The 56554-nt window shown below is 74.1% G+C and carries 45 protein-coding genes, 3 tRNA genes and 2 pseudogenes (2 of these 50 cut by a window edge); 28 read left to right on the top strand and 22 right to left on the bottom strand.

Annotated features, from left to right (window positions below):
• Positions 1-1358: the final stretch of a beta-galactosidase gene (locus ACIP4Y_RS03205; protein ID WP_401387054.1), read on the top strand. The gene continues 1597 nt to the left of window position 1, outside the view; the window shows 1358 of its 2955 coding nt (coding positions 1598-2955); the start codon falls outside the window, past its left edge; its stop codon occupies positions 1356-1358.
• Here ACIP4Y_RS03205 and ACIP4Y_RS03200 read toward each other — a convergent pair whose 3' ends face one another.
• From ACIP4Y_RS03200 to ACIP4Y_RS03190, 3 genes and pseudogenes are all read right to left on the bottom strand, one after another.
• The gene (locus ACIP4Y_RS03200; RefSeq protein ID WP_401388646.1) at positions 1359-2879 is read right to left on the bottom strand and encodes an alpha-N-arabinofuranosidase; all 1521 of its coding nucleotides are present in this window, start codon (positions 2877-2879) and stop codon (positions 1359-1361) included.
• Between the two features lie 14 nt (positions 2880-2893).
• Complete coding sequence (locus ACIP4Y_RS03195; protein ID WP_401388643.1) at positions 2894-3325, bottom strand: family 43 glycosylhydrolase; 432 nt, start codon at positions 3323-3325, stop codon at positions 2894-2896.
• Between the two features lie 91 nt (positions 3326-3416).
• Positions 3417-3920 (bottom strand): annotated as a pseudogene (locus ACIP4Y_RS03190) (ABC transporter substrate-binding protein); the annotation flags it as partial.
• 203 nt (positions 3921-4123) lie between these two features.
• On the opposite strand from ACIP4Y_RS03190, the gene ACIP4Y_RS03185 reads away from it, so the two are divergent.
• Genes ACIP4Y_RS03185 through ACIP4Y_RS03175 form a run of 3 tightly spaced genes read left to right on the top strand, consistent with a single transcriptional unit; the run spans position 4124 to position 7342 of the window.
• Positions 4124-4726 (top strand): toxin-antitoxin system, toxin component family protein, encoded by a 603-nt coding sequence (locus ACIP4Y_RS03185; protein WP_358635350.1) that lies wholly within the window; start codon positions 4124-4126, stop codon positions 4724-4726.
• Positions 4723-5952, top strand: a complete 1230-nt coding sequence (locus ACIP4Y_RS03180; RefSeq protein WP_401387051.1) for an MAB_1171c family putative transporter — start codon at positions 4723-4725, stop codon at positions 5950-5952. The genes ACIP4Y_RS03185 and ACIP4Y_RS03180 overlap by 4 nt, the downstream gene beginning before the upstream one ends.
• A complete protein-coding gene (locus ACIP4Y_RS03175) occupies positions 5945-7342 on the top strand; it encodes an FAD-dependent oxidoreductase (RefSeq protein ID WP_401387049.1) in 1398 nt (465 codons plus the stop codon). Before ACIP4Y_RS03180 ends, ACIP4Y_RS03175 begins: the two co-directional genes overlap by 8 nt.
• Before the next feature lie 133 nt (positions 7343-7475).
• Here the strand turns inward: ACIP4Y_RS03175 and ACIP4Y_RS03170 are convergent, their stop codons facing one another.
• Together ACIP4Y_RS03170 and ACIP4Y_RS03165 are read right to left on the bottom strand one after the other, a co-directional pair.
• On the bottom strand, positions 7476-8321 hold the full coding sequence (locus ACIP4Y_RS03170) for an SMP-30/gluconolactonase/LRE family protein (RefSeq protein ID WP_401387046.1): 846 nt from the start codon (positions 8319-8321) through the stop codon (positions 7476-7478).
• On the bottom strand, positions 8318-9091 hold the full coding sequence (locus ACIP4Y_RS03165; protein ID WP_358635358.1) for an IclR family transcriptional regulator: 774 nt from the start codon (positions 9089-9091) through the stop codon (positions 8318-8320). Before ACIP4Y_RS03165 ends, ACIP4Y_RS03170 begins: the two co-directional genes overlap by 4 nt.
• A gap of 139 nt (positions 9092-9230) precedes the next feature.
• Between ACIP4Y_RS03165 and ACIP4Y_RS03160 the strand changes: the two genes are divergently transcribed.
• A complete protein-coding gene (locus tag ACIP4Y_RS03160; RefSeq protein WP_358635360.1) occupies positions 9231-9788 on the top strand; it encodes a hypothetical protein in 558 nt (185 codons plus the stop codon).
• 28 nt (positions 9789-9816) lie between these two features.
• On the opposite strand, the gene ACIP4Y_RS03155 is transcribed toward ACIP4Y_RS03160, so the two are convergent.
• Positions 9817-10710 carry a RimK family alpha-L-glutamate ligase gene (locus ACIP4Y_RS03155; protein ID WP_401387041.1) on the bottom strand — a complete coding sequence of 298 codons (894 nt, stop codon included), beginning with the start codon at positions 10708-10710 and terminating at the stop codon, positions 9817-9819.
• A gap of 99 nt (positions 10711-10809) precedes the next feature.
• Here ACIP4Y_RS03155 and ACIP4Y_RS03150 point away from each other — a divergent pair, with 99 nt between their 5' ends.
• Genes ACIP4Y_RS03150 through ACIP4Y_RS03140 form a run of 3 tightly spaced genes read left to right on the top strand, consistent with a single transcriptional unit; the run spans position 10810 to position 14423 of the window.
• Positions 10810-11415: an O-methyltransferase gene (locus ACIP4Y_RS03150; RefSeq protein WP_401387038.1), complete on the top strand. Its 606-nt coding sequence runs from the start codon at positions 10810-10812 to the stop codon at positions 11413-11415.
• Positions 11416-11470: 55 nt separating this feature from the next.
• Entirely contained in the window at positions 11471-12955 is a 1485-nt protein-coding gene (locus ACIP4Y_RS03145; RefSeq protein WP_401387035.1) for an acyl-CoA synthetase, read from the top strand.
• Positions 12948-14423 (top strand): carboxyl transferase domain-containing protein, encoded by a 1476-nt coding sequence (locus tag ACIP4Y_RS03140; RefSeq protein ID WP_401387032.1) that lies wholly within the window; start codon positions 12948-12950, stop codon positions 14421-14423. The genes ACIP4Y_RS03145 and ACIP4Y_RS03140 overlap by 8 nt, the downstream gene beginning before the upstream one ends.
• Here the strand turns inward: ACIP4Y_RS03140 and ACIP4Y_RS03135 are convergent.
• The gene (locus ACIP4Y_RS03135; RefSeq protein ID WP_401387029.1) at positions 14398-18012 is read right to left on the bottom strand and encodes a S8 family serine peptidase; all 3615 of its coding nucleotides are present in this window, start codon (positions 18010-18012) and stop codon (positions 14398-14400) included. The two genes, ACIP4Y_RS03140 and ACIP4Y_RS03135, sit on opposite strands and share 26 nt — an antisense overlap.
• A 226-nt stretch (positions 18013-18238) precedes the next feature.
• Between ACIP4Y_RS03135 and ACIP4Y_RS03130 the strand changes: the two genes are divergently transcribed.
• The 5 genes from ACIP4Y_RS03130 (at position 18239) to ACIP4Y_RS03110 (ending at position 27058) form a co-directional block, all read left to right on the top strand.
• Positions 18239-18682, top strand: a complete 444-nt coding sequence (locus ACIP4Y_RS03130) for a CU044_2847 family protein (protein WP_358635446.1) — start codon at positions 18239-18241, stop codon at positions 18680-18682.
• A complete protein-coding gene (locus ACIP4Y_RS03125) occupies positions 18679-20409 on the top strand; it encodes a trypsin-like peptidase domain-containing protein (RefSeq protein WP_401387026.1) in 1731 nt (576 codons plus the stop codon). Before ACIP4Y_RS03130 ends, ACIP4Y_RS03125 begins: the two co-directional genes overlap by 4 nt.
• Positions 20410-20446: 37 nt before the next feature.
• The gene (locus ACIP4Y_RS03120; RefSeq protein WP_401387023.1) at positions 20447-21481 is read left to right on the top strand and encodes an AAA family ATPase; all 1035 of its coding nucleotides are present in this window, start codon (positions 20447-20449) and stop codon (positions 21479-21481) included.
• A complete protein-coding gene (locus ACIP4Y_RS03115; RefSeq protein WP_401387020.1) occupies positions 21471-25862 on the top strand; it encodes an SAV_2336 N-terminal domain-related protein in 4392 nt (1463 codons plus the stop codon). The genes ACIP4Y_RS03120 and ACIP4Y_RS03115 overlap by 11 nt, the downstream gene beginning before the upstream one ends.
• Positions 25863-26020: 158 nt before the next feature.
• The gene (locus tag ACIP4Y_RS03110) at positions 26021-27058 is read left to right on the top strand and encodes a rod shape-determining protein (protein ID WP_401387017.1); all 1038 of its coding nucleotides are present in this window, start codon (positions 26021-26023) and stop codon (positions 27056-27058) included.
• A 19-nt stretch (positions 27059-27077) separates the two neighbouring features.
• On the opposite strand, the gene ACIP4Y_RS03105 is transcribed toward ACIP4Y_RS03110, so the two are convergent.
• Both ACIP4Y_RS03105 and ACIP4Y_RS03100 read right to left on the bottom strand, forming a co-directional pair.
• The gene (locus tag ACIP4Y_RS03105; protein ID WP_401387014.1) at positions 27078-28040 is read right to left on the bottom strand and encodes an anti-sigma factor RsbA family regulatory protein; all 963 of its coding nucleotides are present in this window, start codon (positions 28038-28040) and stop codon (positions 27078-27080) included.
• Positions 28040-28357, bottom strand: coding sequence for an STAS domain-containing protein (locus ACIP4Y_RS03100; RefSeq protein WP_358635609.1), 318 nt, complete (start codon positions 28355-28357; stop codon positions 28040-28042). The genes ACIP4Y_RS03105 and ACIP4Y_RS03100 overlap by 1 nt, the downstream gene beginning before the upstream one ends.
• A 173-nt stretch (positions 28358-28530) precedes the next feature.
• Between ACIP4Y_RS03100 and ACIP4Y_RS03095 the strand changes: the two genes are divergently transcribed.
• Positions 28531-29274, top strand: coding sequence for an ANTAR domain-containing protein (locus ACIP4Y_RS03095; RefSeq protein WP_401387011.1), 744 nt, complete (start codon positions 28531-28533; stop codon positions 29272-29274).
• 161 nt (positions 29275-29435) lie between these two features.
• Here ACIP4Y_RS03095 and ACIP4Y_RS03090 read toward each other — a convergent pair whose 3' ends face one another.
• From ACIP4Y_RS03090 to ACIP4Y_RS03080, 3 genes are all read right to left on the bottom strand, one after another.
• Complete coding sequence (locus ACIP4Y_RS03090; RefSeq protein WP_401387008.1) at positions 29436-30686, bottom strand: serine/threonine-protein kinase; 1251 nt, start codon at positions 30684-30686, stop codon at positions 29436-29438.
• Positions 30687-30768: 82 nt separating this feature from the next.
• Positions 30769-31059: a hypothetical protein gene (locus ACIP4Y_RS03085; protein ID WP_401387005.1), complete on the bottom strand. Its 291-nt coding sequence runs from the start codon at positions 31057-31059 to the stop codon at positions 30769-30771.
• A complete protein-coding gene (locus tag ACIP4Y_RS03080; RefSeq protein WP_401387002.1) occupies positions 31056-32342 on the bottom strand; it encodes a M20 family metallopeptidase in 1287 nt (428 codons plus the stop codon). Before ACIP4Y_RS03080 ends, ACIP4Y_RS03085 begins: the two co-directional genes overlap by 4 nt.
• 185 nt (positions 32343-32527) lie before the next feature.
• On the opposite strand from ACIP4Y_RS03080, the pseudogene ACIP4Y_RS03075 reads away from it, so the two are divergent.
• Both ACIP4Y_RS03075 and ACIP4Y_RS03070 read left to right on the top strand, forming a co-directional pair.
• A pseudogene (locus ACIP4Y_RS03075) lies at positions 32528-32900 on the top strand (hypothetical protein); the annotation flags it as partial.
• 68 nt (positions 32901-32968) lie between these two features.
• Positions 32969-33118 carry a hypothetical protein gene (locus tag ACIP4Y_RS03070; RefSeq protein WP_401386999.1) on the top strand — a complete coding sequence of 50 codons (150 nt, stop codon included), beginning with the start codon at positions 32969-32971 and terminating at the stop codon, positions 33116-33118.
• Positions 33119-33420: 302 nt separating this feature from the next.
• On the opposite strand, the gene ACIP4Y_RS03065 is transcribed toward ACIP4Y_RS03070, so the two are convergent.
• The 3 genes from ACIP4Y_RS03065 to ACIP4Y_RS03055 all read right to left on the bottom strand — a co-directional run bounded on the left by ACIP4Y_RS03065 (position 33421) and on the right by ACIP4Y_RS03055 (position 33820).
• A tRNA-Ile gene (locus ACIP4Y_RS03065) sits at positions 33421-33494 on the bottom strand.
• Between the two features lie 174 nt (positions 33495-33668).
• A tRNA-Asn gene (locus ACIP4Y_RS03060) sits at positions 33669-33741 on the bottom strand.
• 6 nt (positions 33742-33747) lie between these two features.
• Positions 33748-33820 (bottom strand) — tRNA-Asn (locus tag ACIP4Y_RS03055).
• 158 nt (positions 33821-33978) lie between these two features.
• On the opposite strand from ACIP4Y_RS03055, the gene ACIP4Y_RS03050 reads away from it, so the two are divergent.
• The 4 genes from ACIP4Y_RS03050 to ACIP4Y_RS03035 all read left to right on the top strand — a co-directional run bounded on the left by ACIP4Y_RS03050 (position 33979) and on the right by ACIP4Y_RS03035 (position 39551).
• On the top strand, positions 33979-34284 hold the full coding sequence (locus tag ACIP4Y_RS03050) for a YtxH domain-containing protein (RefSeq protein WP_401386996.1): 306 nt from the start codon (positions 33979-33981) through the stop codon (positions 34282-34284).
• A 63-nt stretch (positions 34285-34347) separates the two neighbouring features.
• Positions 34348-35787: an FGGY family carbohydrate kinase gene (locus tag ACIP4Y_RS03045; protein ID WP_401386993.1), complete on the top strand. Its 1440-nt coding sequence runs from the start codon at positions 34348-34350 to the stop codon at positions 35785-35787.
• 102 nt (positions 35788-35889) lie between these two features.
• Positions 35890-37623: an ABC transporter ATP-binding protein gene (locus ACIP4Y_RS03040; RefSeq protein WP_401386990.1), complete on the top strand. Its 1734-nt coding sequence runs from the start codon at positions 35890-35892 to the stop codon at positions 37621-37623.
• Entirely contained in the window at positions 37623-39551 is a 1929-nt protein-coding gene (locus ACIP4Y_RS03035) for an ABC transporter ATP-binding protein (protein WP_401386987.1), read from the top strand. The genes ACIP4Y_RS03040 and ACIP4Y_RS03035 overlap by 1 nt, the downstream gene beginning before the upstream one ends.
• Before the next feature lie 32 nt (positions 39552-39583).
• Here ACIP4Y_RS03035 and ACIP4Y_RS03030 read toward each other — a convergent pair whose 3' ends face one another.
• The 5 genes from ACIP4Y_RS03030 to ACIP4Y_RS03010 all read right to left on the bottom strand — a co-directional run bounded on the left by ACIP4Y_RS03030 (position 39584) and on the right by ACIP4Y_RS03010 (position 46427).
• Positions 39584-40783, bottom strand: coding sequence for an RNA polymerase sigma factor (locus ACIP4Y_RS03030; protein ID WP_401388639.1), 1200 nt, complete (start codon positions 40781-40783; stop codon positions 39584-39586).
• A gap of 177 nt (positions 40784-40960) precedes the next feature.
• Positions 40961-42865, bottom strand: coding sequence for a DNA primase (gene dnaG / locus ACIP4Y_RS03025; RefSeq protein ID WP_358635476.1), 1905 nt, complete (start codon positions 42863-42865; stop codon positions 40961-40963).
• Between the two features lie 69 nt (positions 42866-42934).
• Entirely contained in the window at positions 42935-44200 is a 1266-nt protein-coding gene (locus ACIP4Y_RS03020) for an NAD(P)/FAD-dependent oxidoreductase (protein ID WP_401386983.1), read from the bottom strand.
• A gap of 104 nt (positions 44201-44304) precedes the next feature.
• Positions 44305-45579, bottom strand: a complete 1275-nt coding sequence (locus ACIP4Y_RS03015) for a deoxyguanosinetriphosphate triphosphohydrolase (RefSeq protein WP_401386980.1) — start codon at positions 45577-45579, stop codon at positions 44305-44307.
• 59 nt (positions 45580-45638) lie between these two features.
• A complete protein-coding gene (locus tag ACIP4Y_RS03010; RefSeq protein WP_401386977.1) occupies positions 45639-46427 on the bottom strand; it encodes a sirohydrochlorin chelatase in 789 nt (262 codons plus the stop codon).
• 152 nt (positions 46428-46579) lie between these two features.
• On the opposite strand from ACIP4Y_RS03010, the gene ACIP4Y_RS03005 reads away from it, so the two are divergent.
• The 3 genes from ACIP4Y_RS03005 (at position 46580) to ACIP4Y_RS02995 (ending at position 50483) form a co-directional block, all read left to right on the top strand.
• Positions 46580-47257 carry an ElyC/SanA/YdcF family protein gene (locus ACIP4Y_RS03005; protein ID WP_358635484.1) on the top strand — a complete coding sequence of 226 codons (678 nt, stop codon included), beginning with the start codon at positions 46580-46582 and terminating at the stop codon, positions 47255-47257.
• A gap of 116 nt (positions 47258-47373) precedes the next feature.
• A complete protein-coding gene (locus ACIP4Y_RS03000) occupies positions 47374-49560 on the top strand; it encodes a molybdopterin oxidoreductase family protein (protein ID WP_401386975.1) in 2187 nt (728 codons plus the stop codon).
• Positions 49561-49616: 56 nt separating this feature from the next.
• Entirely contained in the window at positions 49617-50483 is an 867-nt protein-coding gene (locus ACIP4Y_RS02995; RefSeq protein WP_401386972.1) for an arylamine N-acetyltransferase, read from the top strand.
• A 1-nt stretch (position 50484) separates the two neighbouring features.
• On the opposite strand, the gene ACIP4Y_RS02990 is transcribed toward ACIP4Y_RS02995, so the two are convergent.
• Entirely contained in the window at positions 50485-50925 is a 441-nt protein-coding gene (locus ACIP4Y_RS02990) for a gamma-glutamylcyclotransferase family protein (RefSeq protein WP_358635490.1), read from the bottom strand.
• Positions 50926-51063: 138 nt separating this feature from the next.
• Here ACIP4Y_RS02990 and ACIP4Y_RS02985 point away from each other — a divergent pair, with 138 nt between their 5' ends.
• The 3 genes from ACIP4Y_RS02985 to ACIP4Y_RS02975 all read left to right on the top strand — a co-directional run bounded on the left by ACIP4Y_RS02985 (position 51064) and on the right by ACIP4Y_RS02975 (position 54330).
• Positions 51064-52713, top strand: a complete 1650-nt coding sequence (locus ACIP4Y_RS02985) for a M4 family metallopeptidase (RefSeq protein WP_401386969.1) — start codon at positions 51064-51066, stop codon at positions 52711-52713.
• A gap of 266 nt (positions 52714-52979) precedes the next feature.
• A complete protein-coding gene (locus ACIP4Y_RS02980) occupies positions 52980-53489 on the top strand; it encodes a hypothetical protein (protein WP_401386967.1) in 510 nt (169 codons plus the stop codon).
• A gap of 121 nt (positions 53490-53610) precedes the next feature.
• The gene (locus ACIP4Y_RS02975; RefSeq protein ID WP_401386964.1) at positions 53611-54330 is read left to right on the top strand and encodes a class F sortase; all 720 of its coding nucleotides are present in this window, start codon (positions 53611-53613) and stop codon (positions 54328-54330) included.
• A 23-nt stretch (positions 54331-54353) separates the two neighbouring features.
• On the opposite strand, the gene ACIP4Y_RS02970 is transcribed toward ACIP4Y_RS02975, so the two are convergent.
• Positions 54354-54701, bottom strand: coding sequence for a helix-turn-helix domain-containing protein (locus tag ACIP4Y_RS02970; RefSeq protein ID WP_358635494.1), 348 nt, complete (start codon positions 54699-54701; stop codon positions 54354-54356).
• 98 nt (positions 54702-54799) lie between these two features.
• Between ACIP4Y_RS02970 and ACIP4Y_RS02965 the strand changes: the two genes are divergently transcribed.
• On the top strand, positions 54800-55687 hold the full coding sequence (locus ACIP4Y_RS02965; protein ID WP_401386961.1) for an NAD(P)-dependent oxidoreductase: 888 nt from the start codon (positions 54800-54802) through the stop codon (positions 55685-55687).
• Positions 55688-55796: 109 nt separating this feature from the next.
• Positions 55797-56554 carry the 5' portion of an NAD(P)/FAD-dependent oxidoreductase gene (locus ACIP4Y_RS02960; protein ID WP_401386958.1) on the top strand. It continues 457 nt past the right edge of the window, so only the first 758 of its 1215 coding nucleotides appear in the window; its start codon is at positions 55797-55799; the stop codon falls past the right edge of the window.

Below are 56554 nucleotides of genomic sequence, written 5' to 3'. Positions count from 1 at the left end.
ACGACCGGGGCGAACTCCATGTCAACGCGCCCCTCGGGCAGGGCGGGCTGACCCGGGTGCTGGTGCAGAAGGGCGACACCGACACCCCGCTGCTGCTGCTCTTCGCCGACGACGCCACCGCCGTCCGCCTCTTCCCCTACGACACCCCGTCCGGGACGCTCCTCGTCTACGGCCCGGCACTGCTGCGGCACGTGGAGGTGCGCGGCTCCGCGGTGCATCTGACCGGCGACATCACCGAGCGGACCAGCATGGAGGTGTGGGGGCCGCGCGGGATCGACACCCTGGTGTGGAACGGGCAGCGGCTGACCACCCGGGTCACCCTCTCCGGCAGCCTGATGACCACCGGGATGCTGCCGGACGTGCCCGAGGTCCGGCTGCCCGAGCTGGGCGGCTGGCGGATGCGGACGGAGAACCCGGAGGCGGGCCCGAGCTTCGACGACTCCTCGTGGCGGGTCGCCGACCGGACCACCTCGTACAGCACCACGGCCGTCCCGGACGGCCAGCCGGTCCTCTTCGCCGACGACTACGGCTTCCACTACGGGGACGTCTGGTACCGGGGGACCTTCGGCGACACCTCCGGCATCGAAAAGGTCTCGCTCGCCTACAGCACCGGCACGCAGGGGATGCTGATGGCCTGGCTGGACGGCGAGCCGCTGGGCACGCACCGGATGCCGGTACCGGACAAGAAGGCGACCATCCGCAAGGGCAGCTGGGCGGAGACGGCGGTCTTCCCGGTGCGCGAGCAGCTGCGCTCCCCCGGCCGGCATGTCCTGTCGGTCCTGGTCCGGCGCATGCAGCACGACCAGGACGGCAAGGCGCTCGACACCCACAAGGCGGCGCGCGGACTGACGGCGGTCACCTTCAAGGGCGGCTCGCCGAAGGTGCGCTGGCGCATCCAGGGCGCGGGCGCTCCCGACCCGGTGCGCGGGCCGATGAACAACGGCGGCCTGTACGGCGAGCGGGAGGGCTGGCACCTGCCCGGCTTCCGGGACCGGGACTGGGAGAAGGTGACCTTCCCGCGCGCGGCGCGGTACCAGGGCGTGACCTGGTACCGGACCACGTTCCGGCTGTCGGTGCCGGCCGACGTCGACGCGTCGATCGGCCTGACCCTGGACGACGACCCGTACCGCGCCTACCGCGCCCAGATCTTCCTCAACGGCTGGAACCTGGGCCAGTACATCAACAACGTCGGCCCGCAGCACACCTTCGTCCTGCCGAACGGCATCCTGCGCACCCGGGGCACCAACACCCTCGCGCTGGCGGTCCTCTCGGAGTTCACCACGCTGTCGGGCCCCGGGTCGGTACGGCTGACGCTGCTCGGCAGGGCGACGGGCGGCGTGCCGGTCAAGCCGGTCTGATCACGCCAGCCTGATCACGTTCCAGGACAGCGGCTCCAGTACGGCGGTGAGGGTGCCGTCCGTCAGGGCGGTGCCCTCGACCGGGTGCGGGGTGACGCGTTCGGGGTCGGTCAGGGTGTTGCGGGCGTCGGGGTCGGCGTCCGCGAGCGCGCTGTGCTCGGTGACGGTCGTCAAGTCCAGGCCGTTGAGCGCGACGTCGAGGGGCAGCGGCTCGGTGCGGCTGCGGTTGACCGCGAACACCGTGACCGTGCCGTCGTCCGCGCGGACGGCGGTGGCGTGCAGCAGGTCCGTCTCGCCGTACTTCTTCGTCTCGTACGTCGGCGAGTCGACGCGGACGTCCAGCACCTGGCCCCGGCCGTACCGGGAGGCCTGCGCGAACGGGAAGAACGTGGTCTGCCGCCAGGCCGGTCCGCCGGGCTCGGTCATGATCGGGGCGATCACGTTGACGAGCTGGGCGAGGCAGGCGACGGTGACGCGGTCGGCGTGCCGGAGCAGCGCGATGAGGAGCGAGCCGAAGACGACCGCGTCGGTGACGCTGTAGTTGTCCTCCAGCAGGCGGGGCGCCTCGGGCCAGTCGGACTGGTCGATGGTCCTGGCGTACTCCTCCCACTTCGAGAGGTACCAGACGTTCCACTCGTCGAAGGAGAGGTTGATCTTCTTCTTGGACTTCAGTCGCGCGCCCACGTGGTCGGCCGTCGCGACCACGTTCTCGATGAAGGACTCCATGTCGACCGCCGAGGCGAGGAAGGAGTCCAGGTCGCCGTCGACGGGCTCGTAGTAGGCGTGCAGCGAGATGTAGTCGACCAGCTCGTACGTCTCCTGCAGGACGGTCGCCTCCCACTCGGCGAAGGTGGGCATGGCCTGGCTGGAGGAGCCGCAGGCGACCAGTTCCACGCCGGGGTCCTGCTGGCGCATGGCGCGGGCGGTCTCGGCGGCGATCCGTCCGTACTCCCGGGCCGTCTTGTGGCCGGTCTGCCAGGGGCCGTCCATCTCGTTGCCGAGGCACCAGAGCCGGATGCCGAAGGGCTCCTTGTCGCCGTGGGCGGCGCGCAGGTCGGAGAGGGCGGTGCCGGCGGGGTGGTTGGCGTACTCCTGGAGTTCGAGGGCCTCGGCCACGCCTCTCGTCCCGAGGTTCACCGCCATCATGGGCTCGGCCTGGGGGCCGAGCTTCCTCAGGAACGCGATGTACTCGGAGAGGCCGAACCGGTTGGTCTCGGTGGAGTGCCAGGCCAGGTCCAGGCGCCGGGGGCGCTCCGCCTGGGGGCCGACCGAGTCCTCCCACCTGTACCCCGAGACGAAGTTGCCGCCCGGGTAGCGGACGGCGGTGACGCCGAGTTCGCGGACCAGGTCGAGCACGTCGGTCCGCAGGCCTTCGGCGTCTGCCGTGGGATGGTCCGGTTCGTAAACGCCGGTGTAGACGCAGCGGCCGAGGTGTTCCACGAAGGAGCCGAAGAGGCGGGGGCTGACTTCACCGATGGTGAAGGCGGGATCGAGGGTGAAGCGGGCGGTGCTCTTGCTCATGGAATCCTTCCGAGTCACTTGAAAACCGGCCAACCCGCGCGCCACCGGAGCTCGTCGAGGCCCAGCTTCGGGATGCCGTCGTCGTTCGCGTCGTAGTAGTGGTACGCCAGCCACGTCTTGCCGTGGGCGCGGGACGTGGACTCGCCGCCGGGACCGACGTAGCGGCCGTGGCTCGCCAGGAGGAGGTCGCCGCCGCCGTCGAGCATCGAGCGGCCCTCGCTGTCGGTGTACGGGCCCGTCACCGACGCCGAGCGGCCCACGCGGATCTTGTAGGTGGAGTCGACGCCCGCGCAGCAGGCGTCGTAGGAGGCGAAGAGGTAGTAGTAGCGGCCGTGGTGGAGGATCGAGGCGCCCTCCACCGCGTACGGGGCGTCCGGGCGGGTGGCCAGGTGGTGGACCGTGGCGCCGGGGACGGCCTTGCCGGTCTCCGGGTCCAGTTCGACCATGCGGATGCCGGTCCAGTACGAGCCGAACGCCTTGCCGTGGTCGGTCCAGGTGCCGGGCAGGCCGGTCGGGGACGTGACGACGCCGATCGCGGACGTCCTTGCGGTAGAAGCAGTGCTGGACGTGGATGTCGAGGGGCAGGGCGTGGAGCTTGCCGTCGACGATGCCGCCTTTCCAGAGCACCGGGTTGAAGTCGGCCTCGCGGACGCCGTACTCGGCCAGCAGGTCGATGTCCCAGGGGTCGAGGAGGCGTCCCGGGGCGAAGCCGGGGATGCGGCCCTGGTGCATGACGGCGAGGTCGGGGGCGCGGTTGCCGGCCGCGGCCATGGCGAGCTTGGTGTAGTAGGGGCCGCCCCAGGTGAGGGTGGAGTCCTTCACCGCGATGCCGGGGTGTCCCGTGCGGAAGGCGTCGACCATGGCGACCTGGTTGGTGCCGTCGCCGCCCTGGAAGACGTTCCAGTAGCGGACGCGGGTGCGTGTGCCGGCGGCGAGCGCGTCGGCTCCGCTGCCGAGGGCCGCGAAGCCGGAGCTCGCGGCTGTCACCAGCCCGCCCGCCGCGCCGAGAAGTCGCCTGCGATTCAGGCCAGGTTGTCCCATACCCTGCCCCCACCGTTCGACATATCGGATAGCGCTCGCAACTTCGAACGGGACCGTAGATTCGAAGCGCTCTCGCGTCAATGGGTCGGGCACAGGCTCATAGGTGGTTCCCGGTTGAACGACGGTCGCCGGATCGCATGACGTGGGCACGTCCGGACGCGTACGCTCGGACCTGCCGCAACCGGCGGTGGGAAGGGAGACAGATGAGTTTCGGGGGTGCGCGGGCACAGGCTGTACGCCTGGCCGCACGGCTGCGGCGCTCCCGTCCCGGCTCGTCGATGCGCTCCCTGGCCGGCGACCTCGCCGCCGCCGTCCGCGCCCGTCCGGAACCGCCCGACGGCGTGCGCGAGTTGTGCCGGGCGCTGTGCGAGGAGATGAGCGCGCTGCGCGGCGGACGGCCGCTGGAGCTGCGCTTCGAGCGGTTCCCGGACGAGATCGAAGTCACCGGACTGTGGGTCGAGTTCGCCGACTTCGACCTGGTCATCGTGGAGGAGCGGGCCGAGGCCGTGCAGCAACTGGTCATCCTGGGACACGAGCTGTGGCACCTGCACGCCGGGCACCGGCACCACCATCTCGCCGGGGCCGCCGCCGCCCGGGCCCTCGCCGACGCGCCCGGCTGGCGGGAGGCGGCCCTCACCGTGGCCGCCCGCAACGGCTCCCGGGAGACCGACGAGGCCGAGGCCGACGACTTCGGGCACCGCCTGGCGACCCTGTTCCGGGGCCACCTCTGCGGGGCCCGCCCCGCCCCGCTGGACCCCGTCCAGCGTTCCCTCGGCTATCGCGGACGTGGAGGAACGGCGCGGTGACGCTGCTGGCGTTGAACCCCTCGGGATTCCTCAGCGAGTTCTACATCTCCTTCTGGATCCCCACGGCCGTGCTCACCGCCGCCCTGGTGATCAAGCTGCCCACCATCATCCGGCTGTGGCGTGACCCGCTGCTGCGCGCCGTCGGCGGACTGCTGCTGCTGGCCTGCGCGGTGTTCGTGTTCTGCACCCCGTCCACCATCGCCGGAGTCAACCGGCTGACCGGCGTGCCCAACATCTCGGCGCCCTGGTGCTACTCGCTCATCACCGCGTTCTGCGGCTCCTGCCTGCTGCTCATCATCACCTGGCGCAACGGCCTGTCCGACCGCTCGGCCGCCACCCGCCGGGCGATGCGCTGGGTGATCTCGGTGTACTCCGGGGTGATCCTCGCCCTGTGGGTGCTGTTCCTGCTCGCCGACGCCCCCGAGGAACGGCTGCGGGACCTCGACACCTACTACGCCACCACGCCGTTCATGCGCGAGGAGATCCTGCTCTACCTCGTCGCGCACGCCGTGGCCTGCCTGATCACCTCCCGGCTGATCTGGAACTGGGTGCGCACCGAGGGCCTGGACGCCTGGCTGCGCTGGGGCCTGAAACTGCTGGGTGCCGGCTACGTGCTGAACCTGATCTTCGACGCGGTCAAGCTGATCGCCGTGGTCGCGCGCTGGTTCGGCCAGGACCTGGACTGGCTCAGCACCAATCTGGCCCCGCCCGTGGCGGCCCTGTCCGCCATCCTCATCGCCGTCGGCTTCATCCTGCCGCACGCCGGCCAGTACCTGCACGACCGCTGGCGGGTCCGGCTCGCCCACCGCGAACTGCGGCCGCTGTACCGGCTGATGCGCACCGTGAGCGGCGAGGGCGTGCCGTTCGTGCTGCGGGCCACGCCCGAACTGCGGCTCACCCGGCGCGAGACGTTCATCCGGGACGTGCTGCTGCCGCTCGCCCGGCACATCGACACCGGCCTCGGCCGGCGCTCCCACGACGCCGCGCTCGCCCTCGGCCATCCGCCCGAGCGGGCCCGCGCGCTGGCCGCAGCGGTGAGCATCCTCGACGCGATCGAGACCAGGGCCCGTACGCCGGAGCCGGCCGAGCCGGCCGACGGGCCCGACACGACGAACCTGCTCCAGGAGATCGGGGCCGTCTCCCGGGCCCTGCGCCGTCCCGACGACATCGAGGCGGTGCGCGCGCGTGCGGCCGCCCCGGCAGAGAGCGTTTCCGTACATGAGTGAGCACAGACCCACCGCCGTCGTACTCGGCGGCTCCCTCGCCGGCCTGCTCGTGGCCCGCGCCCTCGCCGACGGCGGCGCCCGGGTGACCGTGGTCGAGCGGGACGTCCTGCCCGACGGTCCCGTACCGCGCAAGGGGCTGCCGCAGGCCCGGCACGTGCACCAGCTGTGGTCGGGCGGGGCACGGGCGCTGGAGGAGCTGCTGCCCGGGGCGATCGGGCGGCTGCGCGCGGCCGGGGTGAGCCGGGTGCCGATGACGACGGACATGGTGGCGCTGTCCCCGTACGGCTGGTACCGGCGCTGGGCCGAGTCCGCGTTCATGCTGCCCGCCAGCCGGGACCTGCTGGACTGGGTGGTACGGCGGCTGGTGCTGGCCGACGGGCGGATCGGGCTGGTGGAGGGGGCCGAGGCGACGGGGCTGACGGGCACGGGCGGCGCGGTGACCGGCGTGCGGATCCGGGCCCACGACGGCACCGAGCGCGCGCTGACGGCGGGGCTGGTCGTGGACGCGACCGGGCGCGGCTCGCGGGCCGCGCACTGGCTGGCCGGGCTGGGGCTGCCCGCCGTCGAGCGGCGGGAGGTCGACTCCGGGCTGGTGTACGCCAGTCGCCTCTACCGGGCGCCTCAGGCGGCCCGGGCCGGCTTCCCGATCGTCAACATCGAACCCGATCCCCGGGGCACGGGATCCGGGCGCGGGGGCGTGCTCATGCCGGTGGAGGACGGCCGGTGGATCGTCACGCTGTTCGGCGGGCGCGGCGACGAACCGCCCGCCGACGCGGCCGAGTTCGAGCGGTACGCCCGCAAGGAGCTGCGGCATCCGCTGATCGGGGAGCTGCTGGGCGGGGGCGCGGAGCCGGTGGGCGAGGTCGCGGTCACGCGGTCGACGGCGAACCGGCGGCACTTCTTCGAGCGGATGCCGGTGTGGCCGGAGAACTTCGTGGTCCTCGGCGACGCGGTGTGCGCGCTGAACCCGGTGTACGGCCACGGGATGGCGGTGGCCGCGCGGTCGGCGTCGGCCGTGCGGGACGTGGTACGGCGCCGGGGGCTGGGGAGCCGGGGACTGGCCCGGGAGGCGCAGAAGGCGGTCGGGCGGACCGTCCGGGCGGCGTGGGACCTCGCCGTCGGGGCGGACGTCTTCTACCCCGGCGCGACCGAGCAGGGGCCGACGCTGCGGGACCGGGTGCTGGCCGCGTACGTCGGCCGCCTGCTGCGGACCGCCACCGGCAACGGCCGCATCGCCCGCCGGGTCACCGACGTGACGGCGCTGGAGCGGGGGGCGGAGGCGTTGCTGGCGCCGAGTGTGGTGGTGGCGGCGGTGGCGGGGCCCCTGAAGCCCCCGCTGACCGCACCGCCGCTCACCTCTGCCGAGCGGACAGCCGCGGGGCTCTTGTAGGAGGTGGCTCGCCCGGTCCGCCGGCTGCGGGCGCGCGGTGGTCGCTCGCGCAGTTCCCCGCGCCCCTGGGGAACTGCGCCCACCGTCGGCGACAATGCACCGCCCCCTGAGCAGACGTGCCGCCCTGTCCCGGTCAGCCGGTGAACGCCGGCTGGGGAAGGCCCTTGCCCGCGTTCGGGATCACCAGGAGGGAGCCCGACAGGGGGTGGGGGGACGTGAGGCCTGTGCGGGCTGTGGTGATGTAGAGGTCGGTCAGGTCGGGGCCGCCGAAGGCGCAGGCCGTGGTGCGCGGGGTCGGCAAGGTGATCACGCGGTCCAGCTCGCCGGCCGGCGTGTAGCGGCGTACCGCTCCGCCGTCCCACAGGGCGACCCAGACACAGCCCTCCGCGTCGACCGTGAGGCCGTCCGGGAAGCCCGCGCCCTCCTCGATCTCCACCAGCGGGCGGCGGCCCCGGATGCCGTCGGCGTCGTGGTCGAAGACGTCCACGCGCCGGGTCGGGGAGTCGACGTAGTACATGAGGCGGCCGTCGGGGCTCCAGCCGGTGCCGTTGCTGACCGTGGCGTCCGGCAGCACGGTCACCACCGCCCCGTCCCCGGTCAGCCGGGACAGCGTGCCGCCGCCCGGCGCCTCGTCGTACCGCATGGTGCCCGCCCAGAGGGAGCCGTCGGGCGCCACGGCCGCGTCGTTCGCGCGGCGCCCGGGCACCGGCTCGTGGTGCAGCCAGCGGAAGCCGTCGTCGGGGTCCAGCAGTCCGACGCCGTCCCGCAGGTTCAGCACCAGGCCGCCGCCCGCCCGGGGCTTGGCCGCGCCGATGTGCTGGGGTGTCGTACGGACCGTGCGGCGGCCGGACACCGGGTCGTAGGTGTGCAGCCGCATGCCCAGGATGTCCAGCCAGATCAGCCGGCCCGTCGCCGGGTCCCAGGTCGGTCCCTCGCCGAGCGTGGCCTCCGCCCGCACCGCGACCTCGTACGCCGTCATGCCGCGCTCCGGTGTCCCAGCCGCTCCGACAGCTCCGTCGCGCCCTTGGCGGCGAGCTGCTCCAGCTCGGCCCGGCGATCCTCGCTCCAGCGGATCATCGGCACGGAGATGGACAGCGCGGCCACCACCTTCCCGGTGCGGTCGCGGACCGGCGCGGCCACGCAGGAGACGTCCGGGTTGGACTCGCGGTTCTCCACGGCGATCCCGCGCCGCCGGATGTCCGCCAGGACCTCGCGCAGGGCGGCCGGGTCGGTGATGCTGTTCGGGGTCATCGCGGCCAGTGCGGTCCCGTCGGGGATCCGCGCGGCCAGTTCCGGCTCGGGCAGCGAGGCCAGCAGCATCTTGCCGACGGAGGTGCAGTGGGCGGGCAGCCGGCGGCCGGCGGCGGAGACCATGCGGACCGCGTGCGTGGAGTCGACCTTGGCGATGTATATGACGTCGGTGCCCTCGAGGATGGCCACGTGGACCGTCTCGTCGCAGGTCTCGGCGACCGAGCGGGCCACCTGCTGGCCCTCGGCGGCGAGGTCGAGCTGCTCGGCGTAGCGGCTGCCGAGCTGGTACGGGCGTACGCCGAGCCGGTACCGTCCGGGTTGGCCGGGCACCTGCACGATGTACGACCGCGCGGCGAGCGTGGTGACCAGCTCGTGCACGGTGGTGCGCGGCAGCTGGAGCTTGCGCACGATGTCGGGGGCGGAGAGTGTCCCGTCCCCGTCGAGGAACAGCTCAAGAATGTCGAGAGCCCGGGTCACGGCAGGCACGAGGCGTCCCACGTCCGGCCCCCTCCCTTGGATCTAAGCGCCCGTTCGAGATTTCAACAGGCGATCGGCATGACGAACACAGGCTAGTCATGGCGGGGGGTGCGGGCAATGGGTCGGGAAGGAGACCCGTGGCCGCGGGCACCATGGGGCCATGGATCTCGACTTCCAGCTGGTGCTGCTGCGCCGCATGGCCGACCACAACCCGGACCTGGTCGAGGAGGCCCGGCGGCGGCTCGGCGCCTCGGCCGCGGACATGCGGGAGGCCAACAAGCGGTGGCAGGCCATGGTCCGTTCGCCGCGGGCCCGGGGTGCCGCCTCCCGGTACCGCTCGGTCCTCGGCGAGCCCGAGTCCGTCCTGCCCCGCCGCCTCGGCGACGTCGACTGCGAGGCCCGGCGGTGGGCGCTGCCGCTCTGGCCGGGGCTGCGCTTCGAGGTGCTGGTCGGGCCGGACGGCGGGGTGTGGAACGAGTGGCTGGTCCGGGCGCCCGGTGCGCCGGCGCCGCGGCTGCGCACCCTGGAGGATCTGACGCCCTGGTCCTGCACGGTGGACGAGGCCGCCCGCGCCTTCCCGCCGGCCCGTCCGCTGGAGGGCACCGCACCCACCCGGTGGGGTCTGGCCCTCACCGCCCCCGACCGGGAGGGCGTACGGCACGAGCTGGTCGCCGAGTTCACCTGGGGGCTGCTGCAGCGGACGGCCGTCGTCGCCTGAGCGCTCCGGCCGGCGGGCGCGGGTGCCCTCAGCCCGGCAGGGACGCCGTCGGGTCCTCGGCCGCCGCGAGGACCGCCTCCGTCACCCGCGGCAGCGAGTCCGGGTGCAGCCGGAGGAACAGGTTCGGTTCCACCAGTTCCAGTTCCATCAGGCGGGGTTCGCCGTCGTCGCCGTCGACCAGGTCGACGCGGGCGTACAGCAGGCCGGGCGCGCCGGGTACGGCCGCCAACGCCTTCTCGGCGACGGCGAGTTCGGCGTCGGTGGGCTGCCAGCGCTCCAGGCCCGGGTGGGGCACCTTGTCGGCGTCGTACGGGGTGCCGGGCGACAGGACGGCGCCCTTGCGGCTGGCGTGCAGCAGCCGCCCGCCGAAGAACTGCAGCGCCCGCTCGCCGCGCACGTCGATGCCCGGCATGTACGGCTGCACCATCGCGGTGAAGCCCTCCGCGTGCATGCGCGCCAGGTGCCGTACCGCCGTGTCGTGTTCGGCGGGCGTGTAGCGGGCGGCGAACCGGGCGCCCGCACCCGAGGCCGGCTTGATCACGAACTCCTGGCCGGCGGGCAGGGCGGCCGGCCCGCCCGGCGGTATGTAGTGGGTGGGGACGGTGGGGACACCGGCAGCCGCCAGCTCCCCGAGATAGCGCTTGTCGGCGTTCCAGCGCACGACGGGCGCCGGGTTGGCCAGCCGGGTCAGCGTGCCGACCCGGTCCACCCAGGCCCCGAACTCCGCGGCCCGCCAGCTGTAGTCCCAGGTCGAGCGGATGACGACGAGGTCGTACCCGCCCCAGTCCACCGCCGGGTCGTCCCAGTGCCGGGCCTCCGCCTCGGCACCGGCGTCCGTGAGCGCCCGCACCAGCACCGGCAGATCGCCGTCCCTGCTCGGCTCGGTTCCGGGATCGTAGGTGGCGAGGGCTATCCGGGGCACGGCGGGACTCCCTGTCGTACGGCGGTTCGATGGTCGGTGCGGCTGTGAGGCTAACAAGCGCCCTGGAAAAGGGGGCCGGGATCGGGCAGGATCGCGGCCGTGGCCCTTGCCGGAACGGACGCGCACACCGCCGAGCCCCGGCTGCCGCCCCTGGTGCGCGCCGCCCTGTCGGCCGCCCGGGCCCGGGGGTTCCCCCACTCGTGCCGGCCGGAACAGGGCCGTCTGCTGCACGCGTTGGCGGGCGGCGCGCGGCTCCGCATCGGGGAGACCGGGACCGGTCTGGGTGTCGGCCTGGCCTGGCTGGTGTCGGGGGCCCCGGCGGGCGTGCGGCTGTACAGCGTGGAGCGGGATCCGGAGCGGGCGCGGTGCGCGGCCGAGGTGTTCGCCGGCCGGCCCGGGGTCACGGTGCTCACCGGCGACTGGCGGCGGATCGAGGAGTACGGCCCCTTCGACCTGCTCGTCCTCGACGGCGGCGGGCAGGGCAAGGCGCCCGGGGACCCGCCCGCCGACGTGGAGCGGCTGCTGGTGCCGGGCGGGACGGTCGTCGTGGACGACTTCACGCCGGCGACCGGATGGCCCCCGCTGCACGAGGGACGGATCGACCGGGCCCGGCTGCACTGGCTGGAGCATCCCGCGCTGCGGGCGGTCGAGCTGCGGCTCGCGGCCGATCTGAGCACGGTCGTCGGGACGCGGCTCCTGGTGTAGGAAGGGTGCTGTCGTCCCCGGCAGTCGGCACCGTCGACAGTAAGGAGTGCGCCGCGTGTCCTCTCTCTTCCCCGCCCTGGCGGACGGTCCGGCCGAGCGCAGCGAGATGGGGGTCCCCCCGGACGAAGTCCGGGGGAGGGTCGCCCTGCGGTTCGGGCCACGGACCCTGACGTACGGCGAACTCGCGGGCGCCGCGGGTGCCCTGGCCGCCCGGATCGGCCGGGCCGCCCGGGTCGCGGTGTGGGCCACGCCGGAGCTGGAGACCGCCGTCGCGGTGGTCGGCGCGCTGGTCGCCGGGGTGGCCGCGGTGCCGCTCAACCCCAAGTCGGGCGAGAAGGAGCTGGCGCACATCCTGTCCGACAGCGCGCCGTCGCTCGTTCTCGCCGCCCCCGGTGCGGAACTGCCACCGGTCTTCGGGGACTTGCCCCGGATCGACGTCGACGCGGCCGCCATCGGTGACCTTCCCGAGGAGCGGGCCGCGGACGGCGACCCGGCGCTGGTCGTCTACACCTCCGGCACCACCGGCCCGCCCAAGGGCGCGGTCCTCCCCCGCCGGGCCCTCGCCACCACCCTGGACGCGCTCGCCGACGCCTGGCAGTGGACCGGGGACGACGTGCTGGTGCACGGGCTGCCGCTGTTCCATGTGCACGGTCTCGTGCTGGGCGTCCTGGGCCCGCTGCGGCGCGGCGGCTCGGTGCGGCACCTGGGGCGGTTCTCGCCCGAGGGCGTGGCCCGCGAGCTGAACGGCGGCGCGACCATGATGTTCGGGGTGCCCACGATGTACCACCGGATCGCGGAGGCCCTGCCCGGCGACCCCGGGCTGGCCAAGGCGCTCGCCGGGGCCCGGCTGCTGGTCTCCGGCTCGGCCGCGCTGCCCGTGCACGACCACGAGCGGATCGCGGCGGCCACCGGGCGCCGGGTGATCGAGCGGTACGGCATGACGGAGACCCTGATGAACACCGCCGTGCGGGCCGACGGGGAGGCCCGGGCCGGCACGGTCGGGGTGCCGCTGCCGGGCGTGGAGCTGCGGCTGGTGGAGGAGGACGGTACGGAGATCGGCGCGTACGACGGGGAGAGCGTCGGCGAGATCCAGGTGCGCGGCCCGAACGTGTTCAGCGAGTACCTGAACCGGCCCGACGCCACCGCCGCCGCGTTCACCGCCGACGGCTGGTTCCGCACCGGGGACATGGCCGTGCGCGAGCCCGACGGCTACGTCCGCATCGTCGGGCGCAAGGCCACCGACCTGATCAAGAGTGGTGGTTACAAGATCGGGGCCGGTGAGATCGAGAACGCGCTGCTGGAGCATCCGGGGGTGCGGGAGGCAGCGGTCACCGGGGAGCCGGACGCGGACCTGGGTGAGCGGATCGTGGCCTGGATCGTCCCGGCGGACCCGGGATCGCCGCCCGCCGCCGAGGAGTTGGCGGACCATGTGGCCCGGCGTCTCGCCCCGCACAAGCGGCCGCGCGTCGTCCGCTACCTGGAGGCACTCCCCCGCAACGACATGGGGAAGATCATGAAGCGGGCGCTCGCCGATGCCTGAGCGGCTGTCGGCGCGGGAGATGCTGGCGCTGGTCGCGGACGCGGACAGCTTCCGCGAACTCCCCGCGCCGGACGGGGAGTCCCCGCCCGACGGCCCCCTCGGCTGGCAGGGCTACGACGCCTCCCGCGCCCGCGCCACCGCGCGCACCGGCGAGCGGGAGTCGGTCGTCTGCGGCACCGCGAGCGTCGAGGGCACCCGGGCCGTACTGATCTCCTTCGAGTTCGGCTTCCTGGGCGGCTCGCTGGGCGGGCGCACCGGGGACCGGCTGGAGGCGGCGTACACCCACGCCCGCGCACACCGGCTCCCGGTCGTGCCGTTGATCGCGACCGGGGGCAGCCGGATGCAGGAGGGCATGCTCGCGCTCACCCAGCTCCAGCGGGTGGCCCGCCAGTCCGCGCTCACCCGCGAGGCCGGCCTGCCCCAGATCGCGGTCCTGCGCGACCCGACCACCGGCGGCGGCTGGGCCACCCTCGGCGCCGGCGCGGACGTCGTCCTCGCCCTCCCCACCGCCCAGGTGGGCTTCGCCGGCTCCCGGGTCCGCCCGCCCGGCACCGACCCGACCGCGTACACGGCGGAATCCCAGCTGGCGGCGGGCTCGGCGGACGCGGTGGTGGGCCCGGCCGAACTGAAGCACACCCTGGGCACGTGGCTCGGCCTGCTGGCGGGGCGGGGGGCGGGGGCCGGGGCGGCACCGACCGGTGCGGGATCCGGTCCGCAGCCCGACGCGGCAGCGGGCGCTCCGGCAGGTGCCTCCACCCCGGCCGACGTGCGTCCGCCGGAGCCCGCTCCCGTGCCGTTCGCGCTCGGGGCGGCCGGGGTGCCCCGTAGTGGGTGGGAGGCCGTTGTGCGGGCTCGGGCGGGTGAACGGCCGAGGGCGCGGGCGTATCTGGACGCTTATTTCCGGCGGCGGGTGCTGATCAGCGGGGACCGGTGCGGCGGGGTCGACGCCGACGGGATGCTGTGCGGGTTCGGCGAGCGGGACGGCCGTACCGTGGCGTACGCGGCGCAGACCGGGGCGGCGACCCGGCCCGCCGGGTACCGGACCGCCGCCCGGCTGATCCGGCTGGCGGACCGGCTGGGCATCCCCGTGCTGACGCTGGTGGACACCCCGGGTGCCGCGAACGACGCGGAGGCGGAGCGGCAGGGCGCCGGCGCGGCCATCGCCGAGGTGTTCGGCGCGGTGGCCGCCGCCCGGGTGCCGGTCACCACCCTCGTCATCGGCGAGGGCGGCTCCGGCGGCGCCCTCGCGCTGGCCGCGCCCGGCAACACCTGGGCCACCCCGGACAGTTACTTCTCGGTGATCGCCCCGGAGCTGGCGGCCGCCATCCTGAAACGCCCGCCGGAGGAGGTGGAGGCGACCGCGGACCAGCTCCGCATCCGGCCGCAGGACCTGGTGGAGCTGGGGGTGATCCGGGGCATCGCGGACCGCCCCCCGGCCCGGGTCACTTCACCGCCGCCGCCCGCATGATCTCCTGCGTCACCGATCCCCCCGCGTCGTCCTGGGCCGAGGCCCGCACGGACACGGACGACGCGCCGCGCGGCACGGTCAGCGTGCCGTGCCAGGAGGCGCCCCGGCCGGCGCGCAGCGGGACCGTCCGCCAGGTCGTGCCGTCGTCGTACGACACCTCCAGCCGCCCGCCGCCGAGGGTCCCGGTCCCGGACGCCCCCGCCACGTACGCGGCGCTCAGCGCGACCGGTGTCCGCCGGCCGCCGCGCACCGCACCGGCCAGGTCGGTGTCGACGGCGTAGGCGAGGTTGATCAGCGGCAGGCACGTCCAGTGGTCCTCGGGGGTGGCCGCCGAGCGGAAGGTCCACTCGGTGTGTCCCCGGGTGGCGAGCGGCCAGCGGGCGGCGTCCAGCGCGGTGTCGGTGACGACGCGGTACGCGTGCTCGTCGGCGGGCGCGTCCCGCACATAGGCGGCGGAACCCGTCCGTCGGTCGACCAGGGTGCCGTCCACGGACACGGCCGTGGTCTGGCTCATGCCGCCGTCCTCGCTCCACACGTCGCCGAAGCCGGTGTGGTCGGGCCCGGAGTCGCCCCAGCCGGGCACGTTCAGCTGGATCCGGTTCCCGGCGCGTTGCTGGCCCCAGCCGAGCCCGGTGCCCAGCCACGGGTGCCACACCGGCCGGAACCAGTTCAGCACCGGCCGGGTTCCGCCGGTGTAGCGGACGAGGCCGCCGCGCTCCTCCAGGGCGCCGCCGGCGGTGGTGACGGACTCGTGCCACAGCTGGCCGGGGCCGGTGGAGACGTAGTCCGTGCGCTCGGCGGGCAGGGCGACGCGCTCCTGGAAGCCGAGGCCGATCGGGAAGGCGCCGGTGACCGAGTACCGGAACTCGCCGCCGTCCTGAGCGCGGGGAGAGTGGAACCGCACCGGCACGGCGGCCAGTTCGCGGTTGTCGGGCGCGTAGGTGAGGTCACGGTCCGGGATCGCGCCCCGGTGGCCCTCGGAGAGGTCGTACACGTACGGCGAGTCGGCCGTGCCGGTCATGTCGACCCGGCCCGCCGCCCGGAGGCGTGCCGCGTCCGCGCCGTTCACGGTGGCGATCTGCAGCGGCCGGTCGGCGTTGTCGTCGGTGCCCCACCATGCCAGCAGCCGGCCGGGCGCGTCGTCCGTCACGAACAGGGCCTCGGCGCCCGCGTCCTGGGCGGCCCGGGCGAGCGCGGCCGGGTCGGCGCCGTCGGCGAGGCGGGCGAGCACGGCCTTGCCGGACACCCCGGTGACGGGTCCGTCGCCCACGTCCACCAGCGGCAGCCGGGTGCGGCCCTCGATGAGGGTGCCGCCGGGCTGGACGGTGGCCTCGCCGACGCCCCCGACCTCCAGCCGCGGCTTGGCCAGCCGCCACACGGTCCGGTACTCGAAGCTGCCCCGCGCGACCTCAGGGGTGGGCGCGGCGAAGACGCTGTCGTAGGCGAGGGGCACCTGGACCGCGCCGAACAGGTCGGCGCCGCCGGCCTTCCGGTCGTACTCCATGAGGAGCTGGCGGGTCTCGGTGCGCCGGTCCACGCGGGCGCGGATCTCCCGCAGCGCACGGCCGTCCAGGGTGACCTCGCGGTCCCGGTCGAGGGTGATCTCGGGGGCGGCGAGGAAGCCGAGGCCGAGTGAGTCGGCGCCGTGGCTGCCGCGCACGTCGAGGAAGGAGGCGAGGGAGTAGGTTCCCGGCCGCAGGCGCAGCCCGAGCGTGCCGGAGCCGCCGACGTGGGCGGGCTGGGCGTCGGCGCCCTCGGTGAGCCGCTGCACGGTGAGGTCGGCGGCGGCGGGCGCGCCCGACCGGTCCTTGACGTGGACGGTGAGGGTGTACCGCTCCTCCTCCTTGACCAGCCCGAACACCGTGTGTGCGACGGTGTCGCCGGCCTGGTCGGTGGCCACGATCCGTCCGCTCGTCCCGCCCACCGGCGCCTTCGAGCCGTCGCCGGTGACGGTGGTGGCGGCGGTGCCGTGGGCGGGGACGGTGAGGGTGTCGTCGGCGAGGGCGGCGACACCGTCCGGGGCGCCGTGCACCGAGAGCTTCAACTGCACCGGGCGGTCGGACCAGTTGGTGTAGGTGAGGGTCCGGGTGACCGGCCGGCCCGCGTCGTGGGGCCAGCCGAGGAAGCCGAGGTCGGCGCTGCCGGTGGCGGTGACCGTCGCGCGCACCGCGTCCGGCACGCTCACCCGGCCCGCGCCCAGGAGGTAGGCCGAGGCGTCCAGTTGCTCCGCAGTGGACATCAACGCGTCCTTCAGCTGGGCGCCGGTCCAGTCGGGATGCCGCTCGGCGAGCAGCGCCGCGACGCCCGCGACCTGCGGGGTGGCCATGGACGTACCGCTCATGGAGGTGTAGTAGCCGGTGCCCGGAAGGAGTCGGGAGCGGGCCGCGAGGACGTCGACGCCGGGGGCGGCGAGGTCGGGCTTCAGGGCGTTGTCGCCGTACCGGGGGCCGGCGGAGGTGAAGGGGGCGGGCTGGTCGGCGGAGTCCACCGCGCCCACGGTGAGGGCGGCGTCGGCGGCGCCGGGCGAGCCGATGGAGGAGGGGGCGCCGGTGTTGCCGGCGGCGACGACGAACAGCGCGCCGGTCTCCTTCGAGAGGGTGTTCACCGCCTGCGCCATGGGATCGGTGCCGTCGCTCGGCTCCGTCGACCCCAGGCTCATGGAGACGATCCGCGCGTGCACGTCCCGGGCCGCCCACTCCATCCCGGCGATGATCTGCGACTCGCTGCCCGAACCCTGGTCGCTCAGCACCTTGCCGACGGCGAGGCGCGCACCGGGCGCCACCCCCTTCTCCCTGCCGTCGGAGGCGGCGCCGCTGCCGCCGACGGTGGAGGTGACGTGGGTGCCGTGGCCGTTGCGGTCGGCGACCTCCTCCCCCTCGACGAAGCTCCGGCCGGCGCTCACCCGGTCCGCCAGGTCGGGGTGGCCGAGGTCGGCGCCGGTGTCCAGGACGGCGACCGTGACGCCCTTGCCGGTCAGTCCGGCGTCCCACGCCGCGGCCGTGCCGATCTGGGCGTTGCTCGCGGCCAGGTCGGCCCTCACCCGCCCGTCGAGCCACACCGTGCCGATGCCGGACGTCCGGGTGAACGACCGCCAGAACGTACGGCCCTTGCCGGCCGTCACGGCGGCCCCGCGCAGACTGGGCAGCGCGCGGGTGCGCTCGGCACCGGCCGGGGTCGCCGCCCGTACGCCCTTGTCGTAGGTCACGATCAGCGGCAGCGCGTCGGACTCGGCGTCGGTGAGCCCCTGCCGGATCAGCCCGCTGACGTCGAACAGCCGCCGGTCCAGGGTCCCCGCGCGCAGGTACGGCAGCGCCTCGTCCGGTACGACGGTGAGGTCGCCGCCGCTCTTCTGTGTCCGTACGGCCCCGGTGGCCCCGCGGGGCCGCCGCACGGTGACGGTCTGCCGGCCGTGGCCGAGGTCCGTGACCGTCACCTGGTCGCCGGTGACGAGGGTGACAGTGCTGGTGCCGTCGCCGCGGGGGCCGGGGCCGGGGGTGGGCGACGCGGCTGCCGGGACGGCCGGGAGCAGGGCGCTCACCAGCCCCGCCGCCAGCAGGGCCGTGCCGCGTCTGACTGGACCTGTGCTCATCCACGCCTCTTCTCGTGAGGGTCGAGCGCGTCGAGTGCTGGAACGAGTGTGATGTACCGGTTCCTGTGCGGGAGTTGACCGATACTGACAGGAAGGCGCCAGGGCGGGTTTTCGCCAATCTCGGTGGAGCTCCCGCACCGCACCGCCGAATGTGTGACTCGCGTAGCACCGTCCGTAACATGGGAGGCGGTCACTGGTCGGGTACAACGGGGGAGCGAGCGCCACGATGGACGGGTTGGTCGAGTTCAGGACCGAGGACGGTGCGCTCGTCGTGGTGGAGGGCGTCGGCACCAGATCGGGGGCCCGGCTCGTCTCGCGCGGCGACGGACCGGCGCAGGCCGCGCGCACCTTCGAGGGCGCCCTGGACGGCGTACGGGCGGCGGCGGCAGCCGCGCTGCGGGTCTTCCGGGACGGCAGCCTGCGGCCCGACGCGGTGGAGATCGAGTTCGGGGTGCGGCTCTCGGCGGAGGCCGGCGCGGTCATCGCCAAGGGCTCGGCGGAGGGCCATCTGGTCGTCAAGCTCAGCTGGTCCCCCGGACAGCAGCCGGAGCAGACCGCCCAGGGGGCGAACGGGCAGGCCGTGTCCGGGCTGAACGGGCCGCCGCCGGCGGTCCCCGGCCAGACCGCGCCGGAGGCGACCGCGCCCGATCCGGAGCCCGCCGACCGGTGAGGCGCAGCGCCGCCTGGCACGCCCGGATCGCCTGTGGCGACGAGGTGGGGGCCGGGTTCCTGGTCACCGGCCGCCGGGTGCTCACCTGTGCCCACGTCGTCAGGCGGAGCGACCGGGCGGCGGTGACCGTCAGCTTCCCGCACGCCCGGCAGCTGGGCGAGCTGCCCGCCTCGGTCGTCGCCCACGGCGGCTGGGCGGGCGAGGTCACCGACCCCGGCGACGTCGCCGTACTCGAACTGGACCGTGACGTCCCGCTCGCCCCGGCCGGTTTCGCGCCGCCCGACGCCGCGTACACCGAGCCCTACCCGAAGCTGATCGCCTACGGCTTCCCCGAGGGCTACGACGAGGGCACGCTCGCCGAATACCAGGCCGTCTCGCCGCAGTTGATCGCCGGCGAGTGGCTGGAGCTGGTGGCGTGGAACGGGCACGGGCAGCCGCTCGTGGCCGGGTTCAGCGGCGCGGCGGCGACGCTGCCGGACGGCAGGGTGGCCGGCATGGTCACCGCGGCCTCGGACTCCCCGGACGTACGCAAGGGCCGGATGCTGCCGCTGGACGTGCTGGCCCGGTACTGGCCCGAGCTGGGCGAGCTGGTGCCCACCCCCGGCCACCGGGAGGACGCCCGCCGGCGGCTGTACGCCCTGCTGCGCCGGGCCGCGGCCGGTGCCGGACCGGCGTGCGACCCGAACCGGCTGTACGTGGACGCGGTGGGCGCCTTCGGGCCGCCGCTGCCCGCGGGCGGCTTCCCGTCCCTGTGGGCGGCCGCCGCCTATGTACAGTGGGAGGTCCCGGACCCGGAGGCGGTGAGCCGGTTCGCCGACCGGCTGCGCGAACTGCTGGACGGGACCCCGTCGTTACGGCCTCCGGCGGCCCCGGAACCGCCCGGCGCGGCGGCCTCGCCGGCCTGGTCCCCGGTGGTCGTCGAGATCGACCACAGCGGCGCCGGTCCCGACCAGGTGACCGTGGAGGTGTCCGCGTACCGCGACGGCCGGCGCCGGCCGGTGGGCGCCCGCCGGCTGCCGCGCACCGCGGTGCGTGCCTACGTCCAGCAGCGCATCGACGAGGCCGTCGCCCATCTCGCCCCGGACGCCGACGAGCTGGTCACCTTCGTCCTGCCGCGCGAGTGGCTCAACGAGGCAGTGGCGCACTGGGAGTGCGGCGCGGACGACAGCACGCCCCTCGGCTGCGCCTACCCCCTGGTGGTGACCGACCGCGCGCGGCACCACAGCGGCCGGCTGCGCCACCAGCTGCGCAAGAAGTGGCAGAAGCTGGACTCCGGCCGGACGGCCGAGGTCCACCGCGTCGAGTGCGGCACCCGGGAGCGCCCGCCGAGCCTGCGCAAACGGCTGTGGGACGGCGAGGCCGGACTGGCGGGCTACGCGACCCCGCCCATGGCCGCCCGGCAGCACTTCGAGGTCGGGCTCACCGTGCCCGTCCCCGTCCTGCTGTGGCCCCGGACCGGCTCTGCCTGCCCCGGGCACGAGGACGAACCCTGCCCCGGCGCGCCCGGGGAACCACCCTGCCCCGGCGCGGCCTTCCTCGACCAGCTCACCACCGCGATCGCCGACGTCCCGGCCGCCGAACTCCCCCGGCACGTCATGTCGTTGCGGCTGACCGCGGACGCCGCCGACGAACCCGACCTGCACTGGGCGAGAGACCTCCAGCTGCTCTGGGACGACCCGCGCTGCTTCCCAGAGACCACCGCGAGCCTGCACTCCCCCGTCGCCTGACCGACCGCACAACCGCCCCCACGGAGAAGAAGAGCCCATGCCCCTGTGGCCCGTCTACACCGGTGCGAACGAGCCGCACGACGGCATCACGAAGCTGCCCCCGCCGCCGCCCTGGCGGGCCTTCGACGGCGGGCCGGTGCTGCCCGTGCCGGACCCGGCCGCCGACACCTCCGCCGTCTCCCCCGACCGCACCCACCGCGCCGAGACGTACCAGGCCACTGCGGAGACGGTCCAGCTGGTCAACGCGGCCCTGTACCTGCGCCGCCCGCTGCTGGTCACCGGCCCGCCCGGCACCGGCAAGTCCTCCCTCGCGTACGCGGTCGCCCGTGAGCTGCGGCTCGGCCCGGTGCTGCGCTGGAACATCACCAGCCGCAGCACCCTCCACGACGGCCTGTACCAGTACGACCCGCTCTCCCGGCTGTACGCCGCCCGGCAGGAGGCCGCCCGGCAGGAGCGGACGGAGGGCACCGGCGACCGGTCGGGCATCGAGCACCACCTGCGCCTGGGCCCGCTCGGCTCCGCCCTGCTGCCCTACGAGCGCCCCCGCGCCCTGCTCATCGACGAGATCGACAAGAGCGACCTCGACCTGCCCAACGACCTGCTGAACGTGCTGGAGGAGGGCCAGTACGAGATCCCCGAGCTGGTGCGCGCCGCACGGCTCACCCCGGACGGCGTCGCCGAGGTGCTGGCCGACGGCACCGACGAGCGGGTCCCGGTGGCCCGCGGCCGGGTCCGCTGCCGGGCCTTCCCCTTCGTCGTCCTCACCAGCAACGGCGAGCGCGAGTTCCCGCCCGCCTTCCTGCGCCGCTGCGTGACACTGCACCTGCGGCAGCCGGACGACCGGCACCTCGCCGAGATCGTCCGCGCCCACCTGGGCGAACCGGACGCCTACGCGCACACCCTGATCGAGCGTTTCCTGTCCCGGTCGGGCGTCGGCGACCTGGCCACCGACCAGCTCCTCAACGCGATCTACCTGGCCCGCTCGGCCGACCTGGACGCCGAGTCCCTCGACCGGCTGGCCGAGCAGCTGATGCCGTACCTGGGGCAGACCGCGCAGACCGATGTCTTCTGAACCCGCCGCGCCGCCCGGTGCCCCGGAACCCGTGGCCCGCCTGGCCGACCTCCTGGCCGAGGCGGCCCACGGCGTGCGTCCGACCCCGCGGGAACTGGCCGAACTGCTGTGGCTGGCCCGCCACATGGGACAGCGGAGCGACGCGCCCGACACCACCACCCCCGCGCAGGCGGCCCCGGCACCCGAGGCACCCCCGCCCCCGCCGCCCCGGGAGACGGCGCCGGAACCCGCCCCGCCGCCCGAGCCCCGCCGCGCCGCCCGGCCGCCCTCCCGCGTCCCCCTGCACCTGCCCTCCCGCCGCCCCGCGGCGGCGGCGGACCGGTCCCACACGGCGCTGCTGGCCCCGGCGCCCCCGATGCTGCGCCACCGGCTCGCGCTGCAACGCGCGCTGCGCCCGCTGGCCCGCCGGATCGACGCGCCCGTGGGCCACGAACTGGACGAGCCGGCCACCGCCGACCGCATCGCCCGGCTGGGCGCCGACCCCACGTGGTGGCTGCCGGTGCTGCGCCCCGCCCGGGAGCGCTGGCTGCGGCTGAACCTGGTGTACGACGCCGGGCCCACCATGCCGGTCTGGCGTCCCCTGGTCCGCGAACTGCACACGGTGCTGGCCCAGTCCGGCGCGTTCCGCACGGTCACCCTGTACCGGGCCGACGCCGACGGCACCGTGCACGGCCCCGACGCCCACGACCCTGCCGACGGCCGCACGGTCACCCTGCTCATCAGCGACTGCATGGGCCCGCAGTGGCGGGAGGGCCCCGCCGGCACCCTCTGGTACGCCACCCTGCACCGCTGGGCCCGCCGGATGCCCCTGGCCGTCGTCCAGCCGCTCCCGGAACACCTGTGGCGGGACACCGCGCTGCCCACCGCCCCGGGCACCCTGTCCGCCCCGCACCCCGCCGCCCCCACGGCCGCGCTGACGTTCACCCCGTACGAGCAGCCCGAGACGGACGAGTTCGCCGTGGCCGGCGGTGCCGTCCCGCTGCCCGTGCTGGAGCCGGAGCCGAGGTGGCTGGGGCACTGGGCGGCGCTGCTGACCACGCAGGGCGGCACGGACGTCCCCGGCGCGGTCGCCGGGCTGGGCCGTCCGCTGCCGGCGGACGCCGAGGACCGTACGGACGTCGGGCAGCTGTCCGCCGAGGAGCTGGTGCTGCGGTTCCGGGCGACCGCCTCCCCCGAGGCGTTCCGGCTGGCCGGCCATCTCGCGGTGGGCCGGCCCGACCTGCCGGTCATGCGGCTGGTCCAGGCGGCGGTCGAACGGGATCCGCGCCCGCAGCACCTGGCCGAGGTGATCCTGAGCGGCATGCTCACCGCCGTCCCGGGCGGCCCGCCCGGCTCCTACGCCTTCCGGGACGGCGTACGCGAGCTGCTCCTGCTCGGCCTGCCCCGCACCGACCGCACCCGGACCAGTGAACTCCTGGACCGTGTGGGCGAGTTCATCGACCGCCGAGCGGGCCGGGCCCCGGGCGAGTTCCGCGCGGCGGTCCCGGCGGCGGGCGGCGCGGGAACGGGCGCGGAGGACGACCCGTTCGCCACGGTCAGCGAGGACAGCGTGCGGCGGCTGTCGACGGCGAGCGACGGGGGGTTGTTCGCGGGGCGGTACCGGCTGGTGCGGCAGCTCGAGGGCACCGGCTGGTTCGCCCGGGACGCGCGGGAGGGCGACACCCTCGTCGTGCTGCACCGGTACCCGCCGCGCCGTTCCCACGCCGCCTTCACGGAGCTGTGCCGCCGGCTGGGCGAGGTGCGTCACCCCGGGATCGCGCGGATCCTCGACCACGGCTTCGGCGAGGGAGTCCCCTACCTGGTGCGGGAGTACGTCGACGGCCGGACGCTGCGCCGGCGTCTGGACGAGGCGGGGGACGGCCTGCCCGCCGGCGAGGTCGCCGCCCTGCTGCCGAAGCTGGCCGAGGCCGTCCTCGCGATGTACGCGCACGAAGGACCGCGCGGAGTGCTCGACACCCGCTCGATCATCCTCACGTCCGACGGGCCGGTCCTGACCTGTCTGGACTCGGCGCCGCTGGTCCACGGGAGCCGCGAGAAGGCCCTGCGGGCGCTCGGGGGGATCACACGGGCCCTGTACGGCACCGGATCCGGTGAGCTGGGGGCGGAGCTGGACGCGGCCGTGAGCGCGCTGCTCTCCGAGAGCCCGGAGAGCCAGCGGCTCGGCGCCGAGCGACTCCTCGCCCTGCGCTCCCGTCAGGTCCCCCTCCGCTTCTCCCTCCTCGGCCCGCTCCGGGGCACGCGCGACGGCCGCCCGCTCGCCATCGAGGATCCCCACGACCGGGCCGTCCTGTGCATGCTGCTGCTGCGGGACGGCCGGCCCGCCACCGGGGAGGAACTGGCCGCGGGGCTCTCGGACGAGCCCCGGTCCGGCACCCGCTCTCCCGACACGTCCCTCACCCGCCTCCGCCACCTCCTCGGCCCGGACGTCCTGACCACCGGCGACACCGGGTACGCGCTCCGCGTCCCCGACGCGGTCGACGTCTTCCGCTTCCGCCGGCTGGCCACCGAGGCCCAGATGGCCCGGGCCGCCGGAGATCTGCCATGGGCCCGCGAACTGGCTGACACAGCGCTGGAGTTGTGGCGGGGCGAGCCCCTGTCCGGTGTCCCGGGCCCGGCCGCCCGCGACGCCCGGACGGAACTGGAGGCGTTCCGCAACACGCTCCGCACGATCCTCCTCGACACGGTCCCCGCCGCGGCCGAGCCGTCCGCCCCGCACCCCGAGATCCGCTTCACCGCCGACGACCTCACCGGCCGCCCCGAAGCCCGCATCACCCTCGAAGCCGCGGTGCACGAGGTCCTGTCGCGCGGCTCCCTCAGCCCCCGCCAGTACGAGGTGGACGTCCGCCCGGACGGCTACCTGGTGCGCACCGAGCCCGGCGCCTACCTGCTGCCCCTGCTCGTCGCCGTACTGCGCGAACTCCCGCAGGCACTGACCCGGCTGCCCCGTCCGCCGCGGCTCACGGTGACGTTCGGGCAGCCGCCGGCCCGGCCGCCGCAGGCAGCCGCGGACGTCGTGGTCGTCGTCCCGCCCGCGCTGTACGACGACTTCGCCGCCAGCTCCGCCGCCCGCCGCTCCCCGCGCTTCCGGCCGCTGTTCGCCGACAGCACCCCGGACAGCCCGCCGGCCGCCTGGTACTGCCTGCTCGGACCGGGGGCCGGGGAGCCCGCGGAACGGGACCTGGTGCAGGGCCCGTTCATCGCGCACGACCTGCACGAGCTGGGCGTCCCCACCCCGGGGCGGACGGCCGTCGTCCACACGCGGCCCGGCGGACCGCTCACGCTGCTCGACCCGCTCCACCCGTACGGCACGCGCCCGCCCCGCCCGGAGACGTACTACTCGGTCGACCTCACCCCGCACGAGAGCCGTCACCTCGTGTCCCTGCCGAGTTCCGGCAAGGGCGCCTTCCAGGCCGCGGTGAAGCTGTCCTGGCGGGTCGCCGACCCGGTGGCCTTCGTCCGTGCCGAGGCCACCGGTGTCCCCGGGCTGCTGCTGGAACATCTGCGCGGCGCGGCGGCCCCCGTCACCCTGCGCTATCCGCTGCGCCGGGCGGGCGCGGCCCAGCGGGCGGTGAACGCGGCGGTGGACGACTGGCCGGTGCCGGGGCTGGCGGTGTCGTACACCGTGCAGCTGGTGCCCGAGTGGGCGCCCGCGCCGGCTGCGGAGCCACCGGTGCCGTCGCGGCGGCGGCTGTCGGCCCTCCTCGCCGACGCCGAGACGGTGCTGATCGGCTTCGACGGGCCCCTCGCCCGGCTGTTCCCGGCGCAGACGGCGCGGGAGGCCGTGCTCGACCTGCTGTCGGTGGTGGCCGATCACCGCGATCCGCAGGACGCGCTGGCGGGCCGGCCGCTGCCCGTCGCGGGCACGCCCGGCCGGGAGGCGTTCACGCATCCGCTGGACCTGCTGCGCGCCTTCGCCCACGACCGGCTCGGCCCGCTGCTGCGGGCACGGCTGGACGAGCTGGAACTGCGGGCCGTGCCCGACGCACCGACGACGCACCGCTCCCTCGCGCTGGTCCGCGCCCTGCACCGGTCCGGCCGCCGGGTCAGCGTGGTGACGGACGTGTCCACCGCGGCCCTCCACCGCTACCTGGAGCCCTACCGGCTGCCCCTCGCGGGCGTCCACGGCCGCCGCGACGACCTCAGCCTGCTGACGCCCCACCCCGACTGTCTGCTCCGGGCCCTGCGGGCGCGCGGCACGCCGTCCCGGTCCGCCGTGCTGATCAGCTCCTCGGTCGCCGAACTCACCGCCGCCCAGCAGCTGGGCCTGCGCTTCATCGGGTACGCGCCCGGGGCCGCCGGGCGGCGGAGCCTGCGCGAGGGCGGCAGCGAGGTCACCGTCTCCTCGCTCGAACCGCTGGTGGAGGCCGCCCGCTCCCGTTGACCCGGCGACACTCCGGTGCGGGCCGGAAATACGCCCGTTCAGCGGCACCCCGCCCGGGCGCGCACAGCGGGCGCCCGCTCCGGGCGCCGCGCAGGATGCCAGTGAGCCCGCCGATCAGGCGGGGACCTCAAGGCCCCACGCCCTCGGGAGGATCCGCCGTGACCGTCAGCCTGGAGCAGTTGCGCCGCTGCCACTTCGCCGTCGACCTGGGTGCGGCCCGCACCCGGGTGTATGTGAAGGGCGCCGGCCTGGTCGTGGACCAGCCCTCGGCCGCGGCCGTGAACACCCGTACCGGCGCGCTCATCGCCGTGGGCGAGTTCGCGGAGAAGATGACGGGGCGCACCCCGGACTACATCAGGGTGGTGCGGCCCATCTCCGGCGGCACGGTGGTGGACATCGAGATGGCCCAGCGGATGCTGCGCCACCTGCTCGGCGACAAGATGCGCCGGGCGCTGCGCCGCAAGCCCCGGCTGCGCGCGGCGGCCTGCGCGCCGCACGGCGCCGATCCGCTGGCCCAGCGGGCCACGATCGAGACGCTGGTCGGGCTGGGGGCCCGGCGGGTGGAGCTGGTCGACACGCTGATCGCCGCCGCCGTGGGGTGCGGGCTGCCGGTGGAGCGGCCCGAGGCCACCATGGTCCTGGTGTGCGGGGCGGCGGCGACCCAGGTCGCGGTGCTCTCGCTGGGCTCGATCGTGACCGCCGAGCGGATCCCGGTGGGCGGCGAGGCCGTGGACCACGCGATCGTGCAGCACCTGCGGCACGAGCACGCGCTGATGCTGCCCAGCCAGTCGGTACGGCCGCTGCAGCTGGCCCTGTCCGGCAACGGGCTCACCGCGGACGGCCCGGCGTCCACCGAGATCCACGGCCGGGACGTGGCGACGGGGCTCGCACGCAGTGTGCGGGTGGACACCGCCGCGGTGCGCTACGCGATCCAGACCCCCCTGACGGCGGTCCTGGACGCCATCGGCAAGGTGCTGCGCGACTGCCCGCCCGATCTGGTGGCCGACCTCGCCGACCGGGGGATCATGATGGTCGGCGGTTCGGCGCTGCTGCCCGGGTTCGACCAGATGCTGCGGCAGGCCACGGGGATGCCGGTGCACATCGCCGAGCGGCCCGACGTGTGCGCGGCGCAGGGCCTGGGCGCCATGCTGGAGGGCCGGATCGAACCGCTGGTCCTGAACCCGCTCGCCGCCTGAGCCCGTTCCGGCGGTGCCTTCAGCGGCGCAGGTAGGAGCGGATCGTCGTTCCCTCCGGGGCGGTGTGGGTCCGCACCAGGTCGGACAGCAGGTTGACGAGCAGCAGTCCGCGTCCGCCGCGCTGGTCGCGGGCGGCGGGGCGGCGGCCGGCCAGCGGGTCGCTGAGGCGGCCCTTGTCGCGGACCTCGCACAGCACGTACCCGCCCTCGGACCACACCGTGAGCGCGCCCGTGCCGCCGCCGTGGACCACGCTGTTCGTGGTCAGCTCGGCGGTGATCAGTGCCAGGTTCTCCAGGGCCAGGCCGGCGAGGCCCAGCCCGGCGCCGTGGTCGGTGGCCAGGTGCCGGACGGCGGACAGGGAGTCCTCGTCGAAGGCGACGTCGAGCACCTCTGGGCCGGCGCCGGGGGCGGCCGGCAGCGGCTCGTTGTAGCGGGCGACCACGCCGTCGGGGTCGTAGGCCGCGCTGGCGTGTTCGGCGGCGGAGCCGGCGGCGATGACCACGGGGTGGGTGGCGTGCGCGTCGGCGAGCGCCCGCTCGTCCAGGCGGGAGGTGTCGTACGGGCACAGGATGGTGACCTCGCGGCCCTGGAACGCCGCGTTGATCAGTGCCTCGTGCTGGGCGCAGGCCGGGTACTCGGCCGGGCTGCGGCCCGCCCAGATCGGCTCGCCGATGATGCGGACGCGCCGGCCGGGCGGCTGGCTGTCGGCGAAGGCGCGCAGCACGCCGGGGATGATCCGGCCGGGGTTGCGTCCGGCCTCGCGCATGTCCAGGAACCGGACGGCGGCGCCGTCGGCCCCCAGCTCGTCCTGGATCAGCCGCAGGTTCTCGCCGGGAACGGCGACCGCGACCGGCTCGTCCGCCGCGAGCGCCGCACGGACGAAGGGCACGGTGCCGGCCAGGTACTCGGCGGTGTCACCGTAGAACAGCGCGGGGTGCACGAACGGGTCGGTACGGTCCAGGGGTCCGGACGTCCTGGTCATCACGCCGACACCTCGATCCCCGGCAGACCGGGCCACAACAGCTCCAGTATCCGCGGTACGGCGTCCGGTGGCCGGTCCAGGACCAGCCGGCGTCGCCCGCCGAGGCTGCGGGCGGCGTCCGCCAGCGCCCCGACGCCCGCGACGTCGACGAAGGTCAGCGCGGAAAGCTCCAAGTAGTACACGTCCTCGCCCTCGCGAACGGCCCGCTCCAGCGCGCGTTCCCAGATACCGCGCGTCGGCAGGCTCACCTCGCCCGCCGCCCGGAATCCCGTCCGCCCGGTCAGCGGGTACACGTCGAGCTGCGGTGCCGCGGGCATCGGCTCGGCGGCGACCGGCAGGGGTCGCGCCGGCTCAGGTCCGCTCACGTCGTCTCCCAGCCGCACAGGTACATGAGTGCCCAGTATGCCTCCCTGCGCCCGGCCCGGGTGTAGGCCCGGGCACGGAGGGCAGGCGAGGAACGGACGACAAGCGGCGGAGCGGGACGAAAGACATGACTTCAGCGGCAGGCGCAGCGCACACCGGGCGGCTGGACACCCTGGCCGTCGACGGCCGCGCGGAGGGCGACCGGGTCGTCCTGACCGCGCGCGGCGAGCTGGTCCACGGCTGTACGGACATCCTCACCGGGGCGCTGGCGGCCCTGCCGGCGGGTGCCGCCCGAGTGGACCTGGACGTGTCCGGGGTGACCTTCCTGGACACGGCGGGCCTGGCGGTCCTGGACACGCTGGCCGCGTACGGCCTCCGGCACGGCGTGCCGGTACGGGCCACCGGCTGGCGGGGGCAGCCGCGCCGGGTGCTGGAGCTGGTGGGTCTCGACCCCGCGGACCCGCTGGGCGCCGCCCTGCCCGCCGGCCTGCCCGCCCGTACGGCGTCCGCGGTGGCCCGGGAGCGTGCCGAGCAACTGGACCTGCTGCGCCTGGAGATCGAGCAGCTGCGCCATGCGATGGACTCGCGTCCGGTGATCGACCAGGCCCGCGGTGTCCTGATGGCGGCGCACGGGTGCGGCCCGGAGCAGGCGTGGGAGATCCTGCGGGAGGCCTCCCAGCGGTCCAACGTCAAGCTGCGGCGGGTGGCGGCGGCGGTCACGGAGAGCGCGACGCCCGACGGCCCGGCCCCGCCGGAGGCGCTGCGGGCGGCGCTGGCCGACGCGGCCCGCCGGGTCAGTACGGCAGGATGCGCCCGGAGGGAGTCCGGCGGTCGATCTCCTGCCCGCGCGGCGCGGCGGGCCGCCGGCTGACACGTACCCGGATCCGACGGTCCATGACGCCCTCCTCCTGCCGACCCCCCGGCTGGACGCCGGTAGGGGGTGCGTGCCCAGGAGCCGACCGGTTCAAGCCTGGCCGGGCGAAGTCGTACGACCGTAACGGCGTTTGACGGCACGTCCGGCCACCGGCTGCGCTACCGGGTCAGGTACCGGGCGAGGGCCGGGTCGAGCTGGGCCAGCCAGGCGGTCAGCCGGGCCTTGCGGCGGGCGTTCAGCTCGCAGGAGTACACACCGCCGTCCCACAGCCGCACGGTGAGGGTCAGGCGGTTGCCGCGCCAGTGGCGTTCGACGTGCGCGATCTCGTCCCAGCCGAAGTCCGCGCTGACACCCGCGACTTCGAGGAGCACTCCGGCGGCGTTGACGATCGCGCCGGCCTGCGCGTCGGCGAGCACGGCCTCCGGGCTGCCGTACGGGACGGGCGGCCCGAAGCCGGGCGGCGGCGGGGTGGCGGGCTGCTGGTGGTACGGGGGCACGGCGGCCTGCGCGGGCAGGTGCGGCGGGGTCGCGGGCGGCGGGGGCGGCGCGAACGCCTGCGGGGGTGCGGCCAGGACGTACGGGGTCGCGGTGACGGTCGGCGGGTACGGCGGTGCCGCCGGCCGGGCCGGCTGCGGTGCCGGTTCCGTCAGCCGGTCCAGCAGCGCGCTCGGCGTCGGCCGGTCCGCGGGCTCCTTCGCCAGGCACGCCTGGACCAGGTCCGCCAGCCCGGCCGGTACGGCGGACAGGTCCGGCGGCTCGTGCACGGAGCGGTACATCAGTCCCATCGGCGTGCCCTCGCCCCAGGCGCTGCCGCCCGCCGCCGCGACCAGCACGGCCCCGAGCGCGAACACGTCGGCGGCGCCGGTGACATCGTGGCCGAGGGCCTGTTCGGGCGCGAGGAAGCCGGGTGTGCCGAAGGCGGTGCCGGTGGCGGTGAGCCGGGTGGACTCCACGGCCCGGGCGATGCCGAAGTCGAGGACGCGGGGGCCGTCGGCGGCCATGATGATGTTGCCGGGCTTGAGGTCCCGGTGCACCAGGCCGCAGGCGTGGATGGACTCCAGTGCCTCGGCGAGGGCGGCGCCCAGGGACCGCAGCCGCGGTTCGTCCAGGGCGCCCTCGGCGGCGAGCCGGGCGGCGAGGGTCGGGCCGGGGATGTAGGCGGTGGCCAGCCAGAGCGGGTCGCCGTCGACGTCGGCGTCCACCACCGGCGCGGTGTGGAAGCCGCCGACGGCGCGGGCCGCCTCGACCTCGCTGCGGAACCGCTCCCGGAACACCGGGTCGGCTGCCAGTTCGGCCTTGGCCACCTTCAGGGCGACGGCCCGTCCGCCCCGCGTCCGTGCGAGATAGACCGTGCCCATGCCACCCTCGCCGAGCCGGCGCTCGACGAGGTATCCCCCGATGCGTTCCATGCCGACAAGTATGGCCGCCGGACCTGACCCGTCCATGCCCAGCCCGGATCCGGCGGCCGGTACGGCTCGGTCGGCACCCCGGTCAGCCGCCGCCCTCCCGCGGCACCGGTGTGAACGTGCGGCTCGCCAGGTAGGCGGGGCGCGGGCGCGGGGCCGCGTACGGCGTCCCGATGGCGTTCTCGTGCACGTGGAGGGCCCGGAAGGCGAGGTAGCAGTCGCCCGCCTCGATGGCCTCCGCCATGCGCCACCGGCGCGGCGGGTACTGCCACTGGTCGAGCCCCCGGCCCGCCAGCCACCGGCTCGCCTCCAGCCACAGCGCCCCGACCTGCTCCAGCTCGCCGGGCCGGGCGGCCCGTATGTCCGGACCGGTCACCGGGCCGGCTCCGGTCCGTCGCCGGCGAGGAAGGCCAGCGTCACGGCGGCCTCGCAGGCGATGCCCGTGGCGATCACGTCCTCGTCGATCTCCATGCGGGACGAGTGCAGCGCCGGGGCCTCCTCCGGTGTCCGGCCCGGCGGGCACGCGCCGAGGAAGGCCATGGCGCCGGGGACGGCCCGCAGCACGTAGGAGAAGTCCTCCGCCGTCATCTGCGGGGCCGGCAGGACGTCCACCGCCTCGGCGCCGAGCGCGCCGGCGGCGGCCCGCAGGACGAAGCCGGTGAAGTCGGCGTCGTTGGCGGTGACCGGATAGCCGGCCTCGACGGTCGCCTCCGCCGTCGCCCCGTGCGCGGCGGCCACGCCCCGGGCGACCCGGGCGATCACCTCGTGCAGCCGCCGCCGGGTCGGCTCGGCCAACGTGCGCAGGGTGCCGGCCAGTTCGGCGGTGTCCGGGATGACGCCGGTGGCGGTGCCCGCGGTCAGCCGGGTCACGCTCAGCACGGCACTGTCGTCGGCGGCCACGCCCCGGGTCACCGCCGTCTGCAGAGCGAGCACGATCTCGCAGGCCACGGGCACCGGGTCGCAGGCGGTGTGCGGGGCGGAGGCGTGCCCGCCGCGGCCCCGGACCACGACCCGGAACCGGTCGGAGGCCGCCATTTGCGGTCCGGGCCGCAGCCGCACCGCGCCGGCCGGCAGGTTCGGGTGCACGTGCAGCGCGAAGGCGGCGTCCGCGCGGGCCCCTGACGCCTCCAGCACCCCTTCCTCGATCATGTGCCGGGCCCCGTGCTCGCCCTCCTCGCCGGGCTGGAACATGAACACCACCCGCCCGGCGAGCGCGTCCCGCCGTCCGGCGAGCAGCCGCGCGGCGCCCACCAGCATCGCCGTGTGGGCGTCGTGCCCGCAGGCGTGCATCAGACCCGGGTTGCCGGAGGCGAACGGCAGCCCGGTGTCCTCGGTGACCGGCAGCGCGTCCATGTCGGCGCGCAGCAGGATCGTCGGACCGTCGGCCGCGCCGGTGAGCGTCGCGGTGACGGAGGACAGGGCGCGCCCGGTACGGATCCGCAGTCCCAGGCCGCCGAGCGCGTCGAGGACGAGGCGCTGGGTGGCGGGCAGGTCGAGGCCCGGCTCCGGGCTGCGGTGCAGGGCGCGGCGCAGGGCGACCGCCTCGGGGGCCAGCCGGCGGGCCTCGTCGAGCAGGGCCGGGCCGGCGGTGGCGACGGCCGCCGGCCGGGGCGGGCCGGCATCCGGCGTGCCGTGCGCGGCCCGAGGCGGAGGTGTCATGCGGCCGTTCTCCTTCCCGGGCCCGGCCCTCGAGGGCACGGCCCGCAGCGGCGGCACCCCCTCACCGTAAGGACGGCAGGGCCGTGGGGACAGTCCCCGGCGGCCCCGGCGCGTGGGATCCGGACAGGGCCGGCTGCTGACAGGATGGCGGATTCCGCCCCCTGAGCAGGGCACGACGCGCTGACATGCTCGGTGCGAGACAGCCAGCAGGCCGGGAATGGGACGAGACCGAATGGCGGCGGCACGTCGGCCGCGTCCGCGCCGGGCGCGGACTCGCCCCCGCATCCTGGCCCGGCGGGGCCCGCTGCGCGACGGCGAGGTCATGCCGGGCAAGCTGTCGCAGGGCGAGTACGGCGCGGCTGGATCCACGAACGCACCATGGAGCTGGAGTACAAGGACGAGCGGGACCTCGCCTTCCGCAGCGCCGACACCCTGGAACGGCTCGTAGGGCTCGTCGTCCGCCATGGCGGCCTGTTCCAGCTGACGATGCACCCGCACGTCATCGGGCACCGCTCGCGGATCGTGGTCCTCGCAGAGCTGCTGGACCACATCGGCGCCCGCGGTGACGAACTGCGCACCGGGCAGCTGCACTTCCCGCGGCCCTCATCCCGTACGCCGGCCACCCCGTGGTGCGCGCCCTGCCCGCGCACCGCGGCGACGAGGTCGCCGGGGAGGTGCTGAACGGCCCCCGCTCGCCGGCCTGGACGCAGGCCGCGGTGAAACTGCCCAGTGCCATGGCCGTCCTGGAGCACGGCATCGGATTCCCGCCCCGCTGAACACCCGCAACTGCGCCCGCAACCGCGCCCGTACGGATCGCACCCGGCGTGCTGCTCATGGGGCTCGGTTTCCTCCCCCGGCACCCTGTCCGCAGGCGCCGTCGCCGTCCTCCGCCGACGCCGCGCCCTGCCCACCGACCCTGCGGTGACGTACGCCTGACGAAGCGCCCGCTCGGACGGACACTCGACAAAGAGAGAGGAACACATCAAACAAAAGGGGATGAACGGTGGCCGCCTCGCCGTGGCGGTCACCGTGATCCCGTTCCCGCAGGTCGCATCGATTCTGCGCCTGCAGCGTCAGGTGGGGCGGGTGGGACTCGAACCCACGGCCGACGGATTATGAGTCCGCTGCTCTAACCGGCTGAGCTACCGCCCCATAGCGGCGTGTCGCGTACAAGTGTGCGCGCCGTCTGCCGCAGCATAGCCGCTCATACGATCTCCTGCCTCGGATGGTCGGCTTCTGCGCTGCTCATGACCTTGAGGACAGCACCGCAGGTGCGGCGGTTCCCGCGGACATGAAAAAGGACCCCTGAGGGGTCCTCGTTCAGCGCTCCCCCGACTGGACTCGAACCAGTAACCTGCCGGTTAACAGCCGGCTGCTCTGCCAATTGAGCTACGGAGGATCGAAGCTCCCCCGACTGGACTCGAACCAGTAACCTGCCGGTTAACAGCCGGCTGCTCTGCCAATTGAGCTACGGAGGATCGCCTCGTTGCATCGAACGTACCTACCTGGGTATTCGCCAGGGGGCGGGCGCTCGCTGCGACACATACATTAGCGCAAGCAGGGGGGTGCTCCGCCAATCGGTATCCCTCGGCGCCAGCGCCGCACCAGAGACCTACACACGGGAAGGGTGGCAGCCATGCGCTACCGGCTCACGTTCCTCGCCGGACTGGCCCTCGGTTACGTACTCGGCACGAGGGCCGGACGCGAGCGCTACGAGCAGCTGAAGAAGTCGGCCCGGCGGATCGCGCAGAACCCCGCGGTCCGCAGCACCGCCGAGACCGCCGCCCAGCAGGGCCGCTCCTACGCGGGCAAGGCCTTCCACACGGTCAGCGACAAGGTCGGCGACCGTGTGCCGGAGTCCGTCGCCCAGCGGGTCCGCTCCCTGCGGGAACGCAATGTCGACGGCACGGGCGGGGACGACTGGGGCACGAGCACCACGTAAGGGTCACGCAGCCGCACCCGGCGCAGCACAGTCACCCCCGGCGATACGGCAAAATCCCTAGGCATGGGGATAGTCGCCGGCTTGGACAGCTCACCGGAGTTCACGCGCATCGTGGTCTGCGACGCAGACACCGGTGCCGTCATACGGCAGGGGTACGCCCCGCACCCGGTGGAGGGGCGCCCGAGTGATGTCGACCCCCAGGCCTGGCTGCTCTCGCTCGGTGAGGCCGCCGGCGGCGGCCTGCTCGAGGGCGTCCAGGCCATCGGGGTGTCGGCGCAGCAGAACGCGGTGGTCCCGCTGGACGCCCAGGGCAACACCGTCCGCCCCGCCCTGGTCGGCGGCGACAAGCGCGCCCAGGTCGCAGCGGCCGATCTCGTGGACGCGCTCGGCGGCAAGGAGGCCTGGGCGCAGGCGGTCGGCTGCGTCCCGCAGGCGGCCCAGCCGGTCACCAAGCTGCGCTGGCTCGCGAAGAGCGAGCCGGAGAACGCGCTGCGCACGGCCGTCCTGCTGCAGGCCCACGACTGGCTGGTCTGGCAGCTGCTCGGCCGCCCGGTGCGCAGGACCACCGACCGCGGCGGAGCCTCCGGTACCGGGTACTGGTCGGCGGCCACCGGCGCCTACCGGCCCGACCTGGTCGAGCTGGCGCTCGGCCACCACGCGATGCTCCCGGAGGTGATCGGCCCGTCGGACGCGGCCGGTACGACCCCGGAGGGCCTGCTGATCTCCGCCGGCACCGGGGAGACCATGGCCGCCGCGTTCGGGCTCGGCATCGGACTCGGGGACGCGGTGGTGTCCCTCGGCGCGTCCGGGTCCGTGATGGCCGTGCACCCGGAGGCGCTCGCCGACCAGTCCGGGATGATCACCTCGCTCGCCGACGCCACCGGCATGCACCTGCCGGTCGTCACCACCCTGAACGCCGTACGCGCCCTGCGCGGCACCGCCGAACTGCTCGGGCTGCCGGACCTGGAGAGCCTGTCCGAGCTGGCGATGAAGTCCACGCCGGGGGCGCACGGGCTGGTGCTGCTGCCCTACCTGGAGGGCGAGCGGACGCCGAACCTGCCGCACACCGCCGGGACCCTCGCCGGACTGCGGCGGGAGTCGATGAAGCCCGAGCACCTGGCGCGGGCCGCGTTCGAGGGCATGCTGTGCGGGCTCGCCGACGCGCTGGACGTGCTGCGCGGACGGGGCGTGGAGGTGCGCCGGATCTTCCTGCTCGGCCCGGCCGCCGAGCTACCCGCCGTGCAGGCCTCGGCACCCTCGCTGTTCGGCGCGCAGGTCGTCGTGCCGCAGCCCGCCGACTACACGGCGATCGGCGCGGCCCGGCAGGCGGCCTGGGCGCTCGGTGTGTCGCAGGGCACCCTCGACCCGCGGAACCCGCCGGCCTGGCAGGGCGCGGCCGCGCAGGTGCTGGAGCCGGGTGAGGAGCTGGCCGTGGGACAGGCGGTGCGGCAGCAGTTCACCGCGGTGCGCGAGCAGACCCATCCGGGTGCGTTCCGGCCCTGAACCCGGTGGGGTTAATCGGTTGAGGTAACGCCGGTGGAGTGCACGACGATAGGGGCCAAGGGCAACCGACCAGCCCCTGTCGCCGACTCCGAGAGACGTAGCGTGCTCATACGACTTCTGCGGACCTATCTCAGGCCCTACAAGAAACCCATCGCTCTCCTGGTGGTGCTGCAGTTCCTGCAGACCTGCGCCACCCTCTATCTGCCCACTCTGAACGCGGACATCATCGACAACGGTGTCGTGAAGGGTGACACGGGTTACATCCTGACCTTCGGCGCCCTGATGATCGGCATCTCGCTGGCCCAGGTGGTGTGCAACATCGGTGCCGTGTACTACGGCGCCCGGACCGCCTCCGCGCTCGGCCGGGACGTGCGCGGGGCCGTCTTCGACCGGGTCCAGTCCTTCTCCGCACGTGAGGTGGGTCACTTCGGGGCGCCCTCGCTCATCACCCGTACGACGAACGACGTGCAGCAGGTCCAGATGCTGGCCCTGATGACGTTCACCCTGATGGTGTCGGCGCCCATCATGTGCGTCGGCGGGATCGTGCTGGCACTCGGCCTGGACGTGCCGCTGTCGGCGGTGCTGGTCGCGGTCGTGCCGGTGCTCGGCATCTCCGTCACGCTGATCGTGCGCCGGCTGCGGCCGCTGTTCCGGTCGATGCAGGTGCGGCTGGACACGGTGAACCGGGTGCTGCGCGAGCAGATCACCGGCAACCGGGTGATCCGCGCCTTCGTCCGCGACGAGTACGAGCAGGGCCGGTTCGGGAAGGCCAACGCCGAGCTGACCGAGATGCAGCTGGCCACCGGCCGGATGCTCGCCCTGATGTTCCCGATCGTCATGACGGTGGTGAACCTGTCGTCGATCGCGGTGGTGTGGTTCGGTGCTCACCGGATCGACAGCGGCGGGATGGCCATCGGCGACCTCACCGCGTTCCTCGCCTACCTGATGCAGATCGTCATGTCCGTGATGATGGCCACCTTCATGTTCATGATGGTGCCCCGCGCGGAGGTGTGCGCCGAGCGCATCCAGGAGGTCCTGGACACCGATTCGAGCGTCGTACCGCCGGCGGCCCCCGTCACCGAGCTGCGCGCGCACGGGCACCTGGAGATCCGGGGCGCGGGCTTCCGCTACCCGGGTGCCGAGGAGCCGGTGCTGAAGTCCATCGACCTGGTGGCCCGGCCGGGCGAGACCACGGCCGTGATCGGCTCCACCGGCAGCGGCAAGTCGACACTGCTCGGACTCGTCCCCCGGCTGTTCGACGCCACCGAGGGCGAGGTCCTGGTGAACGGCGTGGACGTCCGCGAGGTCGACCCGGAGCTGCTCGCGGCCACGGTGGGTCTGGTGCCGCAGAAGCCGTACCTGTTCGCCGGCACCGTCGCCACCAACCTGCGCTACGGCAACCCGGACGCCACCGACGAGGAGCTGTGGCACGCGCTGGAGGTGGCGCAGGCCAAGGACTTCGTGAGCAGGCTTGAGGGCGGCCTGGACGCGCCGATCGCGCAGGGCGGAACCAACGTCTCCGGTGGCCAGCGGCAGCGGCTCGCCATCGCCCGCACCCTGGTGCAGCGCCCGGAGATCTACCTCTTCGACGACTCCTTCTCCGCACTCGACTACGCCACCGACGCGGCCCTGCGTGCCGCGCTCGGCCGGGAGACCGCCGAGGCGACCGTCGTCATCGTCGCCCAGCGGGTGGCGACCATCCGGGACGCGGACCGGATCATCGTGCTGGACGAGGGCCGGGTGGTCGGCTCGGGCCGGCACGCCGAGCTGATGGCATCCAACGAGACCTACCGGGAGATCGTGCTCTCCCAGCTGACGGAAGCGGAGGCCGCCTGATGGCCGGGCCCATGGGACGCATGATGGCCGGGGGCGGCCCCGACCAGCGCTCGATGGACTTCAAGGGGTCGGGCAAACGGCTCGTCGCCCAGTTCCAACCGGAACGGCTCACGATCTACGGCCTGCTGCTCTGTGTGGTCGTGAGCGTGGGCCTCAACGTGGTCGGCCCGAAGATCCTCGGCCGGGCCACCGACCTGGTGTTCGCCGGCATCATCGGCCGGCAGATGCCGGACGGCGCCACCAAGCAGCAGGTGCTCGACTCCATGCGCGAGCGCGGCCAGGGCCGGGTCGCGGACATGCTCAAGGGCACCGACTTCACGCCCGGCAAGGGCATCGACTTCGATGCCGTCGGCAGCGTCCTGCTGCTCGCGCTCGGCACGTTCCTGGTCGCCGGTCTGCTGATGGCGATCGCGACCCGGCTGGTGAACCGGGCCGTGAACCGCACGATGTACCGGCTGCGGGAGGACGTGCAGACGAAGCTGTCGCGGCTGCCGCTGTCGTACTTCGACAAGCGCCAGCGCGGTGAGGTGCTGTCCCGGGCGACGAACGACATCGACAACATCGGGCAGACGCTCCAGCAGTCGATGGGCCAGCTGATCAACTCGGTGCTGACCATCATCGGCGTGCTCGCGATGATGTTCTGGGTGTCCTGGCTGCTGGCCCTGGTCGCGCTGGTGACCGTACCGCTGTCGTTCGTGGTGGCCACCCGGGTCGGCAAGCGGTCGCAGCCGCACTTCGTGCAGCAGTGGCGCTCCACCGGCAAGCTGAACGCGCACGTCGAGGAGATGTACACCGGGCACACCCTGGTGAAGGTGTTCGGGCGGCAGCACGAGTCGGCGCAGCAGTTCGCCGAGCAGAACGAGGCGCTGTACGAGGCCGCGTTCAAGGCGCAGTTCAACAGCGGTGTCATGCAGCCGCTGATGATGTTCGTGTCGAACCTGAACTATGTGCTGGTGGCGGTCGTCGGCGGGCTGCGGGTCGCCTCCGGCAACCTGTCCATCGGTGACGTGCAGGCCTTCATCCAGTACTCGCGGCAGTTCTCGATGCCGCTGACCCAGGTCGCGTCGATGGCGAACCTGGTGCAGTCCGGTGTCGCCTCGGCCGAGCGGATCTTCGAACTCCTGGACGCGGAGGAGCAGGAGGCGGATCCGGTGCCGGGCGAGCGGCCGGAGGAGCTGCGCGGCCGGGTGCGGCTGGAGCACGTGTCGTTCCGGTACGCCCCGGAGAAGCCGCTGATCGAGGACCTGTCGCTCACGGTGGAACCGGGGCACACGGTGGCGATCGTCGGCCCGACCGGCGCGGGCAAGACCACGCTGGTCAACCTGCTGATGCGGTTCTACGACGTGTCGGGCGGCCGGATCACCCTCGACGGGGTCGACGTCCGGAAGATGACCCGGGACGAACTCCGTTCCGGGATCGGCATGGTGCTCCAGGACACCTGGCTGTTCGGCGGCACCATCGCGGAGAACATCGCGTACGGCGCCTCGCGCGAGGTCACGCGCGGCGAGATCGAGGAGGCGGCGCGGGCGGCGCACGCGGACCGCTTCATCCGTACGCTGCCCGACGGGTACGACACCGTGATCGACGACGAGGGCACGGGGGTCAGCGCGGGTGAGAAGCAGCTGATCACCATCGCGCGGGCGTTCCTGTCCGACCCGGTGATCCTGGTGCTGGACGAGGCGACGAGCTCGGTCGACACCCGCACCGAGGTGCTGATCCAGAAGGCGATGGCCAAACTGGCGGCGGGCCGCACGTCGTTCGTGATCGCGCACCGGCTGTCGACCATCCGGGACGCCGACACCATCCTCGTGATGGAGAACGGCTCCATCGTGGAACAGGGCGCGCACGCCGAGCTGTTGGCGGCCGACGGGGCGTACGCCCGGCTGTACAAGGCGCAGTTCGCCCAGGCCGTGGCCGAGGTGGACTAGGGCGCCGGGGGCCGCCGCGCGGCGGCGGCCCCTCAGTCCAGGTAGCCCCTCAACTGGTCCGCGAACGCGTGGTCGCGGAGCTTGTTGAGGGTCTTGGACTCGATCTGCCGTATCCGCTCGCGCGTCACGCCGAAGATGCGGCCGATCTCCTCCAGGGTGCGCGGGCGGCCGTCGACCAGGCCGTACCGGAGCTGGACGACCTTCCGCTCGCGCTCCCCCAGGGTGGACAGCACCGCTTCCAGGTGCTCGCGCAGCAGCAGGAACGCGGCCGACTCGACGGGGCTCGCGGCGTCGCCGTCCTCGATGAGGTCACCGAGGGCGACGTCGTCCTCCTCGCCGACCGGGGCGTGCAGCGACACCGGCTCCTGGGCGAGCCGCAGCACCTCGCCGACCCGCTCGGGCGGCAGGTCCAGGTGGGCACCGACCTCCTCGGCGGTCGGCTCGTAGCCGCGCTCCTGGAGCATCCGGCGCTGGACGCGGACGACCCGGTTGATCAGCTCCACGACATGGACCGGGACGCGGATGGTGCGGGCCTGGTCGGCCAGCGCCCGGCTCATGGCCTGCCGGATCCACCAGGTGGCGTAGGTGGAGAACTTGTAGCCGCGCGCGTAGTCGAACTTCTCCACGGCCCGGATGAGCCCGAGGTTGCCCTCCTGGACCAGGTCGAGCATGGTCAGCCCGCGGCCGACGTACCGCTTGGCCACGGAGACGACGAGCCGCAGGTTGGCCTCGATGAGCCGGCGCTTGGCCACGCGGCCCATGACGACGAGCCGGTCCAGGTCCAGCGCCAGCTCGCTGTCCAGGTCGGGGGTGTTGCTCAGCTTCTCCTCCGCGAACAGGCCGGCCTCCACCCGGCGGGCGAGTTCCACCTCCTCCGCGGCGGTGAGCAGCGGGATACGGCCGATCTCGCGCAGGTACTGGCGGAACAGGTCGGCGGAGGGGCCGCCGGACTCGGCCCGGGCGGCGACCGGCACCTCGACGGGTTCCTCGGGTTCGTCCACGAGCGCGTCGGCGGGCGGCTCCGCCTCGGGATGCAGGGCGGCACGGCTCTGCGGGGGCACGGCCACGAGGACGTCCGTCTCCGCGTCCGGCTCGTCCGCGGTGGTGCTGGTGGCGCTGGTGCTGCTGACGGTCTGGGTGAGGGTCTGGGTCTGCACGGGGGCGACCTCCAGGATGATCGCTGCTGAAGGTGTGCGGCAGCGTGCGCTCCGAGGCTCGGGCACCGCCCCCAGTGTGGAGTACGACACAACCCCGCCACGAGGGTCGTGCGGTGACTTTTTGCGTCCGGTCCGTCACCGGCCGGTACTCGTCCCGCTGGACTATGCGACGGGCAACTGCGGGCCACCGAGCCGTGTCGAGGTGGGGGCATCGTCCCGCCCGAGCAGCCCCGCGAAGAGGGCCGGCCTGCCTTACAGCGCCTCCGCGCCCCGCTCCCGCAGGGCCTGGTCGTACTGCTGGAGGACCCACAGCTCGTTCTGCACGGCGGCCAGCTGGGCGGGGTCGCCGGTGGTGGACAGGCGGGTCATCTGGGACTGGATGTCGCGGATGCGGCGCTCGACGGCGCGGCGGCGGATCTGGACGAGGACCGTACCGGCGTACGTCTCGTCCACCGTGCGGCGCAGGATCGGTTCGACGGCCAGCTCGGTGACCATGGCGCGGACCGTGTCGTCCGGTGCGGCCTCGCGGACGCGGACCAGGTACTCCTGCGGGTCCGGGACGCCGTGCTCGGCGCCGCCCGCCTCGGCGATGGCCCGGCGTACGGCGGCGTAGGGCGGGGCCGTGAACTCGTCCATGCCGTAGGCGTCGAAGGCCGGGGAGACCAGTTCGGGGCGTTGCAGGGCGAGTTTGAGCAGTTCGCGTTCGGCGGCGAAGACCGGGTTGCGCAGGGTCAGCGCCGGGCCGGAGCTCGCGGGGCGCGGCGCCTCGGTCCACTGGTGCTCGGCCTGCCGGGAGCGGCCCTGCTGCTGCGGGCCCTTGCCCTCGCGGTTCCAGCGGGCCAGCTGGGCGACCCGGCGGACGACGAACTGGGTGTCGAGGATGCCGAGCATGCCGGCCAGTTCGACGGCGACCTCGTGCTGGGCGCCGCTGTTCTTGATCTTGGCGACGATCGGGGCGGCCTCGTCCAGGGCGGCGGCCCGGCCGGCCGGGGTGTCCAGGTCGTACCGGCTCACGATCTGGCGGAGCGCGAACTCGAAGAGAGGGGTGCGGGGTTCGACCAGGTCGGCGACCGCCTCGTCGCCCTTGGCCAGTCGCAGGTCGCAGGGGTCCATGCCGTCGGGCGCGATCGCGATGTAGGTCTCGGCGGCGAACTTCTGGTCGTCCTCGAAGGCGCGCAGGGCGGCTTTCTGCCCGGCCGCGTCGCCGTCGAAGGTGAAGATCACGCGGGCCGAGCCGTTGTCCATGAGGAGGCGGCGGAGGATCTTGATGTGGTCGCCGCCGAAGGCCGTACCGCAGGTGGCGATCGCGGTGGTCACTCCGGCGAGGTGGCAGGCCATGACGTCCGTGTAGCCCTCGACCACCACCGCGCGGCTGGTCTTGGCGATCTCCTTCTTCGCCAGGTCGATGCCGTACAGCACCTGGCTCTTCCTGTAGATCGCCGTGTCGGGCGTGTTGAGGTACTTCGGGCCGTTGTCCGCCTCGTACAGCTTGCGGGCGCCGAAGCCGACGACCTCGCCGCCGATGTCCCGGATGGGCCACATCAGCCGGCCCCGGAACCGGTCGATGGGTCCCCGGCGGCCCTCCTGGGACAGGCCGGAGAGGATCAGCTCCTTGTCGGTGAAGCCCTTGCCGCGCAGGTAGCGGGTGAGGTGGTCCCAGCCCTGAGGGCTGTAGCCGACGCCGAAGTGGACGGCGGCGGCCTGGTCGAAGCCGCGCTCGGCGAGGAAGATCCGGCCGGTCTCGGCCTCGGGGCTGGTGGCGAGCTGCTCGGCGTACCACTGCGCGGCGATCTTGTGGGCCTCGACCAGGCGGATGCGTTCGCCGCGCTGGTGCGCCGGGTTGTACCCGCCCTCCTCGTACCGCAGTGTGATGCCGGCCTGTGCGGCCAGCCGCTCGACCGCCTCCGAGAAGGAGAGGTGGTCCACCTTCATCACGAAGGTGATGGTGTCGCCGCCCTCCTGGCAGCCGAAGCAGTGGAAGAGTCCCTTGCTCGGGCTGACCTGGAAGGACGGCGACTTCTCGTCGTGGAACGGGCACAGCCCCTTGAGGTTGCCGCCGCCCGCGTTGCGCAGCTGGAGGTACTCGGAGACCACGGCGTCGATCGGGACCGCGTCCCGTACCGCCTTCACGTCCTCGTCGTTGATCCGTCCTGCCACGCGTGAATTCTACGGGGGTGCTGTGACAGTCCCGGTGCCCGTCGCGGTCGGGAGAGGGTCGGGAGACGGTCAGGAGACGAGGCCGGCGAGGGGTACGTGCGGGTCCGAGAGCGCCTCGATGTTCACCTGGGCCCGGGAACGGATCAGGTTCTGGATCTGCTCTGTGACATCCCACACGTTCACGTTCATGCCGGCCAGCACGCGTCCCTCCCGCACCCAGAACGCGATGAACTCCCGCTTCCCGGCGTCACCGCGGATCACCACCTCGTCGTACGACCCCGGCGGCGCCCATCCGCTGTACTCCATGCCCAGGTCGTACTGGTCGGTGAAGAAGTACGGCACGCGGTCGTAGGCGACCTCCTGGCCGAGCATCGCGCGCGCCGCGGCCGGGCCGCCGTTCAGGGCGTTCGCCCAGTGCTCCACCCGCAGCCGGGCGTCGAACAGGCCGAGCGGGAAGGACGCCACGTCGCCGGCCGCGTGGATGTCGGGGTCGGAGGTGCGCAGCCGTTCGTCGACGACGATGCCGCCGCCGTGCGCCCGGTCGGCGATCTCCAGGCCCGCCGCCTCCGCGAGGGCGATCCGCGGGGCCGCGCCGATCGCCGCGAGGACGTCGTGCGCCGGGTGCTCCTCGCCGTCGTTCGTGCGGGCCGCCAGGACCATGCCGTCCTGGCCGACGATCTCGGTGAGCTGCACCCCGAAGCGGAAGCGGACGCCGTGCTCGCGGTGCAGCTCGGCGAAGACGTTGCCCAGCTCGGGGCCGAGGACGCCGTACAGCGGGGTCGGCGCCGGTTCGATCACCGTGACCTCGGCGCCGTACCCGCGGGCCGCCGCCGCGACCTCCAGGCCGATCCAGCCGGCGCCCGCGATCACCAGGTGCCCGTTGTCCCGGCCGAGGTGGTGCAGGACGCCCTTGAGGCGCTCGGCGTGCGCGAGGCGGCGCAGGTGGTGGACGCCCGCCAGGTCGGTGCCGGGGATGTCCAGGCGGCGCGGCTCGGCGCCGGTGACCAGCAGCAGCTTGTCGTAGCGGACGAGCGTGCCGTCGTCACCGAAGCGGACCGTCTTCGCCGTGCGGTCGATGCGGTCCACGGTCTGGCCGAGGTGCAGCTCGATGTCGTTGCGCGCGTACCAGGCCGGCTCGTGCACGAAGACGCTGTCGCGCTCCTCCTTGCCGAGCAGATAGCCCTTGGACAGCGGCGGGCGCTCGTACGGGTGGTCGCGTTCGTCGCAGATCAGTATCACCCGGCCGCTGAAGCCCTCCGCGCGGAGCGTCTCGGCCGCCTTCGCACCGGCGAGACCGCCTCCGACGATGACGAATGTCTGATCCGCGTCGACCACTTGATGCCTCCTCGTAAGGGTGCCGCCACATGCGAGCGTCCCGCACGCAGCGTGATGCGGGAAGAGGGTGTGACCCGATCAGGCCACGGCCGGTCATGTTCCTCTCACATATGCCCCGTAAGTCTCGCGTGCAGCGAGAGCGCGGAGGCGTCGGTGAGGGAGGCGATCTGGTCGACGATCACCCGCTTGCGCGCCCGGTCGTCGTCCGCCGCGTCGAACAGTGCCCGGAACTGGGGGTCCAGGCCGTCGGGTGCGCGGGCGGTCAGCGCCTCGGCCAACTCGGCGACGATCACCCGCTGGTCGGCGCGCAGCCGCTCCTGCTCGGCGCGCTGCATCACGTACCGGTCCGCGACCGCCTTGAGCACCGCGCACTCCATGCGGGTCTCGCGGGGTACGACGAGTTCGGCGCCGTAGCGGGTGAGCCGGCCGGTTCCCCACGCGAAGCGCGTCGCGCCCTCGGCGGCCAGACAGAACCGGCCGATGAGCTGGCTGGTGGCGTCCTTCAGGCGGGCCTGGGCGACCGCGCTGCCGTCGTAGCCGTGCGGCCACCACTCCTCCTCCTGGAGGCGGTCCAGGGCGGCGGCGAGTTCGGCCGGGTCGGTGTCCGCGGGGACGTACCGGCCGACGGCGACCTGGAACACCGCCTGCCGTTCCGGCTCGGCGTGCAGGCAGTTGGGGTCGATGTGGCCGGCGTGCAGGCCGTCCTCGACGTCGTGCACCGAGTAGGCGACGTCGTCGGACCAGTCCATGACCTGTGCCTCGAAGCAGGTCCGGGTGCCGGGGGCGTGGGCGCGAACCCAGTCGAACACCGGGCGGTCGTCCTCGTACACGCCGAACTTCCGCGAGGCCGGGTCGGTGGGGTGCGTGCCGCGCGGCCACGGGTACTTGGTGGCGGCGTCGAGGGTGGCGCGGGTGAGGTTCAGGCCGACGGAGCGGTCCTCGGTGAACCGTTTGGGCTCGATCCGGGTGAGGAGCCTGAGGGACTGGGCGTTGCCCTCGAAGCCGCCGCAGTCGTCGGCGAACTCGTTCAGCGCGGTTTCGCCGTTGTGGCCGAAGGGGGGATGACCGAGGTCGTGGGCGAGGCAGGCCGCCTCGACCAGGTCGGGGTCACAGCCCAGGGCGGCGCCCAGCTCCCGGCCCACCTGGGCGCATTCGAGGGAGTGGGTGAGGCGGGTGCGGGGGCTGGGGTCCCAGACCTGGCTCCGGGTGCCCGGGGTCACCACCTGCGTCTTGCCGGCGAGACGCCGTAGGGCGGCCGAGTGGAGGATGCGGGCGCGGTCGCGTTGGAAGGCTGTGCGGCCGGGGCGTTTGTCGGGTTCGGGAACCCAGCGGTCGACTGACGTCGGGTCGTATGCCGTGGAGAGTGCGGTGCCTTCCATGGCTCGACAGTAAGCCCAATCGTGTGCCGGGTTCGGTTCCGCCGGCGGGTGCGGGTGCGTCAGGCGGCTTCGGCCGATCTCGTCGACAGGCTCTGGTCGTAGCGGTGGAGGACCAGGCGCGCCATCGCCTCGTGTGCTCCCAGGGGGGCCGAGGCGATCCACGGCGCTGTGTGCGCGCACTGGGTCGCGAAGCGGCCCGGGGCGGTGAAACACGACGCCACCGCCACCCTGTGGCGGCCCCTTGCCGCCAGGGCGCGCAGAGCGGTCGGGACCGTCGGGGTCGCCGCCGAGGCGTACGCGGGGACCACCGGGACGCCCAGGCGGGCGGCGAGGAGGCGGGCGGTGCGGCGGGTGTCCGTGGCCGAGTCAGGGTCACGGGAGCCGGCCGCCGCGAGGACGACCGCGGTCTCGCGGCGCGCGGCGTCGTCCATGGCGGTGGGCCAGCCGGCCTCCAGCAGGCGGGCGTGCAGGGTCTCCACGAGCAGCGGGTGCGGGCCGAGCGGGGCGGCCAGGCGCGTGCGGGCGGCTGCGGCGGCGGCCATCTCGGGGATGTCCTGTCTGACGTGGTAGCCGCGGCTCAGCAGGAGCGGCACGAGGACCGCGTCGGACGTGCCCAGGGCCGCGAGGGTGTCGGTGAGCAGCGGCTCGTTCAGCTCGATGTGGCCCAGGTGGACGGGGAGGCCGGGGCGCAGCTCACGGACCCGGGCCATGAGGGACCGTACGGTGCCGAGCGCCCGGGGGTCGCGGCTGCCGTGGGCGACCAGCACGAGGGCGGGCGGGCCCGGGCGGCGGCGGCCGGGCGGGGAGACCAGCCGGCTGCGGGTGCTGAGGGGGATCGACGCCGTCATGCAACGATCCTGACCGGAGGACGTTGCGCGCCCGTTGCGTGGCCGTCACGGGTATTTTCCGCGGGTTCACCTCGTACGGACGCGCGATGTGAGGTGAACCGGAACGGCGCCGGTGGCGTCCTCCTTCCTCGGGAGCGATCACTGGGGGCCGTATGAGGATCCGTCGACCGCGATGGCCGCGCACGCGGACCGGGCAGCGGCGGCTGGTGCAGGCCGTGATGGCCGGGTGTGTGCTGGCGCTGCTGCCGGTGACCTGGCTGTACGTGTCCACGGCGGACCGGCTGCGGACGACGGCGGACGCGCCGCGCACCGATGTCGCGGTGGTGTTCGGGGCCGGGCTGTGGCAGGGCGAGCCGTCGCCGTATCTCGCGCACCGGCTGGACGCGGCGGCGAAGCTGTACCGGGCGGGGCGCATCAAGGTGGTCCTGGTCACCGGGGACAACAGCCGGGAGGACTACGACGAGCCCGACGCCATGCGCGCGTACCTCACGCGGCACGGGGTGCCGGACGCGCGGATCGTCAGCGACTACGCCGGGTTCGACACCTGGGACTCCTGTGTCCGGGCCAAGAAGATCTTCGGGGTGGACCGGGCGGTGCTGATCAGCCAGGGCTTCCACATCCGGCGGGCGGTGGCGCTGTGCGAGGCGGCGGGGGTGGACTCGTACGGTGTCGGGGTCGACGCGAAACACGACGCGACCTGGTACTACGGCGGGACGCGGGAGGTGTTCGCGGCGGGCAAGGCGGCGCTGGACGCGGTGTTCCGGCCGGACCCGCGGTTCCTGGGGCCGAAGGAGCCGGGGGTGGCGCGGGCGCTGGCCGCCGGGAGGTGACGGCGGGCGGTGACGGCGGCCTCACGGCGGGCGGGGCGGCGCGGGGAGGTCGCCGTGCCGGGGGTGTAACCGGATGCGACACGGGGTCGTAACACTCCGGACGCACGCTGGGCGGTATGGAGAACACCTCGACGCCCACCCACTGCCCGTACTGCGCCTTGCAGTGCGGGATGAACATCACGCCCCTGCCCCAGGGGGGCGTCGAGGTCACCGAGCGCCCGGACTTCCCCGTCAACCGGGGCGCGCTGTGCGGCAAGGGCCGTACGGCGGCGCAGGTGCTGTCCCCGGCGGTACGGCTGACCGCGCCGCTGGTGCGGGACGGCGGCCGGCTGGTGGAGGCGAGCTGGACGGAGGCGCTGGACCGGATCGCCGAGCGGCTCTCGGCGACCCGGGAGCGGTACGGCGCGGACGCGCTCGGGGTGTTCGGCGGGGGCGGGCTGACCAACGAGAAGGCGTACACGCTCGGCAAGTTCGCGCGGGTGGTGCTGGGCACCTCGCAGATCGACTACAACGGCCGGTTCTGCATGTCGTCGGCCGCGGCGGCCGGCACGAAGGCGTTCGGCCTGGACCGGGGGCTGCCGTTCCCGCTGGAGGACGTCCCGAAGACCGGGTGCGTGATCCTCGTCGGGTCCAATCCGGCCGAGACCATGCCGCCGTCGCTGCGGTTCTTCACCGAGCTGCGGGAGAACGGCGGCACGCTGATCGTCGTCGACCCGCGCCGGACCCGGACCGCCGAGCAGGCCGATCTGCACCTCGCCCCCCGGCCCGGCACCGATCTCGCGCTCGCGCTGGGCCTGTTGCACCTGGTGGTGGCCGAGGGTCGGACGGACGAGGAGTACATCCGGGAGCGGACCACCGGCTGGGAGGAGGCCCGGGCCGCGGCGATGGCGCACTGGCCGGAGTACGTGGAGCGGATCACCGGGGTGCCGGTGCCGCAACTGCGCCAGGCGGTACGGATGTTCTGCGAGCCGGAGGCGGCGATGGTGCTCACCGCGCGCGGGCCGGAACAGCAGTCCCAGGGCACGGACACGGTGGGCGCCTGGATCAACCTGTGCCTGGCCACCGGCCGGGCGGGCCGTCCGCTGTCCGGGTACGGCTGTCTGACCGGGCAGGGCAACGGGCAGGGCGGACGCGAACACGGCCAGAAGGCCGACCAGTTGCCCGGGTACCGCAAGCTGGACGACCCGGCGGCACGGGCGCACGTGGCCGGCGTGTGGGGCGTGGACCCGGACAGCCTGCCCGGGCCCGGGCGCAGCGCGTACGAACTCCTCGACTCCCTCGGTACGGACGTCCGGGCGCTGCTGCTGATGGGCTCCAACCCGGTGGTCTCGGCCCCGCGCGCGGCCCACATCGAGCAGCGCCTGCGCTCGCTGGACTTCCTCGCCGTGGCCGACGTCGTGCTGTCCGAGACGGCGCAGCTGGCGGACGTCGTGCTGCCGGTCACCCAGTGGGCGGAGGAGACGGGCACGACGACCAGCCTGGAGGGCCGCGTGCTGCTGCGCCGCCAGGCGGTCGCTCCCCCGCCCGGCGTCCACAGCGACCTCTACGTCCTCCACGAGCTGGCCGGCCGCCTCGGCGTGGAAAAGGGCTTCCCGACCGACCCCGAGGAAGTCTTCGAGGAGCTCCGCCGCGCCAGCGCCGGCGGCCCCGCCGACTACTCCGGCATCACCTACCGCCGCCTGGCCGAGGAGAACGGCGTCTTCTGGCCTTGCCCGGAGGAACCGGCGGGGGCGGCGGCCGGGGCGGACGCCGGTGAGGACGAGATCCTGGACACGCTCCCCGACGACCCGGCGTCGGACGACGACACCGCCCTCGTCACCCACCCCGCGGCCCACCCCGGTACCCCCCGGCTCTTCCTCGACAGGTTCGCCACGCCCGATGGGCGGGCCCGGTTCGTGTCGGTGGTGTACCGGGGGACGGCGGAGGAGCCGGATGGCGAGTATCCGTTGGTGCTGACCACCGGGCGGGTGGTGTCGCAGTACCAGTCGGGGGCGCAGACCCGGCGGGTGGCGGAGCTGAACGCGGCGGCACCCGGGCCGTTCGTGGAGTTGCACCCGCGGCTCGCGGCCCGGCTGGGCGCGGCGGAGGGCGACCCCGTGGCCGTGGTGTCCCGGCGCGGCCGGGCCGTGGCGCCGGCGCGGATCACCAGTGCCATCAGGCCGGACACCGTCTTCATGCCGTTCCACTGGCCGGGCGAGGGCCGCGCCAACACGCTCACCAACCCGGCCCTGGACCCGACGTCCCGGATGCCGGAGTTCAAGTCGTGCGCGGTGCGGGTGGAGGTCCTAGGACCAGGGAAGTAGCGCGGTTCGGTCCGCCGGACGCGGCACGGCCGGCGGGGCTCGCATAGGTTCGGTACATGGCCGACATCGAGCAGACCGCACGGAACGGGCAGGGCGGACGGAGCGGGCCGTACGACCTCGACGCCTACCTCGACCGCATCGGCTGGAAGGGCGGACGGCGGGCCGACCTGGCCACCCTGCGCGGCGTGCACCTGGCGCACGCGCTGTCGCTGCCGTTCGAGAACCTGGACCCGGTGCAGGGCGCGGCCCCCTCCCTGGCGCCCGCCGACCTGATGGCCAAGATGGTCCACGGCCGGCGCGGCGGCTACTGCTACGAGCACAACACCCTCCTCCGGCTGGCGCTGGAGGCGCTCGGTTTCCGGGTGAGCCCGCTGGCCGGCCGGGTGGTGGTGGGTGCGGAGACACCGGAGAGCCGGCCGCGGACGCACGCGATGCTCCGGGTCGAGGTGGCGGGCGAGCCGCAGCCGTGGCTGGCGGACGTCGGCTTCGGCGCGGTCGGCGCGCTGCTGCTGCCGGTGCCGCTGGTGACCGGCACCGAGTTCGAGGGCGCCGGACGCCGGCACCGGCTGGTACGGCTGCCGCACGAAGGACCGCTGGAACTCTGGGAGTTGCAGGCGTACGCCGCGGACAGCGGCGGCTGGTCCGGCCAGTACGCGTTCACGCAAGAGCCCTTCGCCCCCGCCGACTTCGAGGTGTTCAACTGGTTCGTCGGCACCCATCCGCGCTCCCCCTTCACCCGCCGCCCCTACCTCCAGCGGACCACCGCCGACCGCCATCTCTCCCTGGACGGCGCCCGGTTCACCGAGACCTTCGCCGACGGCACGGTGGCCGAGCGCACGCTGACGGACGAGTCGGAGGCGCGCCGCCTGGCGGTGGAGGAGTTCGGCATCGACGTGCCCGAGGGGCTCACCCTGCTGGGCTGAGTCAGCGGCGGGAGAGCCAGTCGCCGTCCGCGATACGGGTGCCGGTGGCCCGCAGCCGGGCGGCGACCCCCGGGGCGGCGAGATACACCCAGGCCCGGACGGTGCCGCCGGCGGCGCGGCGGACGTCCCGGGCCGCGCGGACGTAGAGGTTGCGGGGGTCGCCCGGCACGTACTCCTCCAGCCGGTCCAGGGCGGCGAGCAGCTCCTCGTACGCCTCCGGCCGGGCGGTCACCAGTTCCCCGCGCACGGTTCCGCCGGGTTCCTCGACGGCGTAGGGGTAGCCGGGGCCGTCGTACAGCACGGCACCGGCGAGGTGTCCCGGTTCCTCGGCGAGGCTCCGGCCGCGCAGGAAGAGATCGTGGTTGACCTCGCCGGGGCGGAGGGTGCCGTAGACGAAGAAGGGCAGGGGGCGGAAGTCCTCGCGGGGGTCCTCGGCGATCACGGAAACGATTCTGTACCCCCGCCGGCTCCCCACACATCTCCATGAAGAGGCTATGGACACGACATGTCATGGCCACTTAAATCTCGGTGACACGAGCGCCACCCCCACGCCTAGCCTGGCGCCTTCCCGAGGAGACAGATGAGCCGGATACGGCAGCACGTCCGAGGAACCCGTCGCACAGCCACCGCCGGCGTCGCCTTCGCCACCGCGACCCTGCTGGCCGTCAGCCTCTCCCCCGCCGCCCACGCCGACGGCAGACCGACCCGGGCCACCGCGATCGAGAACGCGGCGTCGGCCCTGATCGCCCACGCCTCGACCCTGGGCCTCACCTCCGCCCAGGACACCGGCGTCCGGGACGTGATCGTCGACAAGGACGGCACCCAGCACGTCCGCTACGACCGCACCTACCGCAAACTCCCCGTCCTGGGCGGCGACTTCGTGGTCCACCTGGCCCCGGACGGCGCCTACCGCAGCGCCGACCGCGCCACCCGGCAGGCCATCTCCGTGCCCTCCGTCACCCCGAAGGTGTCCGGCCCCCAGGCCGCCGGCCTCGCCGTGAACGCCCTGCGCGCGGCCAACCTCGGCGACAGGCTGAAGCAGGTCAAGGCCAAGCCGGAGCTGGTGGTCGACGCCCTGCACGGCAGCCCCCGGCTGGCCTGGCGGACCAACGCGGTCGGCCTGGACTCGCTCGGCAACCCCGTCGCCCGCACCGTGCTGACCGACGCCCGCACCGGCGCGCAGATCGATGCCTGGGACAGCATCGAGACGGCCACCGGCGACGGCACGTCCCTGTACAGCGGGACGGTGCCGCTGGAGTCGACCCAGTCCGGGTCGTCGTACCAGCTGAAGGACCCGACGCGCGGCAACACCTACACCGGTGACGCCGAGGGCAAGACCGACCTGTGCTTCTTCGGCATCTGCTTCAGCCGGGCCCCCGCGACCCTGTTCACGGACGCCGACAACCACTGGGGCACGGGCACCACCGCGGACCGCGCCTCGGCCGCCGTCGACGCCCAGTACGGCACCAACGAGACCTGGGACTACTACAAATACGTCCACGGCCGCAGCGGCATCGCCGGCGACGGCAAGGGCTCGTACAACCGCGTCCACTACGGCAGCAACTACAACAACGCCTTCTGGGACGACAGTTGCTTCTGCATGACCTACGGCGACGGTGACGGGACCACCTTCGGACCGCTGGTCGCCCTCGACGTCGCCGGGCACGAGATGACGCACGGCGTCACGTCCAAGACCGCCGCGCTGACCTACTCCGGCGAGTCCGGCGGCCTGAACGAGGCCACCTCCGACATCCTCGGCACGATGGTGGAGTGGTACGCGAACAACTCCTCCGACACCGGTGACTACCTCATCGGCGAGAAGATCGTGAAGCCCGGCTTCGGCAAGGCGGCCCTGCGCTTCATGGACAAGCCGTCCAAGGACGGCAGTTCCGCCGACTACTGGAGCTCCTCCGTCGGGAACCTCGACGTCCACTACTCCTCCGGCGTCGCCAACCACTTCGCCTACCTGCTCGCCGAGGGCAGCGGAGCGAAGACCATCAACGGCGTCAGCTACGACTCGCCGACGTACAACGGCTCGGCGGTCACCGGCATCGGCCGGGACAAGGCCGGCAAGATCTGGTACCGGGCGCTGACGGTCTACATGACCTCGTCGACGAACTACAAGGGCGCCCGCACGGCCACGCTGAACGCCGCCAAGGACCTCTACGGCGCGGGCAGCACGGAGTACAACGCGGTGGCCGCCGCATGGAGCGCGGTCAACGTCACCTGACGCGAGCGGCGCCACGGCCGGCCGCCGCCCCGCGCACGGGGTGCGGCCGGCGGGTGGAGGCCAATCGTGTGCTCTTCGCCCCCGGCCCCTCACACGGTCCTGACCTGCCGGAACACTTCCCGGCTAGGCCGTGTGGGGGGCCGTTCGCGCCACCCGTTCACCGCATTGCCGGCCCCGCCTCGGCAAGCGGATCTCCCCGACTGCGACTTACCTCGGAAGGGCAGGGGCGCACCCCTGGACGAGTCGGACAAGCTCTGGGGAGCACCATGCGACGCACTGCCCGTCTGCTGGCCGGTACCGCGCTCGCCGTGGCCGCCGCGGCACCCGCCCACGCCGCCGGAACCGGCCGTCTGGATGTGTACCCGTCCACCGTGGTGCCCGGTGGTCAGGTCTCGGTGAACACGGCCGCGTGCGGGGACACGGGCGCCGCGACCGGGGACGCGGGCGCGGTCGGTGCCGGCACGTTCATGCTGGCGCCCAGTGCGCACGAGGGCGAGGCGATCGGCCAGTTCCGGGTGCCGCCGAGCGCGCAGCCGGGGACGTACGAGATCGTCGCCCGGTGTGCCGTGGGCGACCGGCAGGTGACGGGCGATCTGGTGGTGGCGTTGAGCGCGGCGCACGAGCAGGTGCAGCCGCGGGGAAGCGTGAAGACGGGGGTCGGCGGCGGACTGGGCCCCGACCCCGTGCAGACCGCGGCGGGTGTGGCGGCGCTGGCCGTCGCCGCCGCGGGCGGTACCTGGCTCCTGCATCGCCGGGCGAGAGGCGACGGGATCTGACGGACACCCTCCGCTGTCCGTCCGCCGGTACCGCACATCCCGCCCCCTCCGGGTCCGACGCCCCTCGCGGCCCGGAGGGGGAGGGTGCTTCGGGGGCCCGCCCCCGGGAGAGGGGTTGGCCATGCGCAGGAACGCCGGGTGCGGCGGCAGCGGCCGGTACGACGGCAACGGTGCCGGGTCCGGCGGCGGCGGGCGGGGCCGCGGTGGCAGGAGGGGCAGGGCCGCCCGGCTCGGCGACACCGCCATAGCCGCCGTCACCGTCGTGGCCCTCGGCTCCGGCGTGTGGCTGCTGGGCGGCGGCACCCGCCCCGACACGCCCCCGCAGCCGGCGGCCGCCGAGGGCCGCCCGGATCCGGCCGGTGAACGGACCGGCGCCCCCGCGCTCACCCCCTCCCCGCCGCTGCGCATCCGCATCCCCGCGATCCGGGTGAACGCGCCCCTGACGGGCCTGGCCCTCACCCGCTCCGGCAGCCTGGACGCGCCGCCCGCCAAGGAGAAGAACCTCGCCGGCTGGTACGAGGCCGGCACCACCCCCGGCGAGACGGGCACCGCGATCGTCGCCGGGCACGTCGACAACACCGAGGGCCCCGCCGTCTTCTACGACCTGGGCGCGCTGAAGCGGGGCGCCCGCATCGAGGTGGACCGCCGGGACGGCACGGTGGCCGTGTTCACCGTGGACGCGGTGGAGGTGTACTCGGCGCACGACTTCCCCGACGACAAGGTGTACGGCGCGGCCCCCCGCCCCGAACTGCGCGTCATCACCTGCGGCGGGGGCTACTCCAGGACCACCGGCTACCAGGGCAACGTGGTGGTGTTCGCCCATCTAACCGGCAGCCGCTGAAGGCCGGTGCGGCCCCGGACGGCTCAGCGCGGCGCCGGTGCCCCGCCCAGGACGTGCCTCCTGCCCCAGCTGCCGAGCGGCTCCAGCGCCTCGTTCAGCTGGAGGCCGCTCTCGGTCAGCGCGTACTCGACGCGCGGCGGCACCTCGTCGTACTCCTCGCGGTGCACCACACCGTCGGCCTCCAGCTCGCGCAGCTGCGCGGCGAGCACCTTCTCCGTGACGCCGGGCAGCTGCCGGCGCAGCTCACCGAAGCGGCATGTGCCGCATTCGCCCAGCACCCACAGGATCGACACCTTCCACTTGCCGTCGATGATGTCCATCGCCGCGTCGGTCCCGCACATGTACGCCCCCGGCCGCCGTCCCACCGGCATGGTCCTCCCCCTTCCGACCCGCACGCTTTCCCGCTGGTAACCACCCACTTGGAAGTACGTACTTCTGCGCGGCGGCTCCACGGGGGAGCCTAGTCGCCATGACCGACGACTCCCTTTCCTCCGCGCCCCGTACTCCCCTGACCCTGCTCGGCACCGGTGCGATGGGCACCGCGCTCGGGCGGGCCTGGCTCGCCGCCGGGCATCCGCTGACCGTGTGGAACCGCACGCCCGGGCGGACGGCCGCGCTGACCGCCGAGGGCGCGGTGGCGGCGGGGAGCGCGGCGGAGGCGGTGGCCGCGAACCGGCTCGTGGTGGCCTGCCTGCTGGACGACGCCTCGGTGGGCACCGCCCTCGACTCCGCCGAGCTGGCCGGCCGCGACCTGGTGAACCTCACCACCGGCACCCCCGCCGACGCCCGGGAGCGCGCCGCCTGGGCCGAGAAGCGGGGCGCCCGGTTCCTGGACGGCGGGATCATGGCCGTACCGCCGATGATCGGCGCGCCCGGCGCCTTCGTGCTCTACAGCGGCCACCAGGAGCTGTTCGAGGAGCACCGGGACACCCTCGCCGTCCCGGCCGGCACCGAGTACGTCGGCGCCGACCCCGGTCTCGCCGCGCTGCACGACGTGGCGCTGCTGAGCGGGATGTACGGCATGTTCGCGGGGATCACCCACGCGTTCGCGCTGCTGCGCGGGACGGAGGTGGTGCCCCAGGACTTCGCCGCGCTGCTCGTGCCCTGGCTGAACGCGATGGCCGGCATGGCGGAGGAGACGGCCGGACGGCTGACGTCCGGCGACTACACCACCGGAGTCGTCTCCAACCTGGCGATGCAGGTCGCCGGCAGCGAAACGCTGCTGCGCACGGCCGCGGAACAGGGCGTGAGCGCCGAACTGATCAGCCCCTTCCTGCACCTGATGCGCGACCGCCTGGCGGCGGGCCACGCCACGGAGGACACCACCGGCCTGGTGGACCTGCTCCGCACCCGCTGACCACAGCTCCGTCCCCTCACACCGGGTGTGCCGCCTCGCTGAGGGCAGCGTTCCTCCCGGGAAACAGAGGTGATGCTGCCGGGTAACGTCCGGGCCGCACGCTCGTGGCATGACCTCGAATACGCGTGTGGTGGTGATCGGCGCCGGCCTCGCGGGCGTGCGGCTCGCCCGGCGGCTCGGCGACCTGGGCACGCCCGCGCTGCTCGTGGGCGACGAGGAGCACGCCCCGTACAACCGGGTGCTGCTGGCCGAGGTGCTGGCCGGCCGGTACGCGCCGGAGGTGATCACGCTTCCGCCGCCCGCCGGCCTGCTGCGCACCCGGGTCACCGGCATCGACCGGGCCGCCCGGACCGTCGACTGCGCCGACGGCATGTCGATCGCATACGACACGCTGGTCCTGGCCACCGGCTCCAACCCCGTGCTGCCCCCGCTGCGCGGCCTGTTCACCCCGGACCACCAGCTCCCCGAGGGCGTCCACGCGTTCCGCACCATGGACGACTGCCTGGGCCTGGCGAAGGCGGTGCGGCCCGGCGTGCGGGCCGTCGTCATCGGCGGCGGGCTGCTCGGGGTCTCCGCGGCCCGCGCGCTCGCCGTCCGCGGCGCCCAGGTGGTGCTCGCCCAGCAGGCCGAGCGGCTCATGGAGCGTCAGCTCGACCCGGACGCCTCCCGGCTGGTGCTGCGGCACCTGACCGACCTGGGCGTCGAGGTGCACACCGAGTGCCGGGTCCGGGACGTGCGCTGCATCGCCGGCGCGGTCCGCTCGGTGGAACTGGCCGACGGCTACGCCCTCGACGCCGACCTCGTGGTCCTGGCCTGCGGCGTACGGCCGCGCACGGGCCTCGCCGAGCAGGCGGGCCTGGCCGTGCA

Origin of the sequence: Streptomyces sp. NPDC088810 (assembly GCF_044750305.1) — a bacterium.
Taxonomy (GTDB): domain Bacteria; phylum Actinomycetota; class Actinomycetes; order Streptomycetales; family Streptomycetaceae; genus Streptomyces.
Note: the sequence above shows the minus strand (reverse complement) of the source record. Positions and strands in the feature narration are given on the sequence as shown.

Coding starts and splice junctions, on each gene's coding strand:
- ACIP4Y_RS03200 (WP_401388646.1), bottom strand. CDS start 2,879: ATGAGCAAGAGCACCGCCCGCTTCACCCTCGATCCCGCCTTCACCATC.
- ACIP4Y_RS03195 (WP_401388643.1), bottom strand. CDS start 3,325: ATGGTCGAACTGGACCCGGAGACCGGCAAGGCCGTCCCCGGCGCCACG.
- ACIP4Y_RS03185 (WP_358635350.1), top strand. CDS start 4,124: ATGAGTTTCGGGGGTGCGCGGGCACAGGCTGTACGCCTGGCCGCACGG.
- ACIP4Y_RS03175 (WP_401387049.1), top strand. CDS start 5,945: ATGAGTGAGCACAGACCCACCGCCGTCGTACTCGGCGGCTCCCTCGCC.
- ACIP4Y_RS03170 (WP_401387046.1), bottom strand. CDS start 8,321: ATGACGGCGTACGAGGTCGCGGTGCGGGCGGAGGCCACGCTCGGCGAG.
- ACIP4Y_RS03160 (WP_358635360.1), top strand. CDS start 9,231: ATGGATCTCGACTTCCAGCTGGTGCTGCTGCGCCGCATGGCCGACCAC.
- ACIP4Y_RS03140 (WP_401387032.1), top strand. CDS start 12,948: ATGCCTGAGCGGCTGTCGGCGCGGGAGATGCTGGCGCTGGTCGCGGAC.
- ACIP4Y_RS03135 (WP_401387029.1), bottom strand. CDS start 18,012: ATGAGCACAGGTCCAGTCAGACGCGGCACGGCCCTGCTGGCGGCGGGG.
- ACIP4Y_RS03130 (WP_358635446.1), top strand. CDS start 18,239: ATGGACGGGTTGGTCGAGTTCAGGACCGAGGACGGTGCGCTCGTCGTG.
- ACIP4Y_RS03120 (WP_401387023.1), top strand. CDS start 20,447: ATGCCCCTGTGGCCCGTCTACACCGGTGCGAACGAGCCGCACGACGGC.
- ACIP4Y_RS03115 (WP_401387020.1), top strand. CDS start 21,471: ATGTCTTCTGAACCCGCCGCGCCGCCCGGTGCCCCGGAACCCGTGGCC.
- ACIP4Y_RS03105 (WP_401387014.1), bottom strand. CDS start 28,040: ATGACCAGGACGTCCGGACCCCTGGACCGTACCGACCCGTTCGTGCAC.
- ACIP4Y_RS03100 (WP_358635609.1), bottom strand. CDS start 28,357: ATGCCCGCGGCACCGCAGCTCGACGTGTACCCGCTGACCGGGCGGACG.
- ACIP4Y_RS03095 (WP_401387011.1), top strand. CDS start 28,531: ATGACTTCAGCGGCAGGCGCAGCGCACACCGGGCGGCTGGACACCCTG.
- ACIP4Y_RS03090 (WP_401387008.1), bottom strand. CDS start 30,686: ATGGAACGCATCGGGGGATACCTCGTCGAGCGCCGGCTCGGCGAGGGT.
- ACIP4Y_RS03080 (WP_401387002.1), bottom strand. CDS start 32,342: ATGACACCTCCGCCTCGGGCCGCGCACGGCACGCCGGATGCCGGCCCG.
- ACIP4Y_RS03050 (WP_401386996.1), top strand. CDS start 33,979: ATGCGCTACCGGCTCACGTTCCTCGCCGGACTGGCCCTCGGTTACGTA.
- ACIP4Y_RS03045 (WP_401386993.1), top strand. CDS start 34,348: ATGGGGATAGTCGCCGGCTTGGACAGCTCACCGGAGTTCACGCGCATC.
- ACIP4Y_RS03035 (WP_401386987.1), top strand. CDS start 37,623: ATGGCCGGGCCCATGGGACGCATGATGGCCGGGGGCGGCCCCGACCAG.
- ACIP4Y_RS03015 (WP_401386980.1), bottom strand. CDS start 45,579: ATGGAAGGCACCGCACTCTCCACGGCATACGACCCGACGTCAGTCGAC.
- ACIP4Y_RS03010 (WP_401386977.1), bottom strand. CDS start 46,427: ATGACGGCGTCGATCCCCCTCAGCACCCGCAGCCGGCTGGTCTCCCCG.
- ACIP4Y_RS03005 (WP_358635484.1), top strand. CDS start 46,580: ATGAGGATCCGTCGACCGCGATGGCCGCGCACGCGGACCGGGCAGCGG.
- ACIP4Y_RS03000 (WP_401386975.1), top strand. CDS start 47,374: ATGGAGAACACCTCGACGCCCACCCACTGCCCGTACTGCGCCTTGCAG.
- ACIP4Y_RS02995 (WP_401386972.1), top strand. CDS start 49,617: ATGGCCGACATCGAGCAGACCGCACGGAACGGGCAGGGCGGACGGAGC.
- ACIP4Y_RS02985 (WP_401386969.1), top strand. CDS start 51,064: ATGAGCCGGATACGGCAGCACGTCCGAGGAACCCGTCGCACAGCCACC.
- ACIP4Y_RS02980 (WP_401386967.1), top strand. CDS start 52,980: ATGCGACGCACTGCCCGTCTGCTGGCCGGTACCGCGCTCGCCGTGGCC.
- ACIP4Y_RS02975 (WP_401386964.1), top strand. CDS start 53,611: ATGCGCAGGAACGCCGGGTGCGGCGGCAGCGGCCGGTACGACGGCAAC.
- ACIP4Y_RS02970 (WP_358635494.1), bottom strand. CDS start 54,701: ATGCCGGTGGGACGGCGGCCGGGGGCGTACATGTGCGGGACCGACGCG.
- ACIP4Y_RS02965 (WP_401386961.1), top strand. CDS start 54,800: ATGACCGACGACTCCCTTTCCTCCGCGCCCCGTACTCCCCTGACCCTG.